Below are 56,220 nucleotides of genomic sequence, written 5' to 3'. Positions count from 1 at the left end.
GACTGGAAAAGTACGCGCCGCAGGTCGGGAAAAGCAGGTTCCGATTTAGGCAAAAGATGGAGCCGGGCGTTCTGCCGCTGAAAGGGGGCATTGCATCGACCGGGAAGACGCCCGGATTCGATGCTGACGCGACTTTCCCTTCCGGGATAAGCAGCGAGGGCACTTGGACGTTACCGGCGTCAGAAGCGCTGGACGGCACGATACGGCCAGTAAAACCGTGCAAACCGGCTGCAAGGGGCACCGGTGTTCAACGAGCATTCGACACCATTCACCAGCCAATTCCGTGAGTTCACCCCGTATTTATTAGTTTTAGCCCTGCGCTGCCTTGCCGACTACCGCTTTCATACGCACAGTATCGGTTGCAGCAGGTTGTGCCGCCCGGGTCCTTTCCACTCAGTTTGTTTGATGCAGCCTCCCCGCCCGCCCGCTTCTGCTGCCCCAGCCCCTGCCCCAATAGGCCCCGCAGGCGAGGCGCAGCTACGGGACGCGCTGGCCGCCGCCGAAGCGCGGGCAGCGGCCCTGACTGAGCAGCTGGCCGCTGCCAGCGCCCGGGCCGAGCACCTCGAACAGCAGCTCGCGGCCCGCACCCGGGCCGAGCAGCAACAGGCCGACCAGTGCGCTTTTTATGAGCTGGTGCTGGAGCATTTGCCGGTGTCGGTGGCGGTTATCGACACCGAATTTCGCTACGTGTTTGCCAACCAGCTGGGCGTGGCCGACCCCGTGGCCCGGCAGCAGTACCGGGGCCAGACGGTGCAGGCCCTGAGCGAGCTGCTGCAGCGCCCGGCCCACATTGTGGCGCGCCGTCAGGGCTACCTGGAGCAGGCCCGGGCCGGGCAGCGCGCCCTGAGCTGGGAAGAAACCATGGAGCAGGCCGACCACCAGCACAGCATGCTGATTAACATCGCCCCGATACTGGGCGCCGATAACCAGCCGCAGTACTTCATCATGACCGGCCTCGACATCACGGCGCGCAAGCAGGCCGAGGAGCAGGTGGCCCGCCAGCGCGAGTTCTACGAGGCCATCCTCAACCACCTGCCGGTGCAGCTTGTGGTGTTCGATGCCGAGCAGCGCTTCCTCTTTGTGAACCCGGCGGCCGTGGCCAGCCCCGCCTTCCGCCAGCAGATGCTGGGCATCACGCACGCCGAGTTTCTGGCCCTAAGCGGCCGCCCCCCGGCGCAGCTGGCAGCGCGCGCGGCGCACTTCCGCCGCGCCGTGCAAACCGGCGAGTCCATCAGTTGGGAGGAAGATGCCACCACCAACGAGGGCCAGCGGCGCATGCTGCGCGGCCTCAAAGCCGTGTACGATGCCGACGGGGAGGTGCTGCTGGTAGTGGGCTCCAGCATCGACATTACGGAGCGCTACGAGGCCGAGGAGCAGCACCGCCGGAGCGAAACCCAACTGCGTACCCAGCAGCAGTTTATCCGGCTGATTGTGGACGCCCTGCCCAACGTGGTGTACGTCATCACGGTTGCGGGCGAGGTCAAGTTTCGCAATGCGGCTTTCACCGCGCTGGCCGCTCAAAGCCAGCACATGCGGCCTCCGGCCGAACAGAACGACGCGGTGCGGGCGCAAATGGCAAAAATTGCCGCCTGGCGCAATTGGGTGTTCACCACCGGCCAGTCCCTCGACGCGGAGCTGGCGCTGCAGCTCAGCTCCGGCAGCATCTGCCACCTGCGGGTGCACATGTCGCCGTTTCCGCAGGCCGAAGGCGGCACCGACGTGCTGGTGGTGAGCACCGACATCACTGCCCTCAAGGAGGCCAACCAGGCGGCCGAAGCCAATGCACAGGCCAAAGAAGCCTTCCTGGCGCGCATGAGCCACGAAATTCGCACGCCGCTCAACGGCATGCTGGGCATGGTGCAGCTGCTGCGCAAAATGCCGCTCACGCCGGTGCAGCACGAGTATTTGAGCATCATGCAGCGTTCGGGCCGCCACCTGCTGGCCCTGATAAACGACGTGCTCGACCTGGCCAAAATCACGGCCCACCACCTGGCCCTTGATGCCGCGCCCTTCGACCTGGATGCGCTGCTGCAGGGGGCCAGCGAAATCGTGGCCTCACTGGCCGAGCAGAAAGGGCTGTCGCTGATGCTGGAGCCCCCGCCGGCCCCCGGCCAGCCCCTGTTGGGCGATGCCTACCGGCTGCAACAAATCCTGCTCAACCTGCTCTCGAACGCCATCAAGTTCACCGCGCGGGGCAGCGTGCGCCTGGGCGTGGCCCTGCTGCCCGGCCCGCCCGCGGCCCGGCGCCTGCGCTTCTGGGTGCAGGACACCGGCGCCGGCATTGCCCCCGAGCAGCAGGAACGCATTTTCGAATCGTTCGCTCAGGCTTCTTCCGATACCAACGGCCGGTTCGACGGCACGGGCCTGGGGCTGGCCATCACCGAGCAGCTGGTGCGGCAGATGGGCGGCATGCTCCTGCTGTGCAGCCAGCCCGGCGCGGGCTCCACTTTTTCCTTCGTGCTCACCCTGCCGCTGGCGCCGCCCGCCGCGCCCACGGCCGCGCCCACCGAAGCGCCCGTCACCTACGAGGCCCTGCGCGGCCTGCGCGTGCTGCTGGCCGAAGACAACGTGGTGAACCAACTAATAGCGCGGGCCCTGCTCGAATACTGGGGCGTGGAAGTGCACACCGCCAACACCGGCACCGAGGCCCTGGCCCAGCTCACCAGCCAGGATTTCGATGCGGCCCTGCTCGACATCCACATGCCCGGCCTGAGCGGCGTGGAAGTGGCCCTGGCCCTGCGCCGGGACGCCCACTTCAAGCGCGCCGCTACGCCGCTCATCGCCCTCACGGCTAACGCCTTCGACAATGACCGCGCCGCTTACCTCAACGCCGGCATGAATGGCTGCGTCACCAAGCCCTTCGAGGAAGCCGAACTGTGCGACTGGCTCCTGCGCCTGACGCGGCGCGGGCCGGCAGGCGTGTAAGCGGAGGCGGCTGGTTTGGGCGACGAAAACTTCTGATTCAGACCCGAGACATCATGCCCAGGCGCGGACTCGCTGTGTCCGCGCTACATTGCAACGCTCGACTTGTTATTCCGTCTGTCTCTGCTATGATTAAACCCCTCCTGACCTTCCTCCTGCTCGCCGGCCTCGCCGACACGGCCGCTGCCCAGACGCAGCCGCTTTATATGCCGCGCGACATCAAAGCCGCCTTCGCCAAAGGCACCCGCAGCCCCGACGGCCGCCCCGGCCCCAAGTACTGGCAAAACCGCGCCCGCTACAGCATCACCGTGCAGGCCGCGCCGCCGGCCCGCGACATTAGGGGCCACGAAACCATCACCTACTTCAACAACAGCCCCGACACGCTGCGCCAGGTGGTGCTGCGCATCATTCAGAACATCCACAAGCCCGGCGCCAGCCGCGACGGCGACGCCTCTCCGGACTACCTCACCAGCGGGGTGGTGATTGACACCTTCCTGGTGGCGGGCCAGTTGAAGCCTCTGCCGCAGAACCTGGGCACCGCGCCGGGCGTGCGCCTGCCCCGCCCGCTGGCCCCGCACGATTCGGTGAAATTCGCGGTGTCCTGGCACTTTCCCATTTCCATCGAAAGCGGCCGCGAGGGCATGATTGACCCCACCACCTATTTCCTGGCCTACTTCTACCCCCGCGTGGCGGTGTATGACGACTACGCCGGCTGGGACCGCCTGCCCTTCGTCGACAGCAAGGAGTTTTACAACGATTTCAACGACTACACCCTGCGCGTGAAAGCGCCCGCCAACTACATTGTGTGGGCCACCGGCACGCTGCAAAACCCCGACCAGGTGCTGCAGAAGGCCGCCGCCAAGCGCCTCAAGCAGTCGATGACCAGCGACGCGGTTATCCACGTGGCCACGGCGGCCGATTTGGCGAAGAAGAACATCACCGCCCAGCAGCCTATGAACACCTGGGTCTGGACCGCCCGGGATATTTCCGACGTGACCTTGGGCCTGAGCGACCATTACGTGTGGGACGCCGCCAGCGTCATCGTCGATGCCAAGGCCAAGCGCCGCGCCAGCGTGCAGGCCGCCTACGCCGATTCCACGGTGGATTTCCGCGAGTCGGTGAAGAACGCGCAGTTTGCGCTGGGCTGGTTCTCGAACCCGAATAACTGGCCCGGCGTGGCTTATCCGTTTCCCAAAATGACGGCTTTCCAGGGCTTTGCCGACATGGAATACCCGATGATGGTGAACGACAGCCCGCAGAAGGACCCCAAGTTCGCGCAGTTCGTGCAGGACCACGAAATCGCGCACACCTACTTCCCCTTCTACATGGGCATCAATGAAAGCCGCTACGCCTACATGGACGAGGGCTGGGCCACCACGTTCGAGCGCCTCATCAACACGGCCGAAAACGGCGCCGAAACGGCCGATAAGTTCTACAAGCAATTCCGTATAAATGGCTGGATTCACAACATCGCCACGCCCCAGGACCTGCCCATCATCACGCCCAGCAGCGAGTTGAAGTCGGGCTACGGCAACAACGCCTACGGCAAGCCTTCGCTCAGCTACTTCGCCCTGAAAGACATGCTCGGCGATGCGCTGTTCAAGAAATCCCTGCACGAGTACATGGACCGCTGGCACGGCAAGCACCCCATTCCGTGGGATTATTTCAACTCGATGAGCAGCGCCAGCGGCCAGGATTTGAACTGGTTTTTCCACAACTGGTTCTTCACCAATGGCTACATCGACCTGGCCGTTGGGTCCGTATCCGGCAGCAGCGTCACGGTGAATAACATCGGCGGTTTCGTGGTGCCCTTTGATATGCAGCTCGAATACGCCGACGGCACCAAAGAAACCCTGCACCAAACCGCGGCCGTGTGGCGCGCCAACCAGCAGCAGGCCGTCATTACCACGCCCAAAGCCGTAAAATCGGTGAAGCTCGACGGCGGAATTTTTATGGATGCCAACGAGCGGGATAATTCGTTCGGGGGGTAGAAAACTGTCATTGCGAGGCGCAGCCGAAGCAATGCATCCGCCCAGTGCGACCAGTCAAAAAAATGTGAAAAAGCCCCGACACTATGCAGTGCCGGGGCTTTTCTGTTGTTAAAAAAACCTTGCTATAACCCAAGGCTAGTTACACTAAGAGGACGGATTGCCGCGCTTCGCTCGCAATGACAGGCGACTTTTCAGCCTTCCCGCCTCAGCTTCTTCAGCTCCTGGCGCACCTCCTTCACGCGCTCATCGAAGCCGTCGGGGTCGTAACTCACGGCGTCCACGTCGAGTTGTTCGAGCAGGTCCATCATGGCGTTGGAGTGGTCGGTGCGGGTGCCGGCGGGCATGCTCACGAAGGTCATTTCCGACCACAGCAGGGCCAGCAGGCGCAGGCCGTCGTCGCTGCGCATCTGCATTTCGAGCACCAGGTTGGAGTTGTCGAAGTGAATGAGCTGGCTCAGGATGCGGACCGTGGCGCCCTGCCGCGCCGGCTTGAGGTAGCTGATGTGGTGCTTAGTGATGACCCAGCCGGCCTTTTGCTCGCGGGCGATTTCGCCCATGTTCAGCTGGTAATGCTCGGTGGTGTGGTCTTCGCGGGCGTTGAGGAAGTAGTCGAGGTAGCGGGCGTTGTTGAGGTGGCCCAGCATGTCGCACTCCTGAAAGTGGACGCGGTAGGTGGTTTCGGGCGTTTGAATGAGGCGGGGCATGGTATGCGGGTGAATTAGGGAAGGCAAAGTTCGCCGGCAGAACGTCATGCTGAGCGCCGCCGAAGCATCTCTACCGCAACACTATTCCTATCGATTGGAATTAGTTGCGCGGTAGAGATGCTTCGGCGGCGCTCAGCATGACGTGCTTTTTTATTGTTACAACGCCGTTCTTACCTGAAAAACTACTCGGCACGCCTAACATATTGCGGAAAATTCCCTACCTTTTACCATCCAAAATTCCCGCCGCATGTTTTCGCTCACGCCCGCCCGCTCGCTCCTCCTCCAGGCCCTCGCCGACACCTTTATTCCCGCCCTGCCCGACGGCAGCCCGCCCGGCGCGGCCGGCGTGAACCTGGAGAAGCTGGAAGCGGCCATCCGGGAGCAGCCTGAGGGCGCGCAGAATGAGTTCGGCCAGTTGCTTGATTTGTTAGAGAAGCCGCTGCTGGGTTTGACGTGGTTCGGGCCGCTCAAGCCCTTCCGCAAGCTCGATGCGGCGCACCGTGAGCAGCTGCTGCAAAGCTGGGCCGCCAGCAACGTGCCGCAGCTGCGCAAGGGCTTTCAGGCGCTGCGCAAGCTGTGCACGCTGCTGTACTACGGCGGCAGCATGGCGGAGGTGCCGGCCGTCTGGGGACGCCTCGGCTACCCCGGCCCCGACGAGAAGCCGGTGGATTCGCCTAAGCCCATTCGCACCCTTAAGCCGACCGATGCCACTACGTACGAGTGCGATGTGCTGGTGATTGGCAGCGGCGCGGGCGGCGGCGTGGTAGCCGGCGAGTTGGCCGAGGCCGGCTTCGATGTGTTGGTCATCGAAAAAGGCCCCTACTGCCACGGCTGCGACTTTACCCAGCGCGAGGTGGACATGCTGGGCAAGCTCTACGACGCCAAAGGCACCCTCTGCACCCAGGACGGCAGCATCGGCATCCTGGCCGGGGCCTGCCTGGGCGGCGGCACCACCGTGAACTGGGCCGGCGCCTTCCGCACCCCCGATTACGTGCTGCAGGAATGGGCCCGCGAGCACGCCGCTCCCCACTTCACCACCCTGGAGTTTAAGGAAAGCCTAAACGCCGTGGCCCGCACCATCGGCGTGAACACCAACTATACCCGCCACAACGGCCAGAACCAAGCCTTGTGGGACGGCTCCACCAAGCTCGGCCAGGAGGTGAAGCTGATTCCGCGCAACGAAAAGGGCCTGACCGATTCCGACAGCCACTTTCGTAGCCTGGGCTACACCACGCTGGGCGATGCCCACGGCATCAAGCAGGGCACGTTGAACACGTATCTGCTCACCGCTTTCGAGCACGGCGCCCGCATTCTGGCCGATACCAAAGTTGACAGAGTCACCATCAGCCAGGGCCGCGCTACCGGCGCCGAGGCCGTGTACACTACTGCCGACGGCCAGCAAATTCCCATCACGGTGCGAGCCAAGCGCGTGGTGGTGACCGGCGGCGCCATCCAGACGCCTGCGCTGCTGCTGCGCTCCGGCCTGAAGCACCCGCACCTGGGCCGCCACCTGCACCTGCACCCCACGGTGGTGGTGGGCGCCCGCTACCCGCAGGCCATGAACTCCTGGCACGGCCCCAGCATGAGCGTGGTGAACGATACCTACACGCAATTGCACGGCACCAACTTCGGCGCCAAGCTCGAAACGCCCCCCACCCACCCCGGCCTACTAAGCATGGTGCTGCCCTGGCGCTCGGGCCGGCAGCACCACGAGCTGCTGCGCGACGCCAGCCACCTGGGTTCCTTCATCGTCCTCACCCGCGACCGCGACGGCGGACGGGTGAGCATCGATAAAAATGGCGCGCCGCTGATTGACTACGTGCTGTCGGATTTCGACCGCGCCAACATGCTCGAAGGCGTGCGCGCCGCGGCGCAAATCCACATTGCCGCCGGGGCCGAGAAAGTATATCTGCCCCACGGCACGCTGCCCACGCTGGAGGCCAAAGACGGCGTGCTGCTCAACCCCGAAGTGCTCGACAAGCTGCCGCACCTGAGCTGGAAGCCCAACCAGTTCGGCCTCTACAGCGCCCACCAGATGAGCACCTGCCGCATGGGCGGCGACGCCGCCACCCACCCGCTCAAGCTCAACGGCGAGACGGTGGAAGTGCAAAACCTCTTCGTGGCCGATGGCTCGGCCTTCCCCGCCTGCAGCGGCGTGAACCCCATGCTCACCATCATGGCGCTGGCCCACTTCACGGCACAAGGCATGAAGACGACGGAAATCCCCTCCCGCCGCCCGCTACCTTTGGCCTCGACTTTGGGCCACCATGCTGCGACTACTATCTGAGAATTTCCGCGCCCCGCGCCGGCTGATTACAACTTTGTTTTTTGGCGGCTTGTTGCTGCTGGGCCTGTTCCTCACCAGCAGCTACGGCATGGGCTGGGACGAGCCCACCGACCGCGAGGGCGGCTACATCAGCCTGCGCTATGTGGCCCAGCGCCTGGCCCCCAGTCTGCTGGCCCGCGAGCACCTGGCCCACTTGCCCGCGCTGCGCACCTACCGCGAGGCCGACCATGGCGTGGCCTTCACCCTACTCCTGGCGGCGCTGGAAGAAGTTTTTTACCCTGATGACTTGCCGGGCGCTTACTGGATGCGGCATTTCCTGGTTTTTGCCACGTTTGTGCTGGGGGCATGGGCGCTGTTCCGGCTGGGCACCGAGCGGTTTGGCAGCTGGCGCTGGGGGCTGGTGGGCGCGGCGGCGCTGGTGCTCTCGCCCCGGATTTTTGCTGAGGCGTTTTACAACCACAAGGATTTGGTCTTCATGAACCTGTTCGTGCTGGGCGGGTTCACGCTCACGCGGCTGCTGCGCCGGCCCACGGCGGGGCGGGCCGTGCTACACGCGTTGGTGATGGCCCTGGCTACTGATGTGCGCATTATGGGCCTGCTGCTGCCGGTGCTCACGGCCGCTTTTGTAGCGCTGGAGATGTGGGCGCGGCCCCTGCGCCGGATGGCGCTGCTGCGGGCGCTGGCGCTGTGCGGCGTGGCCACCATGGCGCTGGTGGTGGTGTTCTGGCCCTACCTGTGGGAGGCGCCGGTGGCGCGGCTGTGGGAGTGCTTCGGCAACTTCCGCTACTTCCGCCAAACCATGCGGGTGTTTTACCTGGGCCAGCTGCGCTCGTGCCGGGAGTTGCCGTGGCACTACCTGCCGGTGTGGCTGCTGGCCACCACGCCCGTGGCCTATTCGGTGCTGTTTGTGGCCGGGGCGGCTGGGGTGATGCGCGACTTGGTGCAACGGCCGCTGGCGCTGCTGCGCCGCACAGCCGGCCGGCGCGACCTGCTTTTCGGGGCCTGGTGCGTGGGGCCGCTGGTGCTCATCGTGGCCCTGAATTCGGTCGTGTACGACGGCTGGCGGCACGTTTACTTCATTTATCCGGCCTTTTTGCTGCTGGCGATGCGGGGGCTGCGGGCGGGCGTGCACGTCTGGCGGGCGGCTCCGGCGACTTCGGCGTGGCGGCGGCTGGGCACGGCGGCGGGCGTGCTGCTGGCGCTGGGCGTAGCCCACACGGCCTACCGGCAAGTGCACGACCACCCACATCAGTACGTGTACTTCAGTTTTCTGCCCGGTCCGGTGGCGGCCCAGCTGTTCGAGCGCGACTACTGGGGCATCTCGGCCCGGCAGGGCTTGAGCTGGGTGCTGGCCCACGATGCCAGCGCCACCGTGGCCATCAGCGACACGCTCACGCAGCGCGATGTGCTGCACAACAACGCCCTGCTGCTGCCCACGACGGCCAGTGCCCGGCTGCGCTTTGTGCCCCACGCCCAGGCCCGGTATTTTCTGGGCATCTACCGCTGGCACCCCTGGCCCTACGAGGCCCGGTTTGGCACGCCGGTGCATCATATTTGGGTAGATGGAATGCCGATTCTGACGGTGTTTCGGCGCTGAGCCAATCAGCTCACGGCGTGGTATGTTTGGGGTAATGAAACGCCTGGCCCTGCCCTATCTGCTGTTGCTGCCGCTACTGGCCGTGCTGCTGTTTGGCAACTGCGCGCAGGTGGAGAAAATGCTTACCCAACGCACTGCCTATCAATTATTGGGAGGTGAGATAAAGCCCGACCAGCTCACACGCCTGCGCGCAGCCCTCCAACTGGAACAGGAGTTGTGCCAGGAAGCTACCCAAAAATATGCCAGTCAGCCGGCTGAGCAACGGGAAGAAATCAAACGCATCAAGGCAAGTACAGCAATCCAACTCGCTGGTTTTCTAACGCCTAAGCAGCGCCGGCACCTGCGCCAGAACCGGGCCAAAATAGCGCGTCGGCTGGGAATCTCGCCCGGTCATATCAACGGGAATTAACCGCTGGATAGCCCCGCAACCCTGCTTCTGCGTAAAGCAAATTCTTACCCGCTTATTTCATGAAAACCCGCTACGCCCTGCTCCTGCTGCCCTTTCTGGCCAGCTGTTCCATCTTTCGCCGCGACAAGCCCGCCCCGGTGGTTGAAACCGTGCGCACCGCCGACTCGCCGGCGCCGCCTACCGCCGCCCGCGACCTAGCCGACGTGATGGGCACCGAGCTCAAGCTCACCCCCGACCAAACCGGCCGCGTCCGCACCATCCTCAACGGCACGCTCACCCAATCCAACGCTGCCAAGGAAAAGCTGCCCGCCAAATCGCCGCAGCTCCTGGCCGAGCTGAAACGCATCAACATCAACTCCCAAAAAGAACTGCGCGCCGTCGTTGGCCCCGAGAAGTTTAAACTCCTTCAAACCAAAGCCACGCAGCAGAAAATAGCGGCTGAGATGCAGCAGCGGCAGAAGTAACACAGGAGCTAATGGCGGCGGCGGTATGCCTCCTGGGTATCCCAGAGGCCGTCGTAGCGGCCCAGGCGGCGCGTTTGCTGGGCGGTGGCGGGCATAAGTTGAAAGGAAGTCAGGCGGCCATTTTCGCGGTGGTAGTATACGGTGGCCGGGTCTAGGGCCAGCAGGCGCAGGGTATCGGTGCCGAAGGTTTGCCAGCGCAGGCCCGGACCCTCGATTTCGAGGCGCTGCACGTACCATTTGTCCCTGTTGTCGTTGGGCGTGTTGAGGTAGTAGCGGCCCTGAAACCGGCGCAGCACGCCCGGTCCCGGGCCCGCGAGCGTGAAAACCGTATCGGTCCACAGCCAGCTGTCGCGCACCGAGTCGCGGCTCAGCAGGTGCACGTAGTGCAGGTGCCCGCCTTGCGCGTACGTGGTATCAGCCCGCAAATGATGAAGCAGGAGAGAATCGACTTCCCGACGACTGGCCAGCACCTGCTGCAACTCCTGCCGCCACACCGCCGTGCGACCGACGCACAGCGACTTGCCCGAATCGGCGGCGGTGTACACGCCCTGGTGCCGGACCGGAAAAGCCGCCATATCGGCCACCTCCGCCAGAAATGGCTGCGCGAAGCGCACCTCCAGGCCGTCGTCGCAGGCCGTGAGCAGCAGGCCAGCGGCCCCCAGGCACCAGCCGCGCAATCGTTGTGTGGTCGTCATGGGCTTTCATGCGGCTTCAGCCTGAAAAGTAACCCCCTTCGCCCCCAGTTCAACGGCTACAGATACTTCACCAGCAGCCCAATCAGCTTCTGCACCCGGCTGGTGTAGGGCGGGTACATGGCCTTGATGCCGGTGAAGCCCACGCGCTGCCGCAGCACGCCCTTTTCATTGCTGAAAGCCAGGAAACCGGAGTGCCCGTGTGCCTTGCCGAGGCCGGAGTTGCCCACGCCGCCGGTGGGCAGCTCGGGGTGGGCAAAGTGCAGCACCGTTTCGTTCACGCCCGCGCCGCCGGCCGACACGTTTTCGAGCAGGTAACGGCGGTTTTCAGCATTGGTGCTGAAAACATACTGCGCCAGCGGCTTGAGGCGGGCGTTGATGTAAGCCGTGGTTTCGGGCAGGGTTTTGAAGGTAAGCACGGGCAGCAGCGGGCCGAAGATTTCTTCTTCCAGCACGCGGGCGCTGGCCGGCACGTTGGTCAGAATGGTGGGCTCGATGTAGTTCTGCAGGGCATCGACGGTGCCGCCGGCGGCCACGGTGGCACCCCGGGTCTGGGCATCTTCGAGCAGGCCGGCGAGGCGGGCAAAGTGGTGCTGGTTCACGATGCGGGCCAGCGACTCGGAGCGCTCGATGCCGGCCCCGGCGGGGTTGTAGGCCCGCTGGATGGCGGCGGTGAGCTCCCGCAGCAGCGCGGGCTGCACGCTTTCCTGCACCAGCAGGTAGTCGGGGGCCACGCAGGTTTGACCGTTGTTGAGGAATTTGCCCCACACAATTTTCTCGGCCGCGTCGCGCAGGTTGGCGGTTTCGTCCACCACGGCCGGGTTTTTGCCGCCCAGCTCCAGGGTGAGGCCCGAGAGGTGCTCGGCGGCGGCGCGCATCACAATCTTGCCTACCTCGGGGCTGCCGGTGAAGAAAATATGGTCCCAGGGCAGCTTTAGCAGCTCAGTGGCCACTTCCTTGTCGCCTTGCAGCAGCAGCACCTCATCAGACCGAAACAACTCTTCGCACAGCTTTTGCAGCAGCGCGGCGGTGGCGGGCGTCTGCTCGGCCGGCTTTATCACCACGGCGTTGCCGGCGGCAATGGCCGAAATTAGCGGGCCTACCGCTAGGTAAAACGGGTAGTTCCAGGGCGAAATAATCAGCACCACGCCCTTGGGCTCGACCTGCACCCAGGCGCGGGTGCCCAGCAGGGCCATGGGAGCGGCCACCCGGCGCGGCGCCATCCACTTTTTCAGGTGGCTCATCGTGTGCTTAAGTTCGACCAGTGAGGTCCAGATTTCGGTGAGGTCGGTTTCGGCGGCGGGCTTGCGGAAATCGGCCAGCAAGGCCTGCTGGATATCGGTCCGGTGGGCGTGCAGCCAGTTGCTGAGCTTTTGCAGGCGGGCCCGGCGGGCGGCCACGTCCTCCTGGCGCAGGGCCGGCGTACGCTGGCACAGAGCCTCAAAGGCTGCCCCGTACCGATTGGCCGCCACGGCCGTGGTGGGTGAAACAAAGCCCTCCAGGGGCGCGGCAGCAGTTTCAGACATTGGGTGGGTGAATTAAGAGAAACAGATTAAAACGCTTCCTAAACGTCATGCTGAGCGCAGTCGAAGCATCTCTACCGAGAAAGTAAATGATTACTACTGCGGTAGAGATGCTTCGACTGCGCTCAGCATGACGGCCTCATGGCTTGCTAAGTAGCGTCGTTGTTGCGACGCCGGCCGGGGCTCGCAGAAAGATACGCGGCTTGCCTAAAATATTCTGCCACGCCATTCGTCAGCGCAAGCCGGTGCCCCGGTGGTTAGCCCAACGTGACGCCGGTGTTACCTTTGTGGTCCGTTATGCGAGCCACGGCTTGCCTGTTTTCCCATTTGGTGCCCCCTCGCCCCACCCCTGCCGCGAGGCCGCACCGCGTTATTAGCTATTCCTTTTTTCGTGAACTCTTATTACCCTCGCCGCGCCCTGCGGCTATTCGTTGCGCTGTTTTTTAGTTTGAGTTTTGCCGCCAGTAGCTCCGCTCACACTGCTAATTTCACCCCTGTTGCCTCAGATTCTACCGGCCTCGCTGCCGACTCGTTGGCACTTCCAACAGCTTCCGACACCACCCAAACCCGCCCCGGCTCCGCCAAAACGGCCGTTTCTGACTCGCTGGTGCACATCCACCCGCGCGGCGCCGATGGCCGCATCAGCGACTACACCGTGGCGCCCGGTGTGATGTGGCACTACGAAAACACCAAGCCGTTTCGCTGGCTCCTGCACATCCCGCGCGACCTGGGCCAGGCGCCCGGCTACATTTTCCGCAAGGAAAACAAGGAGACGTTCATCGGCCTAGCCACGGCCTCGGTGGCGCTGTGGGTGGCCGACCAGGCCATCATCGACTGGAGCCAGGATTTCGGCCGGTTCATTGGCCTGAAAGCGGCCAGCACCCAGAAAACCCTGGTCTATATCCCCTTCCGCGTGGGTTCGGCCAACCTGCCCTTCGAGTTCAACGTACCCGATAACCTCAACAGCACGTTCTACTTCCTTGGCGATGGCTGGACGCACCTCACCGTGGCCAGCAGCTTCTGGATTTACGGCGGCATCAAGAAGGACAACCGCGCCCTGCAAACCTCCAGCCAGCTTGGTGAGGCCATTCTCAGCACCGGCCTCGTCATCCAGACGCTCAAGCGCCTCACCGGCCGCCAGAGCCCCTACGTGGCCACCCAGGACCGCGGCGAGTGGCATCTGTTTCCGTCCTACAGCCGCTACCAGAGCTTCGTGCCCAACTACGACGCCTTCCCCACCGGCCACCTGGCCACGGCCATGGCCACCGTCACGGTCATCGCCGACAACTACCCCGAATACCGCTTCATTCGCCCCGTGGGCTACTCGCTGATGGGCCTGCTGGGCTATTCCATGCTCAATAACGGCGTACACTGGGCCTCGGACTACCCCATCGGCATCGCCATCGGCTACGCCTTCGCCAAAATTGCCGTCCGCAACGGCCGCACCCGCGTCGAAACCGCGCCCGACGGCGCCGCCGCCCACGGCACCGGCATGGCCCCGCCGCGCAAGCCGAAACCATGGTTTCGGCAGGGACACTTTTCGCCCTACAACTACGGCCCGTTCACCGGCGCCTCGTGGTCGTTGCACTGGTAGAGTTTTCCCAACAAAAAAGCCCGCTCCTGGCCAGGAGCGGGCTTTTTTGCTTTAGCAAAGGCTTATTTGAACAAGCCCTTTTTCACGGTGCGGTTGCCGTTTTCGTCGATTTTGATTTTCGTGCCGTCGGCCCGCTTGATTTTTACCGAGCCGTCGTCGCTGCGCTTGATTTTTGCGCCGTTCTCGAACTTGGTTTTGTGGTCGCCGTCTTTCTCGTTGTCAATCTTCTTCACGCCCGAGCCTTGGCCCACGCTGCCAGTGCGCGTGGTCGTCGAAGTCGTGGTGGTCGTCACGGCCACGGGCGCCAGCGAGTAGGGGCCGTCGCCGTAGTTGGCGCGGTTCGAGGAGTAGGTGTTGTAGTAGCCGGGGTTGTTGAGGTCGGTCCGGATTTGCTCATCGGCCATATCGTTGGCCTGGCGGATGGCGGCGTAGCGGCCGGTGGTGTCGTTGGCGTACTGCGTTTCGAGCTCGTTGAGACGGCGGCCGCGGGTATAGTAGGTGCGCTCGATGCGCGTGGTCACGGCCGGGTCGCTCAGCTTGAGGTCTTCGGCTACGCGGGCGGCCATGCGGCGGGCGTCGTCGTGCAGGGCCACGGTGTCGACCGTAGTGGTAGTCGTGGTCGTCGTGGCGTCGGGAGTGGTCGTGGTGGTGGTTTCCACTTTTTTGTCCTGTTGGCAGGCGGCGGTAGCCAGCGAGGCGGCGGCCAGCAGGCCGAGCAGTTTCGTGTTCATGGGAAGCGGTTAAGAAATTGTAAACGGCGATGTAGCCATTTTTAGGGGCTGATACGGTAGCGCTTGGGGCGGGGTTATTCCCCACCGGTCACGGGCCTTAGGCGTTCACCACCGAGCCGCCGTTCGGGTGCAAGGTCTGGCCCGAGAAGTACGAGGCATCTTCCGACGCCAGAAACACATAGGCCGGTGCCACTTCCGACGGTTGCCCGGCGCGGCCCATCGGCACGTCGTGCCCAAACAGAGGCAGCTTCAGCAAGCCCACGCCGGTGATGAAGGGCGTCCAGATAGGGCCCGGCGCCACCGAGTTTACCCGAATGCCTTTCTTGATGAGCTGCAGCGACAGCGCCCGCGTGAAGGCCGTGATGGCGCCCTTGGTGGAAGTGTAGTCCAGCAGCATCTCATTGCCCTTGAAGCCGTTCACCGAGGCGGTGTTGATGATGGAATCGCCTTCTGTGAGGTGCTTGAGCGCGGCCCGCGAAATGCGGAACATGGCGATGATGTTCAGGTTGAAAATACTGTCCAGTTCCTCATCCTTAATATCTTCCAACGAGTCGTGCCAGTTTTGCTCGGCGGCGTTGTTCACCAGAATGTTGAGGCCGCCCAGTTCGGCCACAGTGCGGTCCACGATTTCCTGGCAGAAGGCGGGCGACTTCAGGTCGCCGGGCAGCAGCAGGCAGCGGCGGCCGTGGGCCTGCACCAGTTCCTGCACCTTTTCGGCGTCCTGTTGCTCGGTGGGGAAGTAGCAAATGGCCACGTCGGCGCCTTCCACGGCGAAATGCACGGCCACGGCGCGCCCGATGCCGGAGTCGCCGCCCGTGATGAGGGCCACTTTACCCTTCAGTTTATCGGCGCCCTTGTAGCCGTCGCGGATGTACTCAGGCTCGGGCGTCATCTTGTATTCGAGGCCGGGCTTGCCGGCGCCCGCGTCCTGGCTCTGGGGCGGGAAAATAGTGGGTTTGTCAGACATCTGGGTAATTCAGTGATTATTGGATAGTATGGTTGGGCTAACGGGCGGCGCGGGCGCAGGTTGTTCTTCTATATAATAGCACCGCTAGTGGCGTAAACCCGAGATGCTTCGCTGCGCTCTGCATGACGTTCTCCTATCCCCTTCGCGGACTAAAAGTCCGCGCTACCCTCGGGCGTACCTTTGTGCCCTCCGAGACGTTCGTTGCTTTAGCTGCCGCGTTTCGTTTTCAACCAATTCGCCGCTTCGTATGCCGTCCAGCTCCGCCACCCGCCTCAACAAATTCATCAGCGAAAGCGGCCTGTGCTCGCGCCGCGAGGCCGACCGCTACATCGCCGAGGGTGCCGTGCTGCTCAACGGCAAGCCCGCCAAAATCGGCGACCAGGTGGGTCCGCGCGACCGGGTGAGCGTGAACGGCCACAAGCTGGAGCCCAAGCAGGCCGAAGATGCCGTGTACCTGGCCTTCAACAAGCCGGTGGGCGTGACGAGTACCTCGGAGCCGGGCGTGCGCGGCAACATCGTGGACTACGTGAACCACGCCGCCCGTGTGTTCCCCATCGGGCGATTGGATAAAGATTCGTCAGGCCTGATTTTCCTGACCAGCGACGGCGACATCGTGAACAAGATTCTGCGGGCCGGCAACCAGCACGAAAAGGAGTACGTGGTGACGGTGGACCGCATTCTCACCGACCGCATGCTCGACGAAATGGCCAACGGCATCCCGATGCTGGGCACCGTCACCAAAAAGTGCGTCATCCAGAAGGAAACGCCCTACATCTTCCGCATCACGCTGGTGCAGGGCCTCAATCGTCAGATTCGGCGCATGGTGGAGCATTTCGGCTACGAAGTGCTGAAGCTGGAACGCGTCCGCATCATGAACGTGACGCTGAAAGGCCTGCCCGTGGGCGACTGGCGCGAGCTGACGCCCGAGGAGCTGGCCGGCATCATGAAGATGGTGGCCAAATCGAGCGGCACCGAGGAAGCGTCCGGCGGCCGCAGCCGCAAAGCGCCGGCCCGCAAAGCCGCAGGCGACGCCGCCGATGGCCAGGCCGGCAAACCCAAGCCGCGCAAGCCCGGCCCGCCGTCGATGTTCAACCCCTCGGGCACCGGCTGGTGGGGCCCACGCCCCGAAAAGGACCCCGCCACTGGCAAAATCACGCCCGGCAGCAAGCGCCCCGCCAAGGCTGGTCCCGGCGGCTCATCGCGGCCCAAAAGCTCGGCCCCATCACCCCAGCGGCCCAAAAGCGTCGGCCCCGGCGGTACTGCCCGGCCGCAGAAAAGCCGGCCCGGCAGTACCGGCAGCCGGCCTTCGGGCGCGGGCAAAAGCGGCGGACGTGGCCCGGCGCGCCCACGCTAACGCCAACCGGCGCTAGTTCTTGTGTTCCAGTATACTGAGCGCCTGCTTCATCACAGGGTCGGGGCTGGGCTTGGGCTGCTGCGCGGCCTTGACTAAATCCACCGTAAAAGGCGGCTGATAGTTTTCGCGGGGGCGGCCGTTGATGTGATAAAGGCGCTCGACGGGGAAGCTGAACCCGATGCCGGAGTGCGGCAATTTATAGGAATAGATGGCCCCTCGGAGCTGGGCCATTTCGGTGCCGACGAGGGTGGCGCGGTGCAGGGCGTCGAAGCCGATGGCCAGGCCCTCGCCCATGCTGCCCGTCCAGCGGCCCTCCAGCACTACCACTGGCTTGGGGTAGCGCGGGCCGCGCGGGGCCACCAGTTCCAGCCACCGGCGCGGGATGCCGGTTTCGGCTTCCTCGTTGGGCAGCTCGTGGCGTTGGTAGGGCATTTCCTTCTCGATGAAGCGCCCCATGATGGCGCGAGCCACGGTGGTGTTGCCGCCGCTGGGCGTTTCGCGCAGGTCAAGAATGAGTCTTTCAGTGCCTTTGAGCGCCGTCAGGGCGCTGTCGAATTTGGCAATGAGGCGGTTGTCGCCCAGGCTGTTGTTGAGTTTGATATAGCCAATGGTGCCTTTGTCGCCCAGGCGCTTCGCTGCCAGCAAACCTCGGTAGGGCGTGGTTTCGAGCAGCGATACCGGCACGTCGGGCTGGGCCGTGAAGGTGCGGGTGCCCAGGCGCATGGTCCAGGTGCGGGGAGTGCGGTGGTCGCCGGCCAGCAGTTGGCCCAGGGCAAAATTGCGGGCGGCGGGGTCGGGCCGGTGCAGCGTTTGGGCCAGCAAGGGGCGCAGGGCTTCGGCTACGGGCACGCCGTTTACGGCTTCGATGACGGCGCCGGGCTTCACGCCCACTTTCTCGGCCCCGTAGCCGGCCCGGACTTGCTGCACCACGGCCTGGCCGTTCACGAAGGTGGCCCACACATCGGTGCCGGTGGGCACGAGGCGGCGCGAGTCGGGCCGGTTGGTGTTCAGGCTGGCGTGGTTGTCGTAGAGTTCGGCCAGGGCATTTTCGAGCAAGCGCACGAAGGCGCGGCGGCTGCGCACGGTGTCGGCTTGGGCCCGGTAGATGGTGCGCACCCGCGGCCAGTCGGTTTGCTTCTGGTTGAAGTAGCCGTAATGGTCCCGGACGGTTTCCCAGAAAAAATCGAAGTCCTCCAGGTATTGCTCGTGGGTGAGCGGCGGCGTTTGGGCGGCCAATCCGGCGGCCATCAGCAGCACCAGCACCCCTAGCCCAAACCGGAACCGCCAACGCTTCATGCGGCAAAGAAACGCGCCCGGGCCCCATATTGCGCGGGCATTCCGGAATTTAAGCCGGCTGTTTTGCCGTTAGCTTCCGAATGAAATACCTGTTCCTGCTTCTTTGCCTGTGGCTGCCGGCCGCCGCCGCCACGGCCCCGCCCCTCGCGCCGCTCCAGATTGCCGAGCGGTTTGTGGCGCCCACGGGCTGGGCCGAGATGAAGGACTACCTCTGCTGCGAGGCCGCCGGCCAGGCCAAGCGCGAAACCCTGGGCCAGCAGATTCCGCCCCAATTGCAGCGCACCTGCCAGCTGGTGGCGCAGGGCGACAGCACCGCCGTGGTAGCCGTGGAGTTGCTGGGGCCCGCCGAGCGCCGCGACTTCTACCTGCACTTCGCCAAAGCAGGCGACGCCTGGAAGCTGCAGGCCATCCGCAACCTGGCCATGACGCACCTCGGGCCGCCCATGGTGGAGCTGCTTTCGAATTTGCCGCCAGCCGAAGTGGCCGACTACGACCGCAAGCACCCCGACGCCAGCCACGCCTTCACCGTGGGCAACCTGCGCCTGTGGACGGCCGCCGACGCCGACATTGCCGCCCACTTCCGGAAAAACCGGGCCGATTTCCGCAAGGTGCTACGCTTGGTGCAGGCAGGAAAGTACTTTACACCCGACAGCGCGGCCACCGGCGAAAAAGCCGCCAATGCCAACCCCGCCGTGCACGCCCTGCTCCGCAAGCTGTTTCTGAGCCGCGTGACGCGCCGCGAAACCGGCTGCGCGAGCTGCCTGGAGTTCGTCATCGGCGGCAAGGTGAACAGCACGGTGGGCCTGCTCTATCAGGCCGACCGCGCCCAACTGCCGGCCATGACGCCCGAGCACCTCATCGTGCTCAAGCCGCTCGGCGATGGTTGGTATTTGTATAAGACGACGTAGCAGTAATGTGTCGCTGGAACGTCATGCAGAGCGCAGCGAAGCATCTTTACCGCCACAAGTAACTCAATTCGTGTAGTCGTCACTGATTAGTGGTGGCGGGCAAGATGCTTCGCTGCGCTCTGCATGACGCTCTATTGTGTGTTCTCTCATGAAAAAACCCAACCCCGCCCCCGCTCCCATCGCCCCCACCGAAAAGGAGCAGCTGCACCCGCGCAACCCGCACCGCGCGCCCTATGATTTTCCGCAGCTCAGCCAGGCCAGCCCGGCGCTGGCGGCCTTTGTGCAGCCAAACAAATTCGGCAACCTGTCGATTGATTTTGCCGACCCGGCCGCCGTGAAAGCCCTCAACCGGGCCTTGCTGAAGCAGTTCTACGGCATCGAGCACTGGGATATTCCGAAAGGCTACCTGTGCCCGCCCATCCCCGGCCGGGCCGATTACGTGCATTACCTGGCCGATTTGCTGGCCGAAAGCAACGGCGGCACCCTGCCGCCCGGCGAGGACATCACGGTGCTCGACGTGGGCGTGGGCGCCAACTGCATCTACCCCATCATCGGCCGGCGCGCATACGGCTGGCACTTCGTGGGCTCCGATGTGGACGGCGTGGCCGTGCGCGCCGCCCAGCAGATTGAAGCTGCCAACCCCAGCCTAGCCGGCGCCATCGAGGCACGCCTGCAGCCGGCCCGCACCCGCATTTTCGACGGCCTCATTCAGGCCGGCGAGGTGTTCGACCTGACGATGTGCAACCCGCCCTTCCACGCCTCGGCGGCCGAGGCGGCGGCCGGCACGCAGCGCAAAACAGCGGCCCTGGGCACACAGCGCGGCCCGCGCCCCACCCTAAATTTCGGCGGCCAGAACAACGAGCTGTGGTGCGAGGGTGGCGAGGCCGGCTTCATCCGGCGCATGGTGCAGGAAAGCGGCCGGCGGCCCACTTCAGCTTACTGGTACACCTCGCTGGTGTCGAAAAAAGAAACGCTGCCCGGCGTGTACCGCGCTCTGCAAACGGCCGGCGCCACCGACGTGCGCACCATCGAAATGGCTCAGGGCCAGAAGAAAAGCCGCCTCGTGGCCTGGACTTTCCTCAAGCCGCAGCAGCGGGAAGCCTGGCGAAAAACGCGCTGGAGCGAGGCCCGCGACTAAGCCCCGCGGAAAGGCTCCGAATATTGCGTATCTTCGTGATAATCCACTCCGCAGCGGGGCCGCCTTTCCCCCACCAAGCCCCGCCGCACCACCGAATTAGCAACAAAACAAATACTATGGGTAGGTCTCAAGAGACATTTGGTAAGAAAGACAACGAGAAAAAGCGCGCCAAGAAGAAAACCGAAAAGGAAGAGCGCAAAGCCGAGCGCCAGGCCAACGCCAAATCCGGCGCAGCGCTGGAAGAAATGTTTGCCTACGTTGACGAAAACGGCAACATCACCTCCACCCCGCCCGACCCCACCAAGAAGCGCGTCATCAAGGACGAGGACATTCGCATCAGCGTGGCCAAGCAGGAAGACCGGGAGCCCGAAGACACGATGCGCTCCGGCTCCGTCACGTTCTTCAACAGCTCGAAAGGCTACGGCTTCATCCGCGACGCGCAGAGCCAGGAAAGCATTTTCGTGCATGCCAACGCCTTGGGCGGCATCACGATTAATGAGAATGACAAGGTGACGTTTGAGGTAGAAATGGGTCCCAAAGGCCCTAATGCTGTGCGCGTACGCCTGGGCAGCCCCACGCCGCCCGCTGCCGCGCCATCTGCTCCTGCCGCCGAATAACGAAATTTGAGAACACAAAAAAAGGCTGACGCTCCCAGAGCGTCAGCCTTTTTTCGTGTTTATGTTGGCTGGAAAGAAGTGGCACGTCCTGCAGAGCGCAGCGAAGCATCTCGCGTGCTTCAACTTAATTAGCTCATGCACGCGAGATGCTTCGCTGCGCTCTGCAGGACGTTCTAAATATTATTTAAGCGTTGCCGTCCATGGCGGCCAAGCTTTCTTCGGCGGCCAGCGCGTTGGAGGTGGCGCTGGTGGCGGGAGGCGTGGCATCGATGGCTTTGGCGGCGCGGCGCTTGGAGAGGTAGCTCAGGCCCAAGGCCACCAGGGCCGCGCCGCCCACTACTTTCTGGGTGGTGCTGAGCTTGCCGAGGGCTTTGCCTTTGCCCAATTTCTTGAGCGACTTGGTAGCGCCGCCGAGCAGGGAGGTTTTCTTGGCGGCTTTGTTTTTCTTGGTCTTTTTCATGGTGCCTGGTTGGTTTGAAGGAAGTGGACGCGCCGGATGAGTTCCGGGCGTTTAGGATTCGGAATCGGGGGCTGGCTTGAATTTGGGAATCTTGCGGGGCTTGCGGTGGGCCGGGGTGTCTTCCGTTTCACCCAAGAAACTATCAGCCAAGCGCTTGAGCGGACCCGGCTCGTCGGAGTTGGACGCGGAGTCGGGCGCTTCGGACGAATCCTGGGTGGCCAGGTAGGTGAGGCCGGCGGCTACCAGCGCAATGCCGCCCACCAGCTTCTGGCCGGTGCTGAGCTTGCCGATTTCCCTGGTCACCTTGCGGAATTTCTTGATGGACAAGGCGGCAACGTCCAGAATATCTTCCGAAGCATCGCCCTTCTTGTGCTTCTTCTTTTTGTCTTTGGCCATGAGGAGGTGGGGTAAAACAACGGTTTCGAGGAAGAACTGCAGCGGGAAGGCCATGGCGGGTGTGCGGAGGCATACCGGGGCACTGGCGCGGCCGGCGAACTAGGGTATTCGCAAGCTGCGGCCAGAATGTTGCCGTTTTATTTTTGGTGGTTCCGCTTAGCCGCGCTCACCGGCTGCTCCTGGGCTTGTGCGTCTTGGCTTAGGGCTTGCTCTCGGCCAGGCCCTTATCAATCAGCTGAAACATCGGGTTATCCGGCTTTGCCACTTTTTTCAGCTCGCGCTGGGCGGCCAGAAAGTGGGGCCGCGCCAGCTGCGGGCGCCGGAGCTGCATGTTGAGGATGGCCACGTAGAAATGCAGCAGGCCCTGGGCGCTGGGCTTGGCTGGGGCCGTGGGCAGCTGGCTGCTGAAAAAGGCCTCGGCTTCGGCCCACTGATTTTGGGCCTGGTAGATGTCCATGATGTCGGAAAACATCTGGTCATCGGCCGGATTGAGCTGGTAGAGCCGGGCGGCCCAGGTGGGGGCGTCCGGGGCGTGGGTGCTCACGGCCAGCTCCAGCAGGTTGCGCAGGGTGGCGTAGTGCTGCGGCTGCAGGTCCAGGCTTTGCAGCAGGGCTTTTTTGGCTTCGGCGGGCCGCTGGGTGCGCTGGTAAAGCGTGCCGAGCAGGCGGGCGGCATCGGCCTTCATTTCGGGGTCGGTGTAGAGCCGCAACGACGTTTGCGCGTAGGGAATGGCCCGGGCCGGCTCCTTGAGCAGCATGAGGGCGTAGGCCAGGTTGTAGGGCGAATCGGGGTACTGCGCGTTCAGGGCAATGGACTTCTCGAACGGCGCGACGCTGGGCTGGGCCCGCCCCTGCGCCAGGTGCGCGTAGCCCACGGCGTAGTAGGTCATGAAATCGCCGAGCTGGTGCGCGTGGGCCTGGCTGTAGTGCGCAATCACGAGGTCGAGCAGTTGGGCTTCGGTTTTATCCTGCTCGCCGCAGTGGCAGAGCACGGCCCGGTAATAATAGTCGCCGAGGCCCTGGCTGAGGCGGTAGTCCTGGGGGAAGCGCTTCTGCAGCTGCGTCAGCGTTTTAGGGATGTCGAGCAGATGCGTGCTGTACTGGCCTTCTTTGCCGCGCAGCCGCTCCACGGTTTCGCCGGGTGCCAGGTCCTTCAGCCCGAAGGCTTGGAAGTTTATGGCAATGAGGTAGTACCGGAGCAGCAGCTTTTCCTTTTGGAGCACCACCTCGGGCTGCTGGTTTTTGGGGTCGGCTTTGTCGAGAATCTGGTAGGCCGATTCGTATTTTTTCTCTGCCTCCAGCTTGGCGGCCTGGGCCAGGGCAGCGGCTGGTGTGACGGCTTGGCTCAGCGCTGGTTGGGCTAGCAGCACCAGGGCCACAAACCACGCAAATCGTATGAAGAAAAGCATTGGGCAGGAATTGGAAAGAAGTGAAGGCAAGGGGGGGCTAAGCTACTTAAATATCGCTCAGCAGCAACGCCCGCAGTTGTGCAGCCAGCGCGGGTCAAACGGCGAATCGGACCTGTTGAATAGGCACGTCAACCCGGCATCTGTTCCCCCGACGGCCGCATCAAATTTTCCCCAATCAGGGTCTTGGCACCCATCATTCACTCATTACCTTGTGGGCCATTTGCCTGGCGCCGACACTCAACCGTGGCTTCGCCCAAGCCTGATGGGTGGAGTCCAGAACCCACTTGAAAAAACGGGGCGTCACCGAAAAGCCTTACGAGTAGGAAATGCCTACCCTCATTTTTTCCATGGATTATTTTTTACTTGCCTTAAAGAAATACGCCGTGTTCAGCGGCCGCGCCCGCCGCAAGGAATACTGGATGTTCGTGCTGTTTCAGTTCCTGCTCAGCATTGCCGCCGCGGTCATCGACGGCATGATGGGCTCGTCGGTTGGAGTGGGCACGGGCGTCCTTTCCATTCTGCTTGGGCTGGCCCTGCTTGTGCCCGGGCTGGCGGTGTCGGTACGCCGGCTGCACGACGTGAACAAGAGCGGCTGGTTTTTGCTCATTGCGCTGGTGCCGCTGGTGGGCGCCATCTGGCTGCTGGTGCTCGACGTGACCGAGGGCACGCGGGGCGACAACGACTACGGCCCCGACCCCAAAGCAATGGAGCTGGCCTACTAAACCACGATTTAACCATCGGCAAAAAGGCCGAAGCTCGTTGAGCTTCGGCCTTTTTTACGTCACAGCAGCAGCACGTCGATGCGGTGGGCATGGACCAGTTGCAAGTCATCGGACCACGCGAAGACCGTGAAAAACCCATCCACCGACGCGACCAGCGCAATGGCGTCGTGCTGGTCGTGCACGAACTGGGCGGCGGCCAGATGGCGGGTGCCGCCGTTGCGGGCCGGGTGCAGGTGCCGGGGCTCGCTGCCCACCACTGGCTCCGTGAGCACCATTTGCTCGACGGGCGTGCTGGTGTCGGCCCGCGCTACTTTGGCTCCGAAGGCCAGCAGCGTGTATTCACGGGTGATGACCGTGGCCCCGTCCACGGCCGTGAAGCCGCCCACGATGCCGATGTTGCGCCGCAGGCTGGCCTGCCACTTGCGCCTGGACTGCCCCGGCCGCTGCACCGCCCGGATGCCGGTGTAGGCCGGGGCCACGGGATAGTTTAGGGGCTGCACAATGGAGGTTTGCCACCGCTCCGAGCCAGGCGGCACCACCAGCACCAGGCCGCCGCGGCCGTGGGCGCGCATGGCGGCGGCCAGCTCCAGCAGCACGTTGTCGGTTTCGCCGGTGTCGGGCGCGGGCAGGCTGCGGCCGGGCAAAAAGGCGCGCAGGGCCGCGCAGTCGCTCAGGCCGCCGTCGGTTTCGTCGATGAGTTGGAGGTGGTCGCCGCGGAGCACGGCTACGTTCACAAACTTGCCGAAGCCGCCGGCGCGTCGGTGCTTCACCACCAGCAGGCCGGGCTCCACCACTTCGAGCACGAAGCACAGCGGCGGCACCCGCGTGGCCGTGCCCCACACGTAGAGGCCGTCGGCGTCGTGCCACACGCCCAGGTGCAGGCCGGGCTGCTCCACGGCGGGCGCCAGTTTGAGCAGGTTGGCGGGCGTGAGGCGGCGGCGCTGGCCAAATACCAGCGGCTGCCGGGCCTGCTCCAGCGGCAGCAGCGCCAGCGAGATGCGCGGCGAGTAGCCTTCCTCACGCCCCAGGCTGGCCCAGAACGCCACGTCAATCACGGCTTCCACCCACTGCGCTTCGGGCGGCGAGGCCAGGCGCTTTTCGTCCTCCACACTGGCGGCGCGGTGCCGCGCAAAGTGGGCTTCGACCATGGGGGCCGCCATGCGGGCCGTGAGGTAGGTGGGTTCGGAGAGCATAAGGACAAAAGTATTTACTGGGCAAAGCAACCGGGTTGCGCGTTGCGGCATTTACCGGCCCAGGCGGTAGGTTTGGCCCCGGAAGACTGTTTGCCCGGCGCAATAGTTTTGCCCGCAGCCGCGCCCCCCATTTCCTCCTTCCTTTTCACTGCCCCATGAAACACGTTTTCTTTTTGCTGCTCGCCTGCCTCGCTGCGGCTACCGGCGCGGCCCAAACCCGGCCCAGCGACATTCTGCTGCTGGGCACCTTCCACTTTCACAACCCCGGCGCGGACGTCGCCAAAACCAAGACCTTCGACGTGATGACCCCCAAGGTGCAGGCGGAGCTGGAAACCATCGCCCAAAAAATCAACGTTTTTCACCCCGATAAAATCTTCGTGGAGTGGCCCTGGGATGAGCAGCCGGAGCTGGACAAGCTCTACACCGCCTACCTCGGCGGCAGCTACGAGTCGTTCGTGAGCACCACCTACCCCGCGAAGCGCCAGAATTTCTTTCTGAAAAATGAAATTGTGCAGCTCGCTTTCCGGGCGGGCAAAAAGGCCCGTCTCACCCGGGTTTACGCCCTCGACTACACCAAAACCACCTTCCCGTTCGACAGCGTGCTGAAGGCCATGCAGACGGCCAAGCAGACGGCCTTGCTGCAAAAGTCGCAGGATGCCATCAAGCAATACGAAACCAGCCAGAATCAGAAGCTCGAAACCTACAGCCTCACGCAGCTGCTGCTCGACGCCAACAGCCCCGGGGAGTTGGCCCGGAACAAGGGCCTCTACCTCGAAATCCTCAACCGGGCCGGCAACCCCGATAATTTCGCGGGCGCGTTCCTGGTGTCGGAGTGGTACCGACGCAACCTATACATGTATTCGTTGGTGCAGAAAAATATGACGGCCCCGGACGGCAAGGCGCTGGTGCTGGTGGGTGCGGGCCACGCCGCCATGATGCGCGAGTTCATCGCCGCGGACCAACAATTCCGGTTGAAAGAGCTTAAGGACGTGCTCAAGTAAGCCCCGTACCGCACGGTTTCAGGGGTTTTGGTTATTCCCGGTCGAAATTCGCCCGCTTGCCCAGCGCCGCCATGCGCACGGTTTCGGCCACGCGGCGGGCGCGGGTTTCGGGCTGCTTGGCGCTTAGTACCCAGGTCAGAATCTGCTTGCGGGCGGAGGGCGAGAAGGCGGCGAAACTGGCTTGCGCGGCCTCATTAGTCGCCAAAGCAGCGGCCAGGTCCTCGGGCACCTCACCGGCTTCGGCGGCGTCGAGGCTTTCCCAAGCACCGTTCTGCTTGGCGCGGGCAATGGCGGCGCGGCCAGCGGGCATGAGCTGGCCGGCGGCTTCGAGGCGCGCCAGCCGCTCCTTGTTCACCTTGCTCCAGCCGCTGCGGGGCCGGCGCGGCGTGTAAAGCTGCTGCGACCGTGCGGCATCGAGCTTGCGCGGGTGCGAGTCAATCCAGCCGAAACAGAGGGCTTCCTCCACGGCTTCGGCGTAGCTCAGGCTGGGCAGGCCGCTGCCTTTTTTGCCGTACACCAGCCATACGCCGGGGGCGCTGGCGTGGTGCGCGGCCAGCCATTGCCGCCACTCGGCGCGGCTGGCGGGCTGGAACTGGGGGTGAGCGTCGGGGCTGGGCATTGGAGGAGTTGTATGGGCAGAAGCGGCCGGTGGGAGTGGCAATGCAAGATGTCTATTTTCTGTTTACAGCCGGCAGGCGCGGCTATATTTAGTCCGACAATTACCATCTTTTATGCGTCGCATCCTCGCCCTGCTCTTATTGCTTTCGGCCTTTACCGGCGCCACCGCCCGCGCTCAAAGCACCCCGCGTAAGGCCGGGCTGCCCCCGCCAACCACCACCCCCGCTTCGGAACCGGTCGTCAAGGACGAGCTATACCAAACGGTGGCCCGGCTGGACACGGAAATGTTTGCTGCCTTCAATGCCCACGATGTGAACAAGCTCATGGCCTACTTCGCCGATAACGTAGAGTTTTACCACGACAAAGGCGGCCTGAGCAACTTTGCCCAGACCCAAGAAGGCTTCACCCGCCTGTTTGCTCAAAGCCCCGACATCGCCCGCACGCTGGTGCCGGGCACCCTGGAGGTGTACCCCGTGAAAAACTACGGGGCCTTGCACATTGCCACGCAACGCTTCTGCCACGTCGAAAACGGCCGCAACGACTGCGGCAACTCCAAGTTCGTGATGATATGGCAGCAGCAGGCCGGCACCTGGAAAATCACCCGCGTCGTGAGCTACGACCACTGAGGGAAGGTTTGTGTGGCGGGCGTCCAGAAGCCGCTGACGTTGCTTGGGAGGCGATAGGCAGCTAAAAACAATGTTCTGATGCAAAAAGAGGCTGAAACTCCTATAGCTTCAGCCTCTTTTTGCATTTCTGGTGCAGGGCAGAAAATCAAAACTTGCGTTTGCGCCGAGCCACTGCCCAAAAGAGCAGCAGAAACGCTTCCGTTCTAATAGTAGCCAATGCTATCGGCTTGGCATATTCGGAAGGACAGAGCGGGCACGGCTTCGATTTGGCCAAACACGGCTCACATTGTGTACTGTGGTAGCGGTTCCATTGATAGCTACCGAAGCTGGCGGTGAATAGCGCCAACGCTAAGAATATTTTAGTTATCCCTGTCATAAAAACGAACCGCCGTAGCGACCAAGGTAGCTACGGCGGTTTGTTTTAAAATGAAGATGGGCATTACATGTGGATGGCCCGGTTCTCCGTCGCCGCCAGGCAAGCCTCTTTCATGGCCTCGGCGTAGGTGGGGTGCGAGTGGCTCATGCGGGCCACGTCCTCGGCGGAGGCGCGGAACTCCATGGCGGTCACGGCTTCGGCGATGAGGTCGGCGATGCGCGGCCCAATCATGTGCACGCCCAGGATTTCGTCGGTGGTTTTGTCGGCCAGCACTTTCACGAAGCCGTCGGTGTCGCCGCTGGCGCGGGCCCGGCCGCTGGCTTTGAAGGGAAAGCTGCCGATTTTGTAGGCCTTACCCTGCTCCTTGAGCTGCTCTTCGGTATAGCCCACGCCGGCCACTTCGGGCCAGGTGTACACCACGCCGGGGATGAGCAGGTAGTTGATGTGCGGCTTCTGGCCCACGATGGTTTCGGCCACAAACACGCCTTCTTCTTCGGCCTTGTGGGCCAGCATGGCGCCGCGAATCACGTCGCCGATGGCGTAGATGCCGGGCACGTTGGTTTGCAGGTGGGCATCGACCTTAATGCGGCCGCGCTCTTCCATTTCCACGCCCGCGGCTTCCAGGTTGAGGCCGGCAGTGTAGGGCACGCGGCCCACGGCCACGAGGCAGTAGTCGCCTTCGAATTTCACCTCCTCGCCTTTCGGGTTGGTGGCGGTCACGGTCACGCTGTCGCCCTCGCGGGTGGCGCCGGTCACTTTGTGGCTCAGGAAAAACTCGATGCCGATTTTGCCCAGCACGCGCTTCAGCTCCTTACCCAAGCCACGGTCCATGGTCGGGATGAGCGAATCGAGGAATTCAATGACCGAGACTTTCGCGCCGAGGCGGGCGTACACGGAAGCCATTTCAAGGCCAATTACGCCGCCGCCAATCACAATCATGTGCCGGGGCACTTCGCGGATGTTCAGGGCCTCGGTGCTGGTGATGATGCGCTCCTTGTCCTGGGCGATGAACGGCAGCACCGTGGGCTTGGAGCCGGTGGCGATGATGACGTTTTTGGTTTCAATCTGCTGGGCCTCGCCGCCGGCGGTGGGCGCGATGCTGATGTGCGTTTTGTCGATGAACGAGCCCACGCCGGTGATGACGTCGATTTTGTTCTTCTTCATAAGGTAGGCAATGCCGTCCACGTTGGCCTTTACCACGCCGGCCTTGCGGTCAATCATGCGGTTCATGTCGACGGTCAGGTTTTCCAGCCCGATGCCGTGCTCAGCAAACACCGAATGGGCGTTGTGGTAGTGCTCGGACGAGTCGAGCAGGGCCTTGCTGGGGATGCAGCCCACGTTGAGGCAGGTGCCGCCCAGGGTGGGGTATTTCTCGATGAGGGCCGTTTTGAGGCCGAGCTGGGCGCAGCGGATGGCCGCTACATAGCCGCCCGGGCCGGAGCCGATGACGGTGACGTCGTATTGATTCATGAGGAAGTATTCGATGATTGTACGCTCGGGCGAAGGTACGGCACAGCGGCGGCGGGTGCGGTGGTTTTTTGTAGCGTGGACTCTGCGAGTCCGCGCCCGGGCGAGGCGGCCCTAACGATGCGCGGACTCGCAGAGTCCATGCTACATCAGTCAACCAGCACGCCGATGTAGTAGTTGAAGGTGTCGACTTCCAGCGTTTCGCGGGTAGCGCCGGCCAGCTCCTTCATCTCTGCCCAACGGGCGGTGGGCTTGATGAACTGGTACTCGCCGCCTTTCAGCCGCACGCGCACCGGCATATCAAACTTCTCCACCTCGCTCACCCAACGGGCCAAGGTTTTGCCATCTTCGAAGCGGATTTCCAGCGTGGGGATGCTGGCGTGGCGCAGGTATTGGTCGAATATTTTGGTGAAATCCCGGCCGCTTTCGCGGTTGATGTAGTCGATGATTTGCTGGCCGGTGACGGTCTGGTGGTAGAAGGTGCTGGAGAGGCCGCGCAGGATTTGGCGCCACTTGGCGTCGTCGTTCAGCACAATGCGCAGGGTGTTGAGCATGGCGCTGCCCTTGTCGTACATATCGCCCGAGCCTTCCTTGTTCACGCCGTAGGGGCCGATGATGGGCTCATCGTTCTGGATATTGCGGCGCTGGCCGTGGATGTATTCCTGGCCGGCAGTTTTGCCGAATTGGGTTTCCACGAACAGGGCTTCGGAGTAGGTGGTGAAGCTTTCGTGCACCCACATATCGGCAATGTCCTTCGTGGTGATGTTGTTGCCGAACCACTCGTGGCCGCTTTCGTGGATGATGATGAAGTCCCATTTGGTGCCCCAGCCGGTGTTACTGCGGTCGCGGCCGAGGTAGCCGTTCTGGTATTTGTTGCCGTAGGCCACGGCGCTCTGGTGCTCCATGCCGAGGTGCGGTGCATCCACCAATTTGTAGCCATCCTGGTACCATGGGTAAGGGCCAAACCAGGCTTCCATCGATTTCAGCATGGGCTTCACGTTGGCGGCGAACTGACTTTTGGCTTTGGCCAGGTTCTCGGGCAAAACCCAATAGTCAAGCGTGAGCGGCCCTTTCTCGCCCTGATAGAAATCCGAGAAGTGCTGGTAGTCGCCCACGTTCAGCGCCACGTCGTAGTTGTTGATGGGGTTGCGCACGGCCCAGTCGAAGCGGGTATAGCCATCTTTCAGCTTGGTGGTTTTGCGCAGGCGGCCGTTCGAAACGTCCTTCAGGCCGTTGGGCACGCTGATGCTGATGAGCATGGAGTCCACCTCGTCGGCCTGCTGGTCTTTAGTGGGCCACCAGATACTGGCGCCCGTGCCCTGGCAGGCAGTGGCCACCCAGGGCTTGCCGGCGGCATCCTGCGTGAAAACCATACCGCCGTCCCAAGGGGCTTTTTTAGCCACCGTGGGGTTGCCGGAGTACTGCACCGTGAACTCGTCGCGGCTGCCCTTGGCAATGGTTTTGGGGAAGGTGACGAACACCGCGTTGGCTTCGCGGGTGAAGGGTACATCCTTGCCTTTGTAGAGCACCTTCTCCACTTTTAGATTGGCAAAGAGGTCGAACTGCAGCCGCGTGAAATCCTGCGTGGCGGTGAAACGGAAGAGGTTGGAGCCGCTGATGAAGCGCTGGGCCGGGTCCATCTTCACGTCGAGGTGGTAGTAGTTGAGGTCGTAGCAGGCGCGGAGCGGGCCGTTGCCGCCGCGCAGCGAGTCGGCGCGGGTGTAAGCGGCGGGCTTGGGCTGCAGGAGCTGCGCGGTGGCCGGCCGGAGCGCGCCCGCCAGCAAGAGCAGCACCAAAAGGAGTTTCTTCTTCATGACACAAAGCAACAACGGGCGGCAGAAATAAGCGCCCGGCCCGGCTGGAACCGAAAAAATCAGGCCGTCATGCTGAGCGCAGTCGAAGCATCTCTACTGTGCAACTAATCAAGACTATTGCAACGAAGCGGTAGAGATGCTTCGACTGCGCTCAGCATGACCGTTTATTCTGCCCTTTCTTCCCCTCGTAGTTTTGCAGCCATTCCTTACGATTCCCATGTCTGATTCTACTCCGGCCGCGCCTTCGCGGGCCGCGCTGCTCACGGCCTTTGCGCTGGTCTACCTCATCTGGGGCTCTACTTATGTGGTGATGAAGTTTGCCGTGGCCAGCATGCCGCCGCTGCTCATGGCCGGCACGCGCTACGGGCTGGCGGGCGGGCTGCTCTACGCCTACATGCGCTGGAAGGGCGAGCCGGCGCCCACGCTGAAGGGCTGGGGCTTCGCGGCCGTTATCGGTATCTGTTTGCTGGGGTTTGGCAATGGCGGCACCACCCTGGGCGTGGTGTATCTGCCCAGCAGCATTACGGCGCTGCTGGTGGCCACGGTGCCCATGTTTCTGGCGGTGCTGGGGTGGGCCAGCGGCATTTCGCCCCGCCCCACCAAGTGGGTGACGCTGGGCCTGGGCGCCGGCATGGCGGGCATGTACCTGCTGGTGGCCCACACCACGGGCGGCGCGGTGAAGCAGCCCGGCCACACCGGCCTGGGCGTGCTGGCGGTACTGCTGGCCTCGCTGGTGTGGTCCATTGGCTCGCTCTATGCCAAGAACCACCGGCCGGCGGCCTCGCCCTTCCTTTCCGGCGGCATGCAGATGCTGTGCGGCGGTGTGGCTATGCTGGCGGTGGGTTTGCTGAAGGGCGAAGCGGCCGGGTTTGAATTCGCACAAATCACGGCCAAGTCCTGGGTAGCGTATGCGTATCTGGTCACATTAGGGTCCATCGTGGCGTTCACGGCCTACATCTGGCTGCTGCGCGTGGTGGAGCCGGCGCTGGCCGGCACCTATGCCTTCGTGAACCCCGTGGTGGCCGTGCTGCTGGGCTGGGCCTTCGCCGGCGAAGTGCTGAACCCGCAGATGCTGGGCGGGGCGGCGCTCATCGTGCTGGCCGTGGTGCTGGTGGTGCTGGGCGGGCGAAGGGTTTCAGTCAAGAATTAAACGAACGTCATGTTGAAAGCACGTCATGCTGAGCGCAGTCGAAGCATCTCTACCGCGCAACTAATATCCTTTCGATTGGATTGCATTGCGCGGTAGAGATGCTTCGACTGCGCTCAGCATGACGTGCTTCTCTATTTCTGTGCTATCAATTAAACAACTTGCTATGAATGCTCCCGCGCCCCTCCCCGACCTCGAAACCGAAGCCGACATCATTCGGCTGGTCGACACGTTTTACGGCCGTGTGAACGAGGACCACCTGTTGCGTCCCATCTTCAACGACGTGGCGCAGGTGGATTGGGCGCATCATCTGCCCACGATGTACGATTTCTGGAGCAGCGTGCTGCTGGGAACCAGCCGCTACAAGGGCCGGCCGATGGCCCGGCATTTCCCGCTGCCCATCAAAGCCGAGCACTTCCAGCAGTGGCTGACGCTGTTTCGAGCCAGCGTCGACGAGCTGTTTGCCGGCCCGAAAGCTGACGATGCCAAGCTGCGGGCGCAGAGTATTGGGGCCATGTTTGAGCACCGCATGAATACCAATCCGCTGTCGCTGCTGTAGCTCAGTAGCGCGGACTTTGTAGTCCGCGAGTGCAAGCGTCTAAATCGCGGACTACAAAGTCCGCGCTACTATCGCGCTACATGGGGTGCCACTCGCTGGCGGCCGGGCGCTGGGCGCTAATCAGCGCCTTGCCGCTGGCCAGCACCAGGGCGTCTTCGCCCACGCCCACCAGCGCGCTGGGCACGCCCGATTTTTCGCTGATGCCCGTGCGCAGAGCATAACTCACGATGGTGGAAGCAAATGCCACCGCGGCGCCCAGCAGTCCGCCGCCCAGCGCGCTGCCGTGGCGCGAACGGTACCAGGCCGCCCCCACCAGCGCCCCGGACAGCAGCCGGCCCGTGAGCACGGGCAGGGCAATGCGGTCGGGAGCGTTGGGCAGCTTGTCGCCCACCATTTCGCCGGCGGCCACGGCTTTGAGCAAGCCGGCGGTGAAGGGCTTTTGCAGCAAGCGCAACGACGAGCCCGCTAGCCCACTGGTGGGCTGATGCGAAAAATAATGGCTCAGGAATGCGGGCGCGCTCATGCTGCGCATGCCGGCCAGGGTGGCGAAGCCTACGGTGGGCCAGAATTTGGCCGGGTGCGGACGGCGAGCCAATGATTTGGATGATTTCATACTAAAATAGGGATGTGCACAGTTTAACGGTGTCGGGCACGCCAAGGTCATCGGCTGCTTCAAAAAATATTCATCCCCAACCGCTGCACCGCACACCCTTACCCCCTGCTCCGACGGCATCGGCCCGCGCCTGGCGGGCTTTCATCCACCCCGTAAGCTTGCCCTGCGCATGGAAGCATCCGTGGTTGCCCTCATTATCGCCGTCGTCCTCTTCGCCCGGGTCTGGGAACTGCCCAAGAAGCTGGCGGCGGTGCAAGCCGAACTGGACCGGCGTCATAAAATTCAGGAAGAAATGCGGGCCGAGTTGCACCGCCTGCGCGACCAGCTGGCCGTGCTGCGCGATGCCAGCCTGGCGGCTCCGCCCAGCGCGCCCGCCACGGCGCCCGTGACAGCAGCGGCACCCTTGGCCGCGCCCTCGGCGGTGGCCGTAACAAAGGCAGCGGCTTTCTCAGTTGCGCCGCCCGTCGTTGTTGCACCAGTAACAGCGCCGCCGGTCGAAGCGCCGGTAGTAGCGCCGGCACCCGTGATTCCGACAGCACCTGCGGTGGTACCGTCTGCAACTGCGCCGGCCGTTACGCCCGTTGCCCCCCCAGCTATTATCCCGGTCACAGAGGCGCCACAAGTGGTTACTCCGATGCCCGTGGTGGCTCCGATTCTGGCGGTAACTCCGGTGGTAGAAACCAAACCGGTTGCTCCAGCGGCTCCTGTGCCAGTGCCGCCAGTGCCCACGCCGCCGGTTCCAACGGCGCATCCTGTGGCCGCACCTACGCTTCCACCAGTAGTTGAACAGCCGGCTTCGGTACCAACGCCTGCGCCCGCGCTAACTCCTGCGCCAACAGCGGCCCCGGTTCCGCGGCCCGTGGCGGCCCCCACTCCAACACCCGCGCAGCGCCCACCCGTGGTGCCGCCCACGCCGCCTCCACCACGCCGGCCCATGCCCGCGCCGGTGCCTGCCGGGCCCAGTTGGTGGGACAAGGCGGCCACCATTCTGCTCGAAAACTGGACCGGTATTCTCGGGGCCGTGGTGCTCGTGACGGGCGTCGGTTTTCTGGGCATCTACGCGGCGCTGCGGCTGGCCCCGCCGTATCGGTTTTTGCTGATTTGCGGCTTCGCGGCAGGCTTGCTGGGCGTGCGGTTTGGGTTGCGCAACAAGGCATTTGCGCAGCAGCTTAACGCCTGGCTGCTGAGCAGCGCGGCGGCCATTTTCCTGTTTGCCTGCGTGGGTTCGGTCAGCATTGCGGGCCTGCGCTGGGCGGTTTCACCTTTTGATTACCTGTTGCTATTGGCCGGGGTGAGTGCCAACCTTTACTTGGCCTGGCGGTCCAGCCGCGAGGCGGTGGCCACCTTGCACGGGGTGTTGAGTTTGGTGGCACTGGCGGTGCTGCCGCCCACGGCCCTCACGCTGGCGGCGGCGGCGGGCGTCACGGCGTTTAGCATTGCCATCACCTACCGGCAATTGTGGAAGTACCAGCTGCTGCTCAGCATTGCCAGCTTCTTTGCGTTTCATCTCTACTGGCACCAGCAGTCGGGCGCGGTTTCGAATACGCTGCGCCTCACGGCCATGGGCCTGGTGCTGCTGGTGGGCGCGGCGGCGGCCGTGGTACAATACCGCAGTGTGTACGCCAAGCGGCGGTTCGAGCCGCTGCTCTTCACGGCCCACGTCCTGAACTGGACCACCCTCGGCATCAGCCTCTACCTGCACAGCACGGGCTCCATCTGGAAAACCATTCCGCTGGCGCTGGGCGCGCTGCTCACCTTCTGGGCCGGGCGGCAGGCGAAGAAGCTGGGCATCGGCTGGCTGTTCCAGACCGATACCATCATTTCGCTGATTCTGGCCCTGGCCACGGCCTTTTCGCTGCAGGGCTGGCACGCCACGCCGCCGATTATTCTGCTGTTTATGCTGCTGGAGTCGCTGCTGATTACGCTTATCATGGCCCGGCAACGCGAGGCGCTGGTGTACCGCGTGGCGCTGGCCGGGGCTAGTTTGGCCGGCGTGGGCCTGCTGCTGGTAGCGGCCGGCCGCGCGGGCAACCTACCGCCGCTGCTCTACCGCGACGCCCTGGTACTGGCCCTGGCCGGCTGGGCCGGCGTGGCTTTCGCGCAGCTCATCTACCGCCAGCCGCTCTTAGCCGCCACTCCCGACGGCCGAAACAAGGCCCATCACGACCTGTTGAGTGGCTTTGCGGGCTTGGCCGGGCTGCTGCAGGCCGGCGCGGGCCTGCTGCTGGCGCGGGTGCTTTTTGGCGATGCCAATCAACCGGTCTTCGGGCTTATTGGGGCGTTAGCTGGGCTGGCGGCCGTTTCCGTGGGCCTGGCTTTCTGGGTTCGCACCGCGCGGCTGGCACCCGGCTGGGTGCGGCAACAGCAACTGCTTCTGGCTCAATTCTTCGCCGTGCTGGCCGTATTCGGACTACACGAAACGGGAATGAACTGGCCCATCGTGCTGGGCATCCTTTACGCCGAAAACCTGCTGGCGGCCCTGCTGCTGGCCCGGCAGCGCGAGAAGCTGCTCTACCACGTCACCCTCACGGGCACCTACCTTACGGCCGTGAGCCTGCTGGCCGTAGCCGGTGTGCAGGCTGGCCACGGCCATCCGGCAGTGCTGTACCGCGATGCGCTGGTGCTGGCCCTGACCGGCTGGATGGGCTTGTTCTTCGTTAATCGGGCGCAACGACTGCTTATCGGGCTGGCTGAGTCGAAATCGACCAATGAAGTTATTTTCCGCAAAACGGAGCAGGATTATCTGAGTGGGTTGGCCGGCTTATCGGGCGTGCTGCAAGTGGGCGCCGGGCTGCTGCTGGCGCGGGCGCTGTTTGCCTGGCAGGGCGTGCCCGTTGGCTGGCTGCTGGTGGCCCTGGCAACTTTGGCGGCCATTTCCGTCGGCTTGGCCGCTTGGCTGCGCACCGGGCAGCAATCCGCTGCCTGGGTGCGGCAGCAGCAGCTAATTCTGGGGCAGTTTTTCGCGTTGCTGGCAGTGGTTGGGTTGCACGAAATGCAGCTAAGCTGGCCGGTAGTGTTGCTCCTGCTCTACCTCGAAAACCTGTTGGTGGCTTGGATAACGGCTCGGCAGCACGAAAACCTATTGCACCGCATTAGCCTTATCGGCGGCTACCTAGCGGGCGGTAGCCTGCTGCTAGTAGCTATCAGTAAACTCCGCTTCGGCGTGCCGGCCGTCCTCTACCGCGATGCGCTTTGGCTGGCCCTGGCGGGTTGGGCGGGCATTGTCTTCCTGGTGCTTGTCCACCGCCTGCGGTCAGCATCGGCCAACGATGGCAGAGCCGCCGAAACCGCCACCTCCGGCCAGTTTGATACCGCTTTACGCAATGGCGTGGCGGGCCTCGCCGGTTTGCTACAAGTGGGCGCCGGCGCGTTGCTGGCCCGTGTGCTTTTCGGCTGGCAGCCGGTGCCGGTGGGGCTACTCATCGGGGCGTTGCTGGGGCTGGCGGCCGTCTCGCTCGGCTTGTCGGCCTGGGTGCGCACAGCCCAAGGAGTGCCCGGCTGGGTGCGCCAGCAGCAATTGGTGTTGACCCAGCTTTTTGCCGGGCTGGCCCTGCTAGGCCTGCACGAAACCGGCCTGAGCTGGCCGCTGGTGCTGGGCTTGCTCTACTTCGAAAACCTGGGTGTAGCCCTGTTCACCGCTCGTCGGCGCGAAATGCTCCTCTACCACCTCACACTGGGCGGCGCCTTCCTCGCGGGCACGGGCCTGCTGTTGCTGGTGGGCAGCCAAGAAGGCATTCCGACTTCGGCCGTCCTCTACCGCGATGCCGTGGTGCTGGCGCTGACCGGCTGGGTTGGCATCATCTTCGCCCAGCTTACTTACCGTCAATTCAACTCCGCTCCCACCGCGCTTCAACCTAATCAGCCGGAAATTGGCCGGTCTGTTTTCGAAGTGCTGGGTGGCTTTGCCGCGCTGGCAGGCTTGCTGCAGGCGGGCACTGGCGTATGGCTGGCGCGGGCCTTATTTGCCTGGCACAATGCGCCGACACTTCTGCTTCTGGTAGCTCTGTTGGTCCTGGCAGGCGCCTCGGTGGCGCTGGCTGCCTGGGTTCGCACCAATGGCGTGCTGCCGGTTTGGGTGCGGCGCCAGCAGTTAGTGCTGGGGCAATACTTTGCGGTGCTGGCTGTCTTCGGCCTGCACGAAACCGGCCTGAGCTGGCCGGCAGTATTCACGGTGCTCTACGCCGAAAACCTGCTGGTGGCCCTGCTCTTCACGGGGCGCGGCGAAGACGGCCTGCTACACACCCAAACCTACCTGCTGGTGCTGCAGGCGCTGCTACTGCCGCTGCTGGTGCATAGCCTCTGGCCCGGCACGTTGGGGGCATTGCCCCGCGCCGGGCTGCTGGCGGGCGCCGGCCTGCTCACGGTGGCCTACCAGGCCCGCCGGCTGTTCTGGTTCCGCACCGCAGATTCCGAAGAATACGGCACGTTGCGCCTCGGTGGCACCCGGCAACTTTCGATACTGGGCCTCGCCGTAGGATGGCTGCTGCTGGGCGCGGGCACGCTGGTGTATGAGCTGCCGTGGGCCGCCTGGGCTACGGTGGGCCTACTCGGCAGCCTGCTCTGGCTGCGTTCACGCGTGGACTTGCCGGGCGTGTGGGCCGGGCTGGTGCTGGCTGGCGTCGGCTACCTCTCGCTGCAGTGGGGCCATGTGCTGATTCCCGCCAACGGCCAGGTATACAGCCCAAGCTACGTGCTGCTCTACCTGTTGCCCACGCTGGCCGTGCCCGTTGCGGGCCTGCGCACATCGTGGTGGGCGGCAGGCGAGCGGTTTGTGCGCTGGCCGTGGGTGTATTTGCTCGGTATTCACGGCGTGGTGGCGCTGGTGGCCGCCGTGCCGGCCGGGCACGTGGCCTACTTTTCACTGGGCCTGCTGGCAATAGCCGCCACAGCCCTCTTAGCAGCCCAACTCTGGCGGCACGCCTTACCCGATGCCGCCGCCGTGCTCCGCGCCGGCCAGCCCGACCGCTATCTGCTGCACCTTGGCTACTGGCTGCTCAGCGGCGGTCTGCTCACGCACCTGTGGCTGCTGACGCGCGACGAACTGTTCTTTGGCCAGCCCGCCGAATATTTTACGGCCGCCCTGTTCTTCGCGGTGCTGGCCGGCTGGGCTGCCGTGCGCCCGCCGGCCACGGCGCCCATCTACAATTCCTGGCGACGCCTGCACCCGTGGCTGGCCGAGGCAGCGCTGCTGTTCGGCACGGCCACGCTGGGGCACAACGTTCGCACCTTCTGGCTGCCGCCGCTGTGGGCGGCGGCAGCGTTGGGGCTGGGTTCCGTATCAGCCTACTTACCGAAACGCTTCCGCCGGCTGGGCGTGTATGGCCGCCTGTACTATTGGTTGGCGGCCGGCACGGCGGGCGCAGTCAGCTTGATTCATCTCGACCCTGACCAGCTGCTCAGCACCGAATGGTGGGAAATCACGGCGGCTGTTTTGCTGCTCTTCGGCTACGTGTGGCAGGCGCTCACGCAGGGCGAAAAGGCCTTCCGGGGCCTCTCGCCGGCCTGGGACATCCTGGCCCGGCCGCCGCGCCGCGCCCTCGAAGCCTGGCTACTCTACCCCGCTTTCCTCGCGCTCGCGCTGCTGCTCATCCAGTCCTTCGACCGCTCGGTGCTCACCGTGCTGCTGATGCTGGAAGTGGTGGCCGTATTCAGCACCAGCCTGTTGCTACGTCGGCAGGACTTGCGCTACCTTTCGCTGGCCGGCATGTTGGCTTGCCTGGTGCGCCTGGTTTTCTTCGACCTCAGTCGGAGCGGCACCATCACGCGGGCCATCGTTTTCATCCTGATGGGCCTGCTCCTGCTCGGTATGAATGCGCTCTACGCCCGCTTCAAAGCCCGTTTCGAGGCAGTTGAACCAGAGTCTGACGATTTCTCCCTACCCGACTTCACGGCCGATGAGGAGCCCCATGTGGCGCCAGAGTAGAGACGCAATATTTTGCGTCTCGTCGTTGAACGATTCGCTAGAGGCGCTGACGACAAGACGCAAAATATTGCGTCTCTACCCCACAAAAAAAAAGGCCCGTCCAATAGTGGACGGGCCTTTTTGAATGGCAATATGCCTTGCTTAGTTGATTTCGTCGGCGTGGGTGCGCAGCACTTCCCGGGCAATGGCCAGGTTGGTTTCGCGCGAATTCACCACCAGGTAGATAAACTTGTTGCCGGCATTATTCAGCTTCAGCAGGTGAAACTGGTTGGTCAGCGTGATAAGAATGTCCTCAATCTTTTCCCCCGCGAGCTTCAGGGCCGACATGGCTTTCTGTTTCTGCTTCACCACTTCGGTGTTGTAGGCCGCGGCCGTTTCCGGGTTGAGAGACGGCGAATTCGAGTGCGAGGCCAGGGCCATGCCCGAGGTGATGTCGACTACTGCCACCGCCACTAGGCTCGGCAAATCGTTGATAATTCCGTCGACTGCCTTGCCGGCAGGACTGTTTTTGGAGTAGGCCATTTCGGCTAAAGGAAGGGAGTTAGATAAAGAAGATTCTTTGAGCTTATTCGCAACGTGCTTACGGTAGGTCCTCGCTTTCACTACGATAGGGCCACGCGGGCCGGCAACTAGTAAGTAGGTAGAATTCAGCAGTAAGCAGCCAGCATCGCAGGTTTCGACAACAGGCGTCTCGGCCCCGATTCCAGCCACTTACTACCTAAAAGTCATTTAGTTAAAAAAGCAGCCAGCGCTTGTGCTTGGCGGCGCGGGGCTGCAGGGTCACGCCCTGAGCCGAGGCGTCGGTTGCCTTCAGCTCCTGGTCGTGGTAGCCGGCGTACCCGTACTGCAGGGTGGTGGTGGCGGCCGTGCCGGCGGTCATGCGCAGGCTGTAGTTGCCGTTGGCGTCGGTACTCACGCCCTGGGCGGTGCCTTTGCGCAGCACGGTGGCGCCCACCAGCGGCTGGCCGGCTTCGTTCACAATGCGGCCGCTCACGGTCACCATGCGGTTGGCATTGGCGGTGGCTTCGGCAGCGGCGGTGCTAGCCGAGGCCAGCGCCGTCATTTCGGGCAGCGACACCGGCACGGCCGGCGTGCTGTGCGAAGGCAAGCGGGTGCCGGCCATCGATACGCCGGCCACCAGCGCGGCCACGCCCACCATCGAGAACGCCCGGCGGCGGAAGCGCTGCGGCTGCTCGCGGATGAACAGCATCTGCTTCTGCACCCAGGTGGTGGGGGCAGCAGCCTCGGCCTCAACGGTCGACATTTCGTGCCAGCGCGTGACGGTGGTGTGGGCTTGGGTGGCGTCCTTGCGCAGGTAGTCCTCCACGGCGCGGGCCGAGGAGCGGGCCAGGTCGCCGCGCAGGTAAGCGTCGCGGTAGACGGGCAGCAACTCGCCGGTCTGCGCGTCAAATGGGGTAGCGGTCAGCTTCATTTGGGTGACAGAAAAAAAGGGTGAGAAAATAAAGAATGTGGCTTACCGGCCAGCCACGGGCCTAACTACGGCTACCTCCTGCCCCATCCAGCAGCGCAATGGCGCCGCGCATCACTTCGCGGGCAATGGCCAGATTGGTGTCGCGCGTTTCCACTGCCAGGTAGATAAACCAGCGTCCCGTGGCTTCCAGCCGCAGCAAATGCAGCTGCGACGGCAGCGTAAACAGCATTTCTTCTACCCGCTCGCCGGGCGTGCCCTGGGCCCGCACCGCCGCCTGCACCTGCCGAACCGCCTCGGCGTTGAAGCCCGCTACCACGCCCGGCCGCAGGTCCCGGTCGGTGGTGTAGGTGGCCAGGGGCTTGCCGGTGGCCACTTCTACCACGGCCCCCATCAGCATATCGGGCAACTCGGCCAGCAAGTGCCGGATGGCCTGTTCGATGGGCGCACTGGCCGGGCCGGTGGGGGCCAGCAATTCCACTTCGTGGGCCACCGGGCCGGCCAGGCGCTGCAACTGCTTGAGAAAAGGGATTTTCATAGGGCGCGGGGTGGGTAGTCCCGGCTGGTGCCGCGCCCGGGGGCAGACCGGGCGCGGCAGCGGTGCGTGGGTCCGACGGCTACCGGGCCGCCGTCAGCCAAACTAGTTCAGGTTGTCAGCGGTGCTGCGCAGTACCTCGCGGGCAATGGCCAGGTTGGTTTCGCGCGAATTCACCACCAGGTAGATGAACTTGTTGCCGGCCAGTTTGATGAGGTGAAACTGGTTGGTGAGGGTAATGAGGATGTCCTCGATGTTCTCGCCGGTCAGTTTCAGCGCCGACATGGCTTTCTGCTTCTGTTTCACCACTTCGGTGTTGTAAGCAGCGGCCGTTTCGGGGTTCAAAGACGGCGAATTGGAATGCGAGGCCAGGGCCATGCCCGAGGTGATGTCGACCACCGCCACGGCCACCAGGCCCGGCAAATCGTTCAACACGTCTTGTACTACTTTGCCAGCGGGGGAATTCGTTGAGTAAGCCATGATAAGGGTAAGCGTAAAAAGATGAAGGGGTTGAGTTTGATGAATTGTTAAAAAATGATTGATTTCAATACTTCGCGGGCCAGGGCCAGACTGGTGTCCTGCGCCTTCACAGCCAGGTACACGAACCACTGGCTGTTCTTGGATAAGCGAATGAGATGCAGTTGTTTTCGTAGCGGGATAAGGATGTCTTCGAGGCGTTCGCCGCGCTTCGACAGGGCCGCCAGGGCCTGTTGCTGCTGGCGCACCGTTTCGGCGTGGTGGGCAGCCGTGGCCACGGGGTCGAAGCCCCGCGCACGGCTGACGTGAGCCAGGCAGTTTGCCGTCGTCACTTCCACCACTGCAATGGTTGTGAGAGCGGGCAAATCGGCAAGTGCCTGCTTTATTATTTTTTGAATTTTAGAAAGATTGATTTCAGAAGCAGCAAGTGCTTGTCTTCCCTCAATAATTCGCGTACTTCCGACGCGTTTTCTCAGCGGCACGTCGGCAGCAGCAGACACATTCATTACAGATAAGCTGAATAATAATTTATTCTATTGTGCACGTTTATTACACTTTATTAAAACTATCTATCACTCATTTTCTATTACAAAGCTCCGCACTAGCCCACCCCTTTAAAAATGACTTACGTCATTTTTGACAATGATTTAAGTCAAACCGCAAACCGAAACGGGACCAAATACGTAGCGGCACGTTTTCATATTTTATAACTAATCAAATAAATTATTTATTTAACACTATCATTATCCAGTCCACAGAAATACCATTGCTGTTAGTGGTATGGTAGCAGTGTTGTAGCATCCCACAGGTAGTTGGCTTGTCAGCCACGCTTGGCTTTAGTCGTAGAGCGACGCAATTTCGCTGAGGCTGTTCGGCTTCAAAATCGTGACTTGGCTGCCCCGGGTGGCAATAATGCCCGCCTCTTTGAAATCAGAAAGCAGCCGCGTGGCCGTTTCTTTGGCCGTGCCTACCAGCGAAGCCAGGTCTTCGCGCGAAACGGACATGCTGAAGGGTAAGGCATCGCTTTCTTCGCGGAAGGTGTGGTAGAGCAGAAGCAAAGCCTCGGCCAGCCGCTCGCGTACGGGCTTGTAGGCGAGGTGCAACATCTGCACTTCGGCCGCGCCAAGGGCTTTGGCCATCATCTGCATGAGCGAGGTTGAGAACTGCACGTTCGACTGCCACACCCGGAAAAAATCGGCGCGCGGAATGAAGCACACCACGCAGTCATCAAGCGCCACGGCCGAGGTGCTGTAGCGGCTTTCGGTCAGCACCGACTGGAAGCCCAGCACGTCGCCGTCCTTGGCCAGCCGCACAATCTGCTCTTTGCCGTCGCCGCTGGCTTTGGTCACTTTGATTTTGCCCTGGCTCACGCAATGCAAGCCGAGGGCCGGGCTGCCTTCATGGAAAATCCGCTGGCCCTTCTGGTAGCTCTGGGAAATTTTGCTGGTCGCGATAAAGTCCAATTCCTCTAATTGACAGCAACCCATCAGCGGGCCTTTGCGGTGAGGGCAGTCCTGGCACGTTGGCGTAATGAATTTTCCCATAAAATATAATTCTACCGTTCCCTTTGAAGGCTCAAAGATAGTATGCTGTATTATTCGATAGCAAGCATAATATTTTTCAACGGGCATTTTATTAGGTTCATCGAGCAATACCGGTATTCCAACGTCCAAAAATGAAAAAGGCCGATTCCCTATTCGGGAATCGGCCTTTTAAAAATCCTAAATCAGGAATTATACTCCGAACATCATGCGCGTCGGGTCTTCGAGCAACTCCTTCACCCGCACCAGGAACGAAACCGACTCGCGCCCGTCAATAATGCGGTGGTCGTAGCTCAGGGCCAGGTACATCATGGGACGAATCACCACCTGCCCGTTTTCGGCGATGGGGCGCTGGATGATGTTGTGCATGCCCAGAATGGCCGACTGCGGCGCATTGATGATGGGCGTGCTGAGCATGGAGCCGAAGACGCCGCCGTTGGTGATGGTGAAGGTGCCGCCGCTCATCTGCTCAATAGTGAGCTTGTTGTCGCGGGCCAGGCCAGCTAGGCGCATCACTTCCTTTTCGATGCCTTCGAAGCTCAACTGCTCAGCGTTGCGAATCACCGGTACCACGAGGCCTTTCGGGGCCGAAACGGCGATGCTGATGTCGGCAAAGTCCGAGTACACGATGTCGGTGCCGTCAATCTGGGCATTCACGGCGGGCCACTCTTTCAGGGCGATGCATACGGCTTTGGTGAAGAAGGACATGAAGCCGAGGCCCACGCCGTTTTTCTCCTTGAACTTGTCTTTGAACTTGTTGCGCAGGTCCATGATGGGCTGCATGTTCACCTCGTTGAAGGTGGTGAGCATGGCCGTCTCGTTCTTCACCGTCACAAGGCGGCGCGCCACGGTCTTGCGCAGGTTGCTCATACGCTCGCGGCGCACTTCGCGGCTGCCACCAGCAGCCGGCGCGGCGGCCGGAGATGCAGCAGGGGCAGCGGCGGCCGGGGCAGCAGTCGGAGCCGGGGCGGCCGGCTTGGCTTGGGCGTTCTGGGCATCCTCCTTGGTAATGCGGCCGTCGCGGCCAGTGCCGGCTACGTCGCCAGCGGCAATGCCTTTCTCACCGAGAATCTTGCCAGCAGCCGGCGAGGGCACGCCCGTGGCGTAAGTAGCGGCGCCACCAGCGGCGGGGGCCGAGGCCAGCGCTGCAACCGGAGCCGCAGCAGCGGGCGCGGCAGCAGCGGGAGCCGGAGCAGCCGCGCCGCTACCGCCTTCGATGCGCGCAATCACGGCGCCGATGCTAATGGTTTCGCCTTCCTTCACGGCGTGGCGCAGGGTGCCGGCGGCTTCGGCGGGCAGTTCGAAGGTGGCTTTGTCTGATTCCAACTCGGCAATCACCTCGTCGCGGCTCACCTGGGCACCGTCTTCTTTCAGCCATTTGGCCACCGTCACTTCCGTGATAGATTCGCCCACGGCGGGGATTTTCATTTCTACCGAGCCACCGCCGGCGGCGGGAGCGGCATCGGGCGCTGCAGCCGGGGCTGCACCACCTTCCGGCTTGCCGCCGTAGCCGGCCTGGTCGCTGGCCGCGGGGTTTTCTTCCCCCTTAGCGATGGGGTCGGCGGCTGGGGCGGCAGCGGGTGCGGCGGCCGGGGCAGCGGCCGGAGCTGGAGCAGCACCAGCGGCAACACCGTCCAAATCGGCGATTACGGTTCCAATACCGATGGTTTCGCCTTCGGCCACGCGGATTTTCAGCACGCCATCGGCTTCAGCCGGCAGCTCAAACGTGGCTTTGTCCGATTCGAGTTCGGCGATAACCTCGTCGCGCTTCACGGCGTCGCCGTCTTGCTTGAGCCACTTGGCAATGGTGACTTCGGTGATGGATTCGCCAACGGCGGGAATTTTGATTTCGAGGGCCATAAAGCTGGGGTGGCGGAGAGAGAAGTTTTAAGAAGACTGGGCAGCACGGCCCATTATATATAGAATGCGGACTGCAAGAAGGCGCTTTGCTTATGGCAAAGGAGAGCCGTTAGTCCTGCTTTTTGGCGATTTCGGCAGTGGCTTCGATGTTGTTGTCGGCCACCGCCTCTTTGGGCTTGTCGAAGGCGCGGGCCACGAGGTCCTTCTGCTCCTTCACGTGGATTTTGTTATAGCCTGTGGCCGGCGATGCCGACGCCTTGCGGGCCACCACGTCTTCCAGCTCGCGGCGCATGTAGCGCAGCATGAAGTTCCAGTAGCCCATGTTTTCCGGCTCTTCCTGCACCCAGTAGATTTTGGCTTTGCCGTACTTGGCCAACTCAGCGTCGAGCTGCTTTTTGGGGAAGGGGTGCAGCTGTTCGAGGCGCACAATGGCCACGTCCTTGCGGTCAGAATTGCGCTGCTCTTCCAGCAGGTCGTAGTACACCTTGCCCGAGCACAGCAGCACGCGCTTCACCTTTTTGGCCTCGGCATAATCGTCGCCCAGCACCTCACGGAAGCGGCCGCTGGTGAACTCTTCCACCGGCGACACGCACAGCGGGTGGCGTAGCATCGATTTCGGCGACATCGTCACCAGCGGCTTGCGGAAGCTCCACGTCAGCTGGCGGCGCAGGGCGTGGAAAAAGTTGGCCGGCGTGGTGATGTTGGTCACCACGATGTTGTTCTCGGCCGCGAGCTGCAGGAACCGCTCGGGGCGGGCGTTGGAGTGTTCCGGGCCCTGGCCTTCGTAGCCGTGGGGCAGCTGCATCACGAGGCCGTTCATGCGCTGCCACTTGCTCTCGGAGCTCACCACAAACTGGTCAATCATGGTCTGGGCGCCGTTGGCGAAGTCGCCAAACTGCGCTTCCCAAATCACCAGCGCCGTGGGGTTGGCCATGCCGTAGCCAAATTCGAAGCCCAGCACCGCGTACTCGCTCAGCAGCGAGTTGTAAATGCTCAGCTTCTCATTTTCGCCCTCCATAAAGTTGAGCGAGTTGTACGGGGCCGACGTTTCGGCATCGTGCAACACCGCGTGGCGGTGCGAGAACGTACCGCGCTGCACGTCCTGGCCGCTCACGCGCACAATGTGCTTCTCGCTCAGCAGCGAGCCATAGGCCAGCAATTCGCCAGCGGCCCAGTTCAGCACGCGGGTTTCGTAGAACATCTTACGGCGCTCCTTCAGCAGGTTATCAATCTGCTTAATGGGCTTGAAACCTTCGGGAATTGTGGTTAGGGCTTTGGCTACCTTCTCCACCGTTTCGGCCGAAATGCCGGTTTCAGGCGACTGCTCGAAATCTTCCGGCGTGCTGCGGCGCAGGCTCCGCCATTCGTTTTCGAGGGCTTGGTACTTATAAGGAAGCGCTTTTTGCTTCACCATGTCGAGACGGGCCTGCAGGGTGTCGCGGAATTCGCGGTCCATCTGGTTGGCCAGTTCGGCGTCCACATCACCGCGCTGCACCAGCATGGCGTTGTACACCTCGCGCGGGTTCTGGTGCTTCGAGATGATGTTGTAGAGCGTGGGCTGGGTGAACTTTGGCTCGTCCGACTCGTTGTGGCCGTGGCGGCGGTAGCACACCATGTCAATAAAGATATCGGCGTGGAACTGCTGGCGGTACTCGGTGGCCAACTGCACGGCAAACACCACAGCTTCGGGGTCGTCGCCGTTCACGTGTACCACCGGCGCATCAATGATTTTAGCCAAATCAGTCGAGTAAATCGATGAGCGGGCGTCCTCGAAATCCGTCGTGAAACCAACCTGGTTATTAATCACGAAGTGGATGGTGCCGCCTGTCTTGTAGCCCTCCAGCTGCGACATCTGGGTCAGCTCGTAGCCGATGCCCTGGCCAGCCAACGCCGCGTCGCCGTGAATGAGGATGGGCAGAATCTGGTGGTAGTCGCCACCGTACTGGTGCTCGATTTTGGCGCGCACGAAGCCTTCCACCACCGGGTTCACCGCCTCCAGGTGGGAGGGGTTGGGAGCCAGCTTCAAGTTGACTTTCTGGCCGCCGCTGGCTTCCACCTCTGAGCTGTAGCCCATGTGGTACTTCACGTCGCCGTCGCCCATCGTGAGGTCGGGCACGGCCGTGCCTTCGAACTCGCTGAAAATCTGCTCATAGGTCTTGCCCATGATGTTGGCCAGCACGTTCAGGCGGCCGCGGTGGGCCATGCCAATCATCACCTCTTTCACGCCCAGCTCCGCGCCCTTGCCGATGATGGCATCCAGCGCAGGAATGGTCGTTTCGCCGCCTTCGAGTGAGAAGCGTTTCTGCCCCAAAAACTTGGTGTGCAGAAAGTTCTCGAACACCACGGCCTCGTTCAGCTTCTTCAGAATGCGCTTCTTGTACTCCACGCCGGGGTTGAAGGCCAGCGAGTCGCGCTCCACTTTGGCCCGGAACCAGTCCAGCACCTCGGGGTCGCGGATGTACATGTATTCGAAACCGATTGCGCCGGTATAAATTTTCTCCAGCGCCGCCACAATGTCGCGCAGCTTGGCCTGGCCGCCGAGGCCCAGCACCTCGCCGTTCTTAAATACCGTGTCCAAATCGGCTTCGCCCAGGCCGAAATCGGCGAGGTCGAGGCGGGGCTTGCGGTCTTTGCGCTCGCGCACCGGGTTGGTTTTGGCGCGCAGGTGGCCGCGGCTGCGGAAGGCGTGGATGAGGTTGCGCACGGCCGTCTCTTTGTCGGCCGATACTTCGCCGCTGCTCAGGCCGGCGGGAGCGTTGTTGGTCGAGGCCGGGGTGTTGAGCACGCCGTAATCGTCGGGCTGCGGGGCCGTGGCGGGACCGGGCGCCGCTTTGGGAGCCGCGCCGTTGGTGGCGGTGCCATTGGCGGGAGTGGCCGCGCCGGGCAGCACGGAGGCGCCTTCGGGGAATTGCTGCGAGAAATCGAAACCTTCAAAAAACTTGCGCCAGCCGAAATCAACCGATTCCGGGTTCTGCTGGTAGGCTTGATACAAGGTTTCAATGGCCGCCGCGTCGGCGTTGGCGATATACGAGTATGCGTCCATGGATAAAGGAGCTTGGGTAAGGCTACACAAATGTAAGTGGCTTCATACACAGCCAAAAACCTACATTCGGTTTCACGAATAAAATTGACAATCAACCAAATTCATTCGCACTCATCTTACTAAATGAGGTGCTTGCGTGGTCAATTTATCACATTTCGCGGGATGTACGGATTTGCTCTTACGCGTATCACGACCAACTGGTCAGGACTGAAAGCTGCCTTGAGTAGCAGCCCTAGTTCGGAACTGGATAGCTAACTCGTGCTTTTTCTATAAAGTTTTTACTATATATGTACCCTTAGCCCCTTCTAAAGCCTTTAGCAATTGGATAATTTATTTTTAGCAAACTTATAGCTGCCTTTTCCCGTTCTACTTTTCCCCCTTGCCTAGAAAGCAGGGTTTTGCCTATACTGCCGGGCTGGAATGGCGGCTGGATGAACCCATATTAGATGTATAATGCACGGCTATTTATAGAAGCATTCTTAGCAGTTTCTACACTTGCAGCGCCTCTTTTCAGCGCTGCTCCACTCAACACAGTATCCGGAATGCACGCGTTTATCGCATCCCGGGGAGAAAGCCGCCGCGTAGCGCTGGCGGGCGCAGCGAAAGCGAAAAAAACAGCAGCCCGCAGCCTTACCTATACCGTGACGGCCACGATATACGAAGCGGTGCCCAGCCAAACGGACGACGAGCCTTTTGTAACGGCCGACAACTCCCGCATTAAACGCCACTACGGGACCAAAAAGCACTGGATGGCGCTTTCCCGAGACTTGCTGAAGCAATGGGGCGGCATTTTTGACTACGGCGACAAGGTGCGCGTCCGCGGCATCTCGCCCGAGCTTGATGGCGTTTATACGGTGCACGACACCATGAACCGCCGCCACCGCCACTGCATGGACATTCTGGCGCACCCAAGCGAGAAACTCGACATTTTCACCAAGGGCGTAAAGATTCAAAAGGTCGCGCAGTTGTAAGCGTCGCCTTCTTTATAACTTATTATCAATCATATAAGCACAACAAAAAAGCCGCTCCATAATGGAGCGGCTTTTTTGTTTGGCAGGTGGCCATGCCTATTTGGGCAGGGCCATTTTGAAGATGCGGAAGGGCTGGCGGGGCTGACCGACGCCTTTATTCCAGTTGGGGGTTTTGTGGATGGCGGAATTGGTGACGTACAGCGTGCCGTCGGCGCCGAAGCTGTAGGTATCGGGCCATTGCAGGCCGGGGTCCTTCACCAAGGTTTCGATTTTGCCGGCCGGGGTGCGGCGCAGTAGGGCACTTTGCTCGAAGGACGTGAGGTAGACGTTGTTGGCAGCGTCGATTTCGAGGCCGTCGGTGCCGGGAATTTCGCCCACGGTTTCGACCTGCTGGCCCAGTTGAGCTTCCGTAAGGGCGGCGTCGCGCAGGGCAGCGGTTTTGATGCGGTAGAGGGTGTGGCCGGTGAGTGGGCAGTAGTAGAGGTAGGCGTTGTCGGTGCTCAAAGCGATGCCGTCGGCGTTGAACTGGGCGGGTTTGCCCTGCAGGTCGAGCATGGGGTGGCCTTCGGCTTTGATGACAAGGCCTTTCACGGCTTTGGTAGACGGATGGTTAGCCAGCAGGCGACGCGATTTCAGCGTTTTCAAATCGGTGACAACCAAGGCGCCTATCCCCGATTCGGTCATGTAAGCGTAGTTGTTCTGCAGGTCGATGCGCACGTCGTTGAGGTAGGACTTGCGCGGGGCTACGCTCTCCGAGAAGGGAATGGTGAGCAGAACCTGGCCGGTTTTGGGGTCGGTTTTGACCAGCTTGGGGCCGCCGGGCACGGTAAATTTCAGGCCGGGCGAAGCCGGGTCGAGCACCCAGACCATACCGGACTTATCGGCGAACACACTTTGCGGGCAAATCCAGTGCTTGAGCGGCTCCGATTTTACGGAGTCGTTCCAAGTGCACCAGCTGGCGTTGGGATAGGGCGTGAGGGTGCTGTTCGAGCCGACTTTAGCGATGGGGAACGACGGATTCCAGTCCCAGCGCGGAAAGCAGGCGAACACCTGCCCGCCGGGCGCCACGGCCACGCCCACCATCTGAGGGTCGTTAAATTCGGCCACGACTTGGAGGGGCGAGTTGGTGGGAGTAACAGCTGAATTAGCCGTTGATGAATCGGCGGTGGCAGCCCCAGCAGCGCCGTTAGCAGCTGTGTCGGCATTGCCGGAGGGCGACGAACAGCTGCCCAGCAAGCTAGCAGCCGCCAGCGCGGCGGCACTGCCAAGGGTGAAAAGTCGGTGAGCAAACATAAAAGAACAGATGTAATAGAAAGGAAAAAGCCCCAACCTGAATAGGTTGAGGCTTTACATACGGCCGTTAGATGCGCGTGTTGAGACAAATCAGCTCAACCTCGGCAGTGGCAAATGGCTTCTATTGGTTGGCAGCTGAATCGGCAACTGAGGAAGGTGCTGGCGCAACTACCGAGTCGCGTACTACCGGGGCGGGGCGGGTCGGCAACGCCGGGGCCGGATTGGTGGGCGCTAGGCGGATGGTTTCGGGCACGGCAACAGGCTGGACCATTTGCTCGGCCTGCGGGCCGGTTTCGATGGGCGCGGCCAGCGTATCAGCGGGCGTGAGGCTGGTGCTGGACAGGCGCTCCGAGGGCTGGCGGTTGAGCGAGAGGTACAGCACCAGCCCGAGCAGGGCCAGCAAGCCGCCGATGGACAGAATGAGCGCCAGCGGGCTGCGAGCTGCTGGGGCCGCGCCTTCGGGGAATTCGTCGGCCACGTAGCCCGCATCGGCGGCGGCAAGCCCCGGGGATGGGGCCGTAGGTGGAGGCAGCGCAGGAGTTGCCGCCGCGCCTTCGGCTGCGAGAGCACGGCGCACGGCGGGCGGGATGAAAGCGGGTTCTTCGGGCGCAGACTCCGATTCGATGGCTGGCGCGAAAGAACCTGGGGCGGGTTGCTCGACGGGCAGGGCTACCGAACCGAGGTCTTCAAACATCGGCGAAGGCGTTTCCGCAACCGGGGCTGGCGGCAGCACGACGGGGGCCTCGGGCACAGCGTCGGCCGGCGCCGGCGCAGTGGGGGCTGCCGACGCAGTAGCGCCATCGTGAAACACGAGGCGCTGCTTCAGGGCTTCGAACTCGGTGGGCGTGAGGGCGCCGGCATCGAGCATTTCCTTGAGCTGGCGCAGGGTGTCGAGGGGCGAGGAATTGGGGTTATCCATGGACCTGAATACGGCCGGGGGCGGGGCTAGTTTTTGCGGTCGAGGGCCGAGAGGCGGTCGCGGCGGCGCTGCAGGCGTAGGCGGCTGTCGTCGAGCAGCACCTTGTTTTTGATTTGGGCCGCGGAGTCGGCGCGGGCCTGCACCAGGTTTTCGATGTTCTTTTTCTTCAACTCTTCGATGCGGGCCAAGTTGGCTTCGGTGTTGCTTTTGAGGGCGGCCTGCTCTTTCTCGAGGCGCTCTTTTTCCTTTTCGGTGGCTTTGAGCTTCTTCTCGGCTTCGGCAATCATGTCGCGGTAGGCCTTGAGGCGTACGGCGCCCGCGAAGTTTTGCGTCATGGCGCGCAGGGCTTCGTACTCGGTTTTGGTGCTGCTGGGGTCGAAGAAGGTATTGTCATCAAACCCACCGAAAATCATGACTTCCGACACCGAATCGGACGGGGCTACGATGGTGGCATAAAGGTCGACAAGCTTGCCCGAAACCGTGCTGGCGGGCGTTTGCTTGGCCATCAGCACGTCGCTTTTGCCCATGCCCAGCACACCGCCGGTTTTGAATTTTACGTTGTAGCTCGATTTCATCCAATCCTGCAGGAATTCGCGCACGTCGGTGGCCCTGCCATCGACCTGCACCTTGAGGGCGGGGCGGGCTTTCTTGTTGTAGTTCACCTCGCCAGGGCGCACGTCGTAGAGCTGGGCCGTGGCGAGGGCGGGCGCCAGCCAGCCGGCCAGGAGTAGCAGGAGGAGATGGATTTTTTGCATGGGAAAGGTGGGGTGAGGGGCGGCGCAACTAGCGCAGCTCGTGGCGGTCGAAGGCGGCCTGCAGGTCGGCGCGCATGGCTTGGAAGCGGGCAATGGCGGCGGCCAGAAACTCGTCGTCGAGCAACTCGCGGGCTTCGGCGTCGGAGCCGGTGAGCAGGTCGAGCTCGGCCACTTTATAGGTTTGCTCGAGGTTGCCTTGCTCCAGCTTCAGCAGAAACTTGCCGTTCCAGGCCAGCAGCGTGATTTTGACGGCGGGGTGCGGAATGTCGGCGACGTGGCGCATGAATTGATTTTAGAATGGCCAGAACCGGGACGAAGATAGTAAGCTCCACCTAACTCCTCACCGGCGGCCTTCGTAAAAACCCGCGTGGCCCGGCGCTGCGGGCCGTTTCCTTTCCACCTTTCAGTCCATCACCGCCATGTCACAGGGAGATAAGTCGAAATACACCGACAAGCAGAAGCGCCAGGCCGAGCACATCGAAGAAAGCTACGAGAAGAAGGGCCTGTCGGAAGAAGAAGCCGAGGCCCGCGCCTGGGCCACGGTGAACAAACAAGACGGCGGCGGGAAACTTCCCGGCGGCTCGGGCCGTAAAAAGGCCAGCAAGTAACTTTTCCGGCGCTTATGCGCCCGCAAGTGGCTGTTTCCCCACAGAAGCAAGGCTCGCCAACTGAGTTGGCGGGCCTTCCTTTTTTGCATTGAAAGGGTTGTAGGGTTTAGCCGGTCATGTCGAGCTTGCCGAGACATTTCGAGTGCGCCTTCTGTTATCCTGAGCGGAGCGAAAGACCTTCTCACCGAAGAACATTTGGCAGTAACTCAGCTAATGCGAACGTGATAAGGTCCTTCGCTCCGCTCAGGATGACAGAGGCAAGCTCGACATGACGTTCTCATTCTTCGGCATCGGCTACTGGGGTTTCTGGGCCACCATTTTTACCAGCCGAAGTTGCTGCTTGGTGAAATCGGCGGTGCCGATGGGTTCTTCGTAGCGCACGATTTTGAGGCCGGCGGCCTGGTAAAGTTTTGGCAGTTCGTCGGTTTTGAAGAAGACGCGGTAGTCGCCGTCCACCACCTGTATTTTCTCGGTGGCATCCATGTGGAAGGCTTCTAGCACCACGATGCCGCCGGGTTTTAGGGCTTTTTTCACGTGGGCGGCATAGTCGCGGCCACCGGCGTAGCTCAGCACGATGAGGTCCCATTTGTTGGTACCCCAGTCGTATTTGGCCATGTCGGCCACTTCGGTGGTGAGGGGCACGCCCAGCTTTTTGGCCCGGGCCTGGGCGTAAGCCAGGGCTTTTTCGGCCACGTCGACGCCCGTCACCTGCCAGCCCATCTGGGCCAGGTAGATGGCATTGCGGCCCTCGCCCATGTCGGCGTCGAGGGCCGTGCCGGGCTCCAAGCCCTGCACGGTTTCGACCAGCAGCGCATTGGGCTTTTCGTTGAGGGTGCGCGCGCGCATCAGCGAATCGGTGAGGATGTAGTTCCAGCGAATGCGGGTTCGCTCGGCCAGCAGGCGCTTGTGCTCGGCTAGCTGGGCGGCGGTGGGGTTGGCGGGCAGCACCGGCTCGGGCCCGAGGCCGGGAATGGGCGGCAGGCTGCGCTTGGCGGGCGCGGGGCTGGCGGGCTGCTGCGCCCGGGCCGCCAGCGCGGACATAAACAGGCCGGCAGCCACCAGTAAACGGAAAGTCATTGTGTGCATGGTGAGTCCAGAGAAAAGAGTTCAGCATAAACTTAATCTATAAATAGTAAAAATTTATATACTTTATGCCACACCTCTCTTGGCGGCGATGCGGTGGCCGTCCGTAATTTTCGGGCATGAACAAGCTCTTTCTTGGCGCGCTGGCTTTGCTCCCACTCGCGGCGGCCGCCCAAACCCCTCCCCCACCGTCCACCGTGCTCACGCCCGAAAAGCTCTGGCAGCTGGGCCGCCTGGGCGAAATGCAGGTGTCGCCCGACGGCAAAACCGTGGCCTACACCGTGACCAAATACAGCGTGGCCGACAACAAAGGCAACGCCGACATCTGGACGGTGCCCGTGGCCAGCGGGCAGCCGAAGAAGCTCACCGACACGCCCGGCTCCGAAAACACCCTGAACTGGCGGCCCGATGGCAAGCTCACGTTCATCTCAGGCGAAGGCGGCACCGACCAGCTCTACGTGATGAGTGCCGACGGCTCCGGCAAAACCAGGCTCAGCGACTTCCCCGACCAGGGCCTGAGCAACCTGAAATACGCGCCGAAGGCCAATTTCATCCTCTACACGCAGGACGTGAAGTCGAGCCCGAGCACGCTGGACCTGTTTCCGGACCTGCCCAAGGCCGACGCCAAAGTCATTGACGACCTGAACTACCGTCACTGGAACGTGTGGGACGACCACCTCGCCAGCCACGTCTTCTTCCAGCCCATCGGGGCCGATGGCAAGCCCGAAGGCTACGGCAAGGACCTGATGCCCGGCGAGAAATTCGACTCGCCGCTGATGCCCGACGGCGGCTCGGAGCAGCTGGCGTTTTCGCCCGATGGCTACCGCATTGCCTACACCAGCCGCAAGCTCACGGGCAAGGCCGAGGCCGAAAGCACGAACTCCGACATCTACCTCTACGACATCCATAACGCCCAAACCGTGAATCTGAGCGAGGGCTTGGGCGGCTACGACACCGAGCCCGCTTTCTCGCCCGATGGCAAGCAGGTGGCCTGGCTGAGCATGGCCACGCCCGGCTTCGAGTCGGACCGCAACGGCATCATGGTGTACGATTTCGCCAGCAAAAAGCGCGTCGACATCACCAAAGGCTCGGAGCTGAGCGCGGCCAACTTGCGCTGGAGCGCCGATGGAAAAACCATCTACTTCGTGGCCGTGGTGACGGGCGCCGAGCAGCTGTTTTCGGTGCCCAGTAAGGGCGGTAAAATCCGCCAGATTACCAATGGCGCGCAGAATTACAACGCGTTTGAATTGGTGGGCCGCGACCAGGCGGTGGCCAACCGCACCACGCTTTCATCGTTTGCCGATATCGTGCGGCTCGACCTGAAAACCGGCAAGGAAACGCCGCTCACCACCATCAACCAGCAGGAGCTGGCCGGCATCAAAATGGGCAAGGTGGAAGACCGCCGCGTGGCCACCACCGACGGCAAGCAGATGCAGGTGTACGTCGTTTACCCGCCCGATTTCGACGCCAGCAAGAAATATCCCACACTGCTCTACTGCCAGGGCGGGCCGCAAAGCCCTATCACCCAGAGCCAGAGCTACCGCTGGAATTTCCAGCTGATGGCGGCCAACGGCTACATTGTGGTGGCGCCCAACCGGCGCGGGCTGCCCGGCTTCGGCCGCGAGTGGAACGACGCCATTTCGGGCGACTGGGGCGGCCAGCCCATTCGGGACTACCTCTCGGCGATTGATGACGTGAGCAAGGAACCATACGTGGATAAGGACCGGCGCGGCTGCGTGGGCGCCTCCTACGGCGGCTACTCGGTGTACTACCTGGCCGGCCACCACGAGGGCCGCTTCAAGACCTTCATCGCCCACGACGGCCTCTTCAACCTCACCAGCTGGTACCCCAGCACCGAGGAAATGTTCTTTGCCAAGCACGACATGGGCGGCGCGCCCTGGGATGCTACGCCCAACAAGTCGTACCAGGAGTTTAACCCCCAGCAGTTTGTGGGCAAATGGGACACACCCATTCTGGTCATCACGGGCGGCAAGGATTTCCGGGTACCGGAGGGGCAGGCCATGGAGGCGTTTGGCACGGCGCAGTTGCGCGGCATCCCGAGCCGCTTTCTGTACCTGCCCAACGAGGGCCACTGGGTGCTGAAGCCGCAGAACGCCATCCTGTGGCAGCGGGTGTTTTTCGACTGGCTAGGCCGCACGCTGAAGCCTGGGGGGCAGGCATCGAAATAA

Annotated in this window: 47 protein-coding genes; 20 read left to right on the top strand and 27 right to left on the bottom strand. The window is 62.6% G+C overall.

Features of this window, described 5'->3' with window-relative positions:
* Nucleotides 1-405: 405 nt before the first annotated feature.
* Nucleotides 406-2,925, top strand: a complete 2,520-nt coding sequence (locus Q4S41_RS03445) for a PAS domain-containing hybrid sensor histidine kinase/response regulator (RefSeq protein ID WP_305029702.1) — start codon at nucleotides 406-408, stop codon at nucleotides 2,923-2,925.
* A 125-nt stretch (nucleotides 2,926-3,050) separates the two neighbouring features.
* Nucleotides 3,051-4,913 (top strand): M1 family metallopeptidase, encoded by a 1,863-nt coding sequence (locus Q4S41_RS03440; protein ID WP_305029701.1) that lies wholly within the window; start codon nucleotides 3,051-3,053, stop codon nucleotides 4,911-4,913.
* A gap of 191 nt (nucleotides 4,914-5,104) precedes the next feature.
* On the opposite strand, the gene Q4S41_RS03435 is transcribed toward Q4S41_RS03440, so the two are convergent.
* Nucleotides 5,105-5,617, bottom strand: coding sequence for an acyl-CoA thioesterase (locus Q4S41_RS03435; protein WP_305029700.1), 513 nt, complete (start codon nucleotides 5,615-5,617; stop codon nucleotides 5,105-5,107).
* Nucleotides 5,618-5,864: 247 nt separating this feature from the next.
* Here Q4S41_RS03435 and Q4S41_RS03430 point away from each other — a divergent pair, with 247 nt between their 5' ends.
* Genes Q4S41_RS03430 through Q4S41_RS03415 form a run of 4 tightly spaced genes read left to right on the top strand, consistent with a single transcriptional unit; the run spans nucleotide 5,865 to nucleotide 10,374 of the window.
* Entirely contained in the window at nucleotides 5,865-7,904 is a 2,040-nt protein-coding gene (locus Q4S41_RS03430; RefSeq protein WP_305029699.1) for an FAD-dependent oxidoreductase, read from the top strand.
* Entirely contained in the window at nucleotides 7,885-9,501 is a 1,617-nt protein-coding gene (locus tag Q4S41_RS03425) for a hypothetical protein (RefSeq protein WP_305029698.1), read from the top strand. Before Q4S41_RS03430 ends, Q4S41_RS03425 begins: the two co-directional genes overlap by 20 nt.
* Nucleotides 9,502-9,535: 34 nt before the next feature.
* Complete coding sequence (locus Q4S41_RS03420) at nucleotides 9,536-9,910, top strand: hypothetical protein (RefSeq protein WP_305029697.1); 375 nt, start codon at nucleotides 9,536-9,538, stop codon at nucleotides 9,908-9,910.
* 59 nt (nucleotides 9,911-9,969) lie between these two features.
* Complete coding sequence (locus Q4S41_RS03415; protein ID WP_305029696.1) at nucleotides 9,970-10,374, top strand: hypothetical protein; 405 nt, start codon at nucleotides 9,970-9,972, stop codon at nucleotides 10,372-10,374.
* A gap of 8 nt (nucleotides 10,375-10,382) precedes the next feature.
* On the opposite strand, the gene Q4S41_RS03410 is transcribed toward Q4S41_RS03415, so the two are convergent.
* A complete protein-coding gene (locus tag Q4S41_RS03410) occupies nucleotides 10,383-11,069 on the bottom strand; it encodes a hypothetical protein (protein ID WP_305029695.1) in 687 nt (228 codons plus the stop codon).
* 56 nt (nucleotides 11,070-11,125) lie between these two features.
* Complete coding sequence (locus tag Q4S41_RS03405) at nucleotides 11,126-12,592, bottom strand: aldehyde dehydrogenase family protein (protein WP_305029694.1); 1,467 nt, start codon at nucleotides 12,590-12,592, stop codon at nucleotides 11,126-11,128.
* A 529-nt stretch (nucleotides 12,593-13,121) separates the two neighbouring features.
* On the opposite strand from Q4S41_RS03405, the gene Q4S41_RS03400 reads away from it, so the two are divergent.
* Nucleotides 13,122-14,183 carry a phosphatase PAP2 family protein gene (locus Q4S41_RS03400; RefSeq protein ID WP_305029693.1) on the top strand — a complete coding sequence of 354 codons (1,062 nt, stop codon included), beginning with the start codon at nucleotides 13,122-13,124 and terminating at the stop codon, nucleotides 14,181-14,183.
* A gap of 62 nt (nucleotides 14,184-14,245) precedes the next feature.
* Here the strand turns inward: Q4S41_RS03400 and Q4S41_RS03395 are convergent, their stop codons facing one another.
* Both Q4S41_RS03395 and Q4S41_RS03390 read right to left on the bottom strand, forming a co-directional pair.
* Complete coding sequence (locus tag Q4S41_RS03395) at nucleotides 14,246-14,914, bottom strand: hypothetical protein (protein WP_305029692.1); 669 nt, start codon at nucleotides 14,912-14,914, stop codon at nucleotides 14,246-14,248.
* A gap of 97 nt (nucleotides 14,915-15,011) precedes the next feature.
* Nucleotides 15,012-15,881 carry an SDR family oxidoreductase gene (locus Q4S41_RS03390; protein ID WP_305029691.1) on the bottom strand — a complete coding sequence of 290 codons (870 nt, stop codon included), beginning with the start codon at nucleotides 15,879-15,881 and terminating at the stop codon, nucleotides 15,012-15,014.
* Nucleotides 15,882-16,128: 247 nt separating this feature from the next.
* Between Q4S41_RS03390 and rluF the strand changes: the two genes are divergently transcribed.
* The gene (rluF, locus tag Q4S41_RS03385; RefSeq protein WP_305029690.1) at nucleotides 16,129-17,235 is read left to right on the top strand and encodes a 23S rRNA pseudouridine(2604) synthase RluF; all 1,107 of its coding nucleotides are present in this window, start codon (nucleotides 16,129-16,131) and stop codon (nucleotides 17,233-17,235) included.
* Between the two features lie 12 nt (nucleotides 17,236-17,247).
* Here rluF and Q4S41_RS03380 read toward each other — a convergent pair whose 3' ends face one another.
* Entirely contained in the window at nucleotides 17,248-18,531 is a 1,284-nt protein-coding gene (locus Q4S41_RS03380) for a S41 family peptidase (RefSeq protein ID WP_305029689.1), read from the bottom strand.
* Nucleotides 18,532-18,611: 80 nt separating this feature from the next.
* On the opposite strand from Q4S41_RS03380, the gene Q4S41_RS03375 reads away from it, so the two are divergent.
* From Q4S41_RS03375 to Q4S41_RS03365, 3 genes are all read left to right on the top strand, one after another.
* The gene (locus Q4S41_RS03375; protein WP_305029688.1) at nucleotides 18,612-19,439 is read left to right on the top strand and encodes a hypothetical protein; all 828 of its coding nucleotides are present in this window, start codon (nucleotides 18,612-18,614) and stop codon (nucleotides 19,437-19,439) included.
* Between the two features lie 148 nt (nucleotides 19,440-19,587).
* Nucleotides 19,588-20,577, top strand: a complete 990-nt coding sequence (rlmF, locus tag Q4S41_RS03370) for a 23S rRNA (adenine(1618)-N(6))-methyltransferase RlmF (RefSeq protein WP_305029687.1) — start codon at nucleotides 19,588-19,590, stop codon at nucleotides 20,575-20,577.
* Between the two features lie 116 nt (nucleotides 20,578-20,693).
* The gene (locus tag Q4S41_RS03365) at nucleotides 20,694-21,194 is read left to right on the top strand and encodes a cold-shock protein (RefSeq protein ID WP_305029686.1); all 501 of its coding nucleotides are present in this window, start codon (nucleotides 20,694-20,696) and stop codon (nucleotides 21,192-21,194) included.
* 184 nt (nucleotides 21,195-21,378) lie between these two features.
* Here Q4S41_RS03365 and Q4S41_RS03360 read toward each other — a convergent pair whose 3' ends face one another.
* The 3 genes from Q4S41_RS03360 to Q4S41_RS03350 all read right to left on the bottom strand — a co-directional run bounded on the left by Q4S41_RS03360 (nucleotide 21,379) and on the right by Q4S41_RS03350 (nucleotide 23,458).
* A complete protein-coding gene (locus tag Q4S41_RS03360) occupies nucleotides 21,379-21,654 on the bottom strand; it encodes a hypothetical protein (protein WP_305029684.1) in 276 nt (91 codons plus the stop codon).
* 51 nt (nucleotides 21,655-21,705) lie between these two features.
* Nucleotides 21,706-22,104, bottom strand: coding sequence for a hypothetical protein (locus tag Q4S41_RS03355; RefSeq protein WP_305029683.1), 399 nt, complete (start codon nucleotides 22,102-22,104; stop codon nucleotides 21,706-21,708).
* Nucleotides 22,105-22,249: 145 nt separating this feature from the next.
* A complete protein-coding gene (locus Q4S41_RS03350; protein ID WP_305029682.1) occupies nucleotides 22,250-23,458 on the bottom strand; it encodes a hypothetical protein in 1,209 nt (402 codons plus the stop codon).
* Nucleotides 23,459-23,805: 347 nt separating this feature from the next.
* On the opposite strand from Q4S41_RS03350, the gene Q4S41_RS03345 reads away from it, so the two are divergent.
* Complete coding sequence (locus Q4S41_RS03345) at nucleotides 23,806-24,180, top strand: DUF805 domain-containing protein (protein ID WP_305029681.1); 375 nt, start codon at nucleotides 23,806-23,808, stop codon at nucleotides 24,178-24,180.
* 59 nt (nucleotides 24,181-24,239) lie between these two features.
* On the opposite strand, the gene Q4S41_RS03340 is transcribed toward Q4S41_RS03345, so the two are convergent.
* Nucleotides 24,240-25,373 (bottom strand): putative sensor domain DACNV-containing protein, encoded by a 1,134-nt coding sequence (locus Q4S41_RS03340; protein WP_305029680.1) that lies wholly within the window; start codon nucleotides 25,371-25,373, stop codon nucleotides 24,240-24,242.
* A 155-nt stretch (nucleotides 25,374-25,528) separates the two neighbouring features.
* Here Q4S41_RS03340 and Q4S41_RS03335 point away from each other — a divergent pair, with 155 nt between their 5' ends.
* Nucleotides 25,529-26,374 (top strand): DUF5694 domain-containing protein, encoded by an 846-nt coding sequence (locus Q4S41_RS03335; protein ID WP_305029679.1) that lies wholly within the window; start codon nucleotides 25,529-25,531, stop codon nucleotides 26,372-26,374.
* A 31-nt stretch (nucleotides 26,375-26,405) separates the two neighbouring features.
* Here Q4S41_RS03335 and Q4S41_RS03330 read toward each other — a convergent pair whose 3' ends face one another.
* Nucleotides 26,406-26,993 (bottom strand): YdeI/OmpD-associated family protein, encoded by a 588-nt coding sequence (locus tag Q4S41_RS03330; RefSeq protein WP_305029678.1) that lies wholly within the window; start codon nucleotides 26,991-26,993, stop codon nucleotides 26,406-26,408.
* Between the two features lie 112 nt (nucleotides 26,994-27,105).
* Here Q4S41_RS03330 and Q4S41_RS03325 point away from each other — a divergent pair, with 112 nt between their 5' ends.
* Nucleotides 27,106-27,618 carry a nuclear transport factor 2 family protein gene (locus Q4S41_RS03325; protein ID WP_305029677.1) on the top strand — a complete coding sequence of 171 codons (513 nt, stop codon included), beginning with the start codon at nucleotides 27,106-27,108 and terminating at the stop codon, nucleotides 27,616-27,618.
* Nucleotides 27,619-28,057: 439 nt separating this feature from the next.
* On the opposite strand, the gene lpdA is transcribed toward Q4S41_RS03325, so the two are convergent.
* Nucleotides 28,058-29,464: a dihydrolipoyl dehydrogenase gene (gene lpdA, locus Q4S41_RS03320; protein ID WP_305029676.1), complete on the bottom strand. Its 1,407-nt coding sequence runs from the start codon at nucleotides 29,462-29,464 to the stop codon at nucleotides 28,058-28,060.
* A gap of 146 nt (nucleotides 29,465-29,610) precedes the next feature.
* A complete protein-coding gene (locus tag Q4S41_RS03315) occupies nucleotides 29,611-31,275 on the bottom strand; it encodes a M1 family metallopeptidase (RefSeq protein WP_305029675.1) in 1,665 nt (554 codons plus the stop codon).
* Between the two features lie 217 nt (nucleotides 31,276-31,492).
* On the opposite strand from Q4S41_RS03315, the gene Q4S41_RS03310 reads away from it, so the two are divergent.
* Nucleotides 31,493-32,425, top strand: coding sequence for an EamA family transporter (locus Q4S41_RS03310; protein WP_305029674.1), 933 nt, complete (start codon nucleotides 31,493-31,495; stop codon nucleotides 32,423-32,425).
* A 163-nt stretch (nucleotides 32,426-32,588) separates the two neighbouring features.
* A complete protein-coding gene (locus Q4S41_RS03305; protein ID WP_305029673.1) occupies nucleotides 32,589-32,981 on the top strand; it encodes a group III truncated hemoglobin in 393 nt (130 codons plus the stop codon).
* 76 nt (nucleotides 32,982-33,057) lie between these two features.
* Here Q4S41_RS03305 and Q4S41_RS03300 read toward each other — a convergent pair whose 3' ends face one another.
* Nucleotides 33,058-33,594: a DUF4126 family protein gene (locus tag Q4S41_RS03300; protein WP_305029672.1), complete on the bottom strand. Its 537-nt coding sequence runs from the start codon at nucleotides 33,592-33,594 to the stop codon at nucleotides 33,058-33,060.
* Between the two features lie 169 nt (nucleotides 33,595-33,763).
* On the opposite strand from Q4S41_RS03300, the gene Q4S41_RS03295 reads away from it, so the two are divergent.
* A complete protein-coding gene (locus tag Q4S41_RS03295) occupies nucleotides 33,764-39,517 on the top strand; it encodes a hypothetical protein (RefSeq protein WP_305029671.1) in 5,754 nt (1,917 codons plus the stop codon).
* Nucleotides 39,518-39,658: 141 nt separating this feature from the next.
* On the opposite strand, the gene Q4S41_RS03290 is transcribed toward Q4S41_RS03295, so the two are convergent.
* From Q4S41_RS03290 to Q4S41_RS03255, 8 genes are all read right to left on the bottom strand, one after another.
* Nucleotides 39,659-40,039 (bottom strand): hypothetical protein, encoded by a 381-nt coding sequence (locus Q4S41_RS03290; RefSeq protein WP_305029670.1) that lies wholly within the window; start codon nucleotides 40,037-40,039, stop codon nucleotides 39,659-39,661.
* 211 nt (nucleotides 40,040-40,250) lie between these two features.
* Nucleotides 40,251-40,949 (bottom strand): carboxypeptidase-like regulatory domain-containing protein, encoded by a 699-nt coding sequence (locus Q4S41_RS03285; RefSeq protein WP_305029669.1) that lies wholly within the window; start codon nucleotides 40,947-40,949, stop codon nucleotides 40,251-40,253.
* 61 nt (nucleotides 40,950-41,010) lie between these two features.
* The gene (locus Q4S41_RS03280; RefSeq protein ID WP_305029668.1) at nucleotides 41,011-41,484 is read right to left on the bottom strand and encodes a hypothetical protein; all 474 of its coding nucleotides are present in this window, start codon (nucleotides 41,482-41,484) and stop codon (nucleotides 41,011-41,013) included.
* 102 nt (nucleotides 41,485-41,586) lie between these two features.
* Nucleotides 41,587-41,961 (bottom strand): hypothetical protein, encoded by a 375-nt coding sequence (locus Q4S41_RS03275; protein WP_305029667.1) that lies wholly within the window; start codon nucleotides 41,959-41,961, stop codon nucleotides 41,587-41,589.
* Nucleotides 41,962-42,008: 47 nt separating this feature from the next.
* Nucleotides 42,009-42,464, bottom strand: coding sequence for a hypothetical protein (locus tag Q4S41_RS03270; protein WP_305029666.1), 456 nt, complete (start codon nucleotides 42,462-42,464; stop codon nucleotides 42,009-42,011).
* A 330-nt stretch (nucleotides 42,465-42,794) separates the two neighbouring features.
* Nucleotides 42,795-43,421, bottom strand: coding sequence for a Crp/Fnr family transcriptional regulator (locus tag Q4S41_RS03265; RefSeq protein ID WP_305029665.1), 627 nt, complete (start codon nucleotides 43,419-43,421; stop codon nucleotides 42,795-42,797).
* Nucleotides 43,422-43,691: 270 nt separating this feature from the next.
* The gene (gene odhB, locus Q4S41_RS03260) at nucleotides 43,692-45,359 is read right to left on the bottom strand and encodes a 2-oxoglutarate dehydrogenase complex dihydrolipoyllysine-residue succinyltransferase (RefSeq protein ID WP_305029664.1); all 1,668 of its coding nucleotides are present in this window, start codon (nucleotides 45,357-45,359) and stop codon (nucleotides 43,692-43,694) included.
* Between the two features lie 109 nt (nucleotides 45,360-45,468).
* The gene (locus Q4S41_RS03255) at nucleotides 45,469-48,402 is read right to left on the bottom strand and encodes a 2-oxoglutarate dehydrogenase E1 component (RefSeq protein WP_305029663.1); all 2,934 of its coding nucleotides are present in this window, start codon (nucleotides 48,400-48,402) and stop codon (nucleotides 45,469-45,471) included.
* Nucleotides 48,403-48,944: 542 nt separating this feature from the next.
* On the opposite strand from Q4S41_RS03255, the gene Q4S41_RS03250 reads away from it, so the two are divergent.
* Nucleotides 48,945-49,373, top strand: a complete 429-nt coding sequence (locus Q4S41_RS03250) for a hypothetical protein (RefSeq protein ID WP_305029662.1) — start codon at nucleotides 48,945-48,947, stop codon at nucleotides 49,371-49,373.
* Between the two features lie 96 nt (nucleotides 49,374-49,469).
* Here the strand turns inward: Q4S41_RS03250 and Q4S41_RS03245 are convergent, their stop codons facing one another.
* The 4 genes from Q4S41_RS03245 to Q4S41_RS03230 form a co-directional block, all read right to left on the bottom strand.
* Entirely contained in the window at nucleotides 49,470-50,666 is a 1,197-nt protein-coding gene (locus Q4S41_RS03245; RefSeq protein WP_305029661.1) for an SMP-30/gluconolactonase/LRE family protein, read from the bottom strand.
* Nucleotides 50,667-50,787: 121 nt separating this feature from the next.
* Nucleotides 50,788-51,585: an SHOCT domain-containing protein gene (locus Q4S41_RS03240; RefSeq protein WP_305029660.1), complete on the bottom strand. Its 798-nt coding sequence runs from the start codon at nucleotides 51,583-51,585 to the stop codon at nucleotides 50,788-50,790.
* Nucleotides 51,586-51,611: 26 nt separating this feature from the next.
* A complete protein-coding gene (locus Q4S41_RS03235) occupies nucleotides 51,612-52,340 on the bottom strand; it encodes a hypothetical protein (protein ID WP_305029659.1) in 729 nt (242 codons plus the stop codon).
* 28 nt (nucleotides 52,341-52,368) lie between these two features.
* The gene (locus Q4S41_RS03230; RefSeq protein ID WP_305009593.1) at nucleotides 52,369-52,623 is read right to left on the bottom strand and encodes a hypothetical protein; all 255 of its coding nucleotides are present in this window, start codon (nucleotides 52,621-52,623) and stop codon (nucleotides 52,369-52,371) included.
* 136 nt (nucleotides 52,624-52,759) lie between these two features.
* On the opposite strand from Q4S41_RS03230, the gene Q4S41_RS03225 reads away from it, so the two are divergent.
* Nucleotides 52,760-52,948, top strand: coding sequence for a hypothetical protein (locus Q4S41_RS03225; protein WP_305029658.1), 189 nt, complete (start codon nucleotides 52,760-52,762; stop codon nucleotides 52,946-52,948).
* Between the two features lie 294 nt (nucleotides 52,949-53,242).
* Here the strand turns inward: Q4S41_RS03225 and Q4S41_RS03220 are convergent, their stop codons facing one another.
* Complete coding sequence (locus tag Q4S41_RS03220) at nucleotides 53,243-54,025, bottom strand: class I SAM-dependent methyltransferase (protein ID WP_305029657.1); 783 nt, start codon at nucleotides 54,023-54,025, stop codon at nucleotides 53,243-53,245.
* 125 nt (nucleotides 54,026-54,150) lie between these two features.
* Here Q4S41_RS03220 and Q4S41_RS03215 point away from each other — a divergent pair, with 125 nt between their 5' ends.
* Nucleotides 54,151-56,220, top strand: coding sequence for a S9 family peptidase (locus Q4S41_RS03215; protein ID WP_305029656.1), 2,070 nt, complete (start codon nucleotides 54,151-54,153; stop codon nucleotides 56,218-56,220).

The organism is Hymenobacter convexus, from assembly GCF_030580955.1.
GTDB lineage: Bacteria > Bacteroidota > Bacteroidia > Cytophagales > Hymenobacteraceae > Hymenobacter.
Note: the sequence above shows the minus strand (reverse complement) of the source record. Positions and strands in the feature narration are given on the sequence as shown.

What these genes read in the sequence shown, in the direction of transcription:
- Q4S41_RS03445 (WP_305029702.1), top strand. Translation starts at nt 406, where the DNA reads ATGCAGCCTCCCCGCCCGCCCGCTTCTGCTGCCCCAGCCCCTGCCCCA.
- Q4S41_RS03440 (WP_305029701.1), top strand. Translation starts at nt 3,051, where the DNA reads ATGATTAAACCCCTCCTGACCTTCCTCCTGCTCGCCGGCCTCGCCGAC.
- Q4S41_RS03435 (WP_305029700.1), bottom strand. Translation starts at nt 5,617, where the DNA reads ATGCCCCGCCTCATTCAAACGCCCGAAACCACCTACCGCGTCCACTTT.
- Q4S41_RS03430 (WP_305029699.1), top strand. Translation starts at nt 5,865, where the DNA reads ATGTTTTCGCTCACGCCCGCCCGCTCGCTCCTCCTCCAGGCCCTCGCC.
- Q4S41_RS03425 (WP_305029698.1), top strand. Translation starts at nt 7,885, where the DNA reads ATGCTGCGACTACTATCTGAGAATTTCCGCGCCCCGCGCCGGCTGATT.
- Q4S41_RS03420 (WP_305029697.1), top strand. Translation starts at nt 9,536, where the DNA reads ATGAAACGCCTGGCCCTGCCCTATCTGCTGTTGCTGCCGCTACTGGCC.
- Q4S41_RS03415 (WP_305029696.1), top strand. Translation starts at nt 9,970, where the DNA reads ATGAAAACCCGCTACGCCCTGCTCCTGCTGCCCTTTCTGGCCAGCTGT.
- Q4S41_RS03410 (WP_305029695.1), bottom strand. Translation starts at nt 11,069, where the DNA reads ATGACGACCACACAACGATTGCGCGGCTGGTGCCTGGGGGCCGCTGGC.
- Q4S41_RS03405 (WP_305029694.1), bottom strand. Translation starts at nt 12,592, where the DNA reads ATGTCTGAAACTGCTGCCGCGCCCCTGGAGGGCTTTGTTTCACCCACC.
- Q4S41_RS03395 (WP_305029692.1), bottom strand. Translation starts at nt 14,914, where the DNA reads ATGAACACGAAACTGCTCGGCCTGCTGGCCGCCGCCTCGCTGGCTACC.
- Q4S41_RS03390 (WP_305029691.1), bottom strand. Translation starts at nt 15,881, where the DNA reads ATGTCTGACAAACCCACTATTTTCCCGCCCCAGAGCCAGGACGCGGGC.
- rluF (WP_305029690.1), top strand. Translation starts at nt 16,129, where the DNA reads ATGCCGTCCAGCTCCGCCACCCGCCTCAACAAATTCATCAGCGAAAGC.
- Q4S41_RS03380 (WP_305029689.1), bottom strand. Translation starts at nt 18,531, where the DNA reads ATGAAGCGTTGGCGGTTCCGGTTTGGGCTAGGGGTGCTGGTGCTGCTG.
- Q4S41_RS03375 (WP_305029688.1), top strand. Translation starts at nt 18,612, where the DNA reads ATGAAATACCTGTTCCTGCTTCTTTGCCTGTGGCTGCCGGCCGCCGCC.
- rlmF (WP_305029687.1), top strand. Translation starts at nt 19,588, where the DNA reads ATGAAAAAACCCAACCCCGCCCCCGCTCCCATCGCCCCCACCGAAAAG.
- Q4S41_RS03365 (WP_305029686.1), top strand. Translation starts at nt 20,694, where the DNA reads ATGGGTAGGTCTCAAGAGACATTTGGTAAGAAAGACAACGAGAAAAAG.
- Q4S41_RS03360 (WP_305029684.1), bottom strand. Translation starts at nt 21,654, where the DNA reads ATGAAAAAGACCAAGAAAAACAAAGCCGCCAAGAAAACCTCCCTGCTC.
- Q4S41_RS03355 (WP_305029683.1), bottom strand. Translation starts at nt 22,104, where the DNA reads ATGGCCTTCCCGCTGCAGTTCTTCCTCGAAACCGTTGTTTTACCCCAC.
- Q4S41_RS03350 (WP_305029682.1), bottom strand. Translation starts at nt 23,458, where the DNA reads ATGCTTTTCTTCATACGATTTGCGTGGTTTGTGGCCCTGGTGCTGCTA.
- Q4S41_RS03345 (WP_305029681.1), top strand. Translation starts at nt 23,806, where the DNA reads ATGGATTATTTTTTACTTGCCTTAAAGAAATACGCCGTGTTCAGCGGC.
- Q4S41_RS03340 (WP_305029680.1), bottom strand. Translation starts at nt 25,373, where the DNA reads ATGCTCTCCGAACCCACCTACCTCACGGCCCGCATGGCGGCCCCCATG.
- Q4S41_RS03335 (WP_305029679.1), top strand. Translation starts at nt 25,529, where the DNA reads ATGAAACACGTTTTCTTTTTGCTGCTCGCCTGCCTCGCTGCGGCTACC.
- Q4S41_RS03330 (WP_305029678.1), bottom strand. Translation starts at nt 26,993, where the DNA reads ATGCCCAGCCCCGACGCTCACCCCCAGTTCCAGCCCGCCAGCCGCGCC.
- Q4S41_RS03325 (WP_305029677.1), top strand. Translation starts at nt 27,106, where the DNA reads ATGCGTCGCATCCTCGCCCTGCTCTTATTGCTTTCGGCCTTTACCGGC.
- lpdA (WP_305029676.1), bottom strand. Translation starts at nt 29,464, where the DNA reads ATGAATCAATACGACGTCACCGTCATCGGCTCCGGCCCGGGCGGCTAT.
- Q4S41_RS03315 (WP_305029675.1), bottom strand. Translation starts at nt 31,275, where the DNA reads ATGAAGAAGAAACTCCTTTTGGTGCTGCTCTTGCTGGCGGGCGCGCTC.
- Q4S41_RS03310 (WP_305029674.1), top strand. Translation starts at nt 31,493, where the DNA reads ATGTCTGATTCTACTCCGGCCGCGCCTTCGCGGGCCGCGCTGCTCACG.
- Q4S41_RS03305 (WP_305029673.1), top strand. Translation starts at nt 32,589, where the DNA reads ATGAATGCTCCCGCGCCCCTCCCCGACCTCGAAACCGAAGCCGACATC.
- Q4S41_RS03300 (WP_305029672.1), bottom strand. Translation starts at nt 33,594, where the DNA reads ATGAAATCATCCAAATCATTGGCTCGCCGTCCGCACCCGGCCAAATTC.
- Q4S41_RS03295 (WP_305029671.1), top strand. Translation starts at nt 33,764, where the DNA reads ATGGAAGCATCCGTGGTTGCCCTCATTATCGCCGTCGTCCTCTTCGCC.
- Q4S41_RS03290 (WP_305029670.1), bottom strand. Translation starts at nt 40,039, where the DNA reads ATGGCCTACTCCAAAAACAGTCCTGCCGGCAAGGCAGTCGACGGAATT.
- Q4S41_RS03285 (WP_305029669.1), bottom strand. Translation starts at nt 40,949, where the DNA reads ATGAAGCTGACCGCTACCCCATTTGACGCGCAGACCGGCGAGTTGCTG.
- Q4S41_RS03280 (WP_305029668.1), bottom strand. Translation starts at nt 41,484, where the DNA reads ATGAAAATCCCTTTTCTCAAGCAGTTGCAGCGCCTGGCCGGCCCGGTG.
- Q4S41_RS03275 (WP_305029667.1), bottom strand. Translation starts at nt 41,961, where the DNA reads ATGGCTTACTCAACGAATTCCCCCGCTGGCAAAGTAGTACAAGACGTG.
- Q4S41_RS03270 (WP_305029666.1), bottom strand. Translation starts at nt 42,464, where the DNA reads ATGAATGTGTCTGCTGCTGCCGACGTGCCGCTGAGAAAACGCGTCGGA.
- odhB (WP_305029664.1), bottom strand. Translation starts at nt 45,359, where the DNA reads ATGGCCCTCGAAATCAAAATTCCCGCCGTTGGCGAATCCATCACCGAA.
- Q4S41_RS03255 (WP_305029663.1), bottom strand. Translation starts at nt 48,402, where the DNA reads ATGGACGCATACTCGTATATCGCCAACGCCGACGCGGCGGCCATTGAA.
- Q4S41_RS03250 (WP_305029662.1), top strand. Translation starts at nt 48,945, where the DNA reads ATGCACGCGTTTATCGCATCCCGGGGAGAAAGCCGCCGCGTAGCGCTG.
- Q4S41_RS03245 (WP_305029661.1), bottom strand. Translation starts at nt 50,666, where the DNA reads ATGTTTGCTCACCGACTTTTCACCCTTGGCAGTGCCGCCGCGCTGGCG.
- Q4S41_RS03240 (WP_305029660.1), bottom strand. Translation starts at nt 51,585, where the DNA reads ATGGATAACCCCAATTCCTCGCCCCTCGACACCCTGCGCCAGCTCAAG.
- Q4S41_RS03235 (WP_305029659.1), bottom strand. Translation starts at nt 52,340, where the DNA reads ATGCAAAAAATCCATCTCCTCCTGCTACTCCTGGCCGGCTGGCTGGCG.
- Q4S41_RS03230 (WP_305009593.1), bottom strand. Translation starts at nt 52,623, where the DNA reads ATGCGCCACGTCGCCGACATTCCGCACCCCGCCGTCAAAATCACGCTG.
- Q4S41_RS03225 (WP_305029658.1), top strand. Translation starts at nt 52,760, where the DNA reads ATGTCACAGGGAGATAAGTCGAAATACACCGACAAGCAGAAGCGCCAG.
- Q4S41_RS03220 (WP_305029657.1), bottom strand. Translation starts at nt 54,025, where the DNA reads ATGACTTTCCGTTTACTGGTGGCTGCCGGCCTGTTTATGTCCGCGCTG.
- Q4S41_RS03215 (WP_305029656.1), top strand. Translation starts at nt 54,151, where the DNA reads ATGAACAAGCTCTTTCTTGGCGCGCTGGCTTTGCTCCCACTCGCGGCG.